A 55,612-nucleotide genomic window follows, 5' to 3' on the forward strand; every position below is an offset into this window, starting at 1 on the left:
TCAGGGCGTGTACTCGGTCGACACCCCCCCGCCGACGGCATCCGGAAGCCTTCACATCGGCCACGTGTTCTCGTTCACGCACACCGACGTGAAGGTGCGCTTCGAGCGCATGCGCGGCAAGACGGTGTTCTACCCGATGGGCTGGGACGACAACGGCCTGCCGACCGAGCGCCGCGTGCAGAACTACTACGGCGTGCGCTGCGACCCCTCGCTCCCCTACGACGCCGACTTCACCCCGCCGTTCGCGGGCGGCGACAACAAGAGCAGCAAGGCCGCCGACCAGGTGCCCATCAGCCGCCGCAACTTCATCGAGCTGTGCGAGCAGCTCACCATCGAAGACGAGAAGCAGTTCGAGGAGCTGTTCCGCGAGCTGGGCCTCAGCGTCGACTGGACCCAGACCTACCGCACGATCTCGGACGACTCGATCCGCACGAGTCAGCTGGCGTTCCTGCGCAACATCGAGCGCGGCGAGGCCTACCAGGCGCTCGCCCCCACGCTGTGGGACGTGGACTTCCGCTCCGCGATCGCCCAGGCCGAGCTCGAGGACCGCGACCAGCCCGCCGCCTACCACCGCGTCGGCTTCGCCAAGTCCGACGGCTCGGGCGACGTGTTCATCGAGACCACCCGTCCCGAGCTGCTGCCGGCGTGCGTGGCGCTCGTGGCGAACCCGGATGACGAGCGCTACCAGCCGCTGTTCGGCACCACGGTGCGCACCCCGCTGTTCGACGTCGAGGTGCCCGTGCTCGCGCACCCCCTCGCGCAGAAGGACAAGGGATCGGGCATCGCCATGATCTGCACCTTCGGCGACGTGACCGACATCATCTGGTGGCGCGAGCTCGACCTGCCGAACCGCACGATCATCGGCAAGGACGGTCGCATCGTCGCCGAGGCCCCCGATGTGATCGTGACGGATGCCGCGAAGACGGCGTACGCGGAACTCGCGGGCAAGACGGTGTTCAGCGCCAAGAAGCGCATCGTCGAGCTCCTGCAGGAGTCCGGCGCCATGGAGGGCGCCCCCAAGCCCTTCACCCACCCCGTGAAGTTCTTCGAGAAGGGCGACCGCCCGCTGGAGATCGTGTCGACGCGCCAGTGGTACATCCGCAACGGCGCTCGGGATGCCGAGCTGCGCGAGCGTCTGGTGGCCCTCGGCCGCGAGATGTCGTGGCATCCGGACTTCATGCGCGTGCGCTTCGAGAACTGGACCAACGGCCTCACCGGCGACTGGCTCGTGTCGCGCCAGCGGTTCTTCGGCGTGCCGATCCCCGTCTGGTACGGCCTCGACGAGAACGGCGAGCGGGACTACTCGCGCGTGCTCACGCCCGACCTCGCCTCGCTCCCCGTCGACCCGACGACCGACGTGCCCCCGGGCTACACGGTGGATCAGCGGGGCGTCGCCGGCGGCTTCGACGCCGAGCGCGACATCCTCGACACGTGGGCGACGTCCTCGCTCACCCCGCAGCTCGCCGGTGGCTGGCAGCGCGACGAGGAGCTGTGGAACCTCGTCTCGCCGTTCGACCTGCGCCCGCAGGGTCAGGACATCATCCGCACCTGGCTCTTCTCCACGATGCTGCGCAGCGCGCTCGAGGACGACCGGAGCCCCTGGTCGGATGCCGCGATCTCGGGCTTCATCGTCGACCCCGACCGCAAGAAGATGTCGAAGTCGAAGGGCAATGTCGTGACGCCCGCCGACATCCTCAAGCAGCACGGCTCCGACGCCGTGCGCTACTGGTCGGCGTCGAGCCGCCTCGGCACCGACGCGGCGTTCGACCCGCAGAACCCCACGCAGGTGAAGATCGGTCGGCGCCTCGCGATCAAGCTGTTGAACGCGGCCAAGTTCGTGCTGTCGTTCCCCGTCCCCGAGGGGGCCCAGGTCACGCACGCGCTCGACGCGTCGATGCTGGCGACCCTGGACACCGTCGTGCGCGACGCCACCGCCGCGTTCGAGGCGTACGACCACGCACGCGCGCTGGAGATCACGGAGTCGTTCTTCTGGACGTTCTGCGACGACTACCTCGAGCTCGTCAAGGAGCGCGCCTACGACCAGACCGACGTGGGTCAGGCCTCGGCGGCCCTCGCGCTGCGAACGGCCCTGTCGACGCTCGTGCGCCTGTTCGCCCCCGTGCTCTCGTTCGCGTCCGAAGAGGTGTGGTCGTGGTTCGAAGAGGGATCGGTGCACATCGCCTCCTGGCCCGAGCCGCTCGGCATCGAGGGTGACCCCGCGGTGCTGACCGCGGTGAGCGCCGCGCTCATCGGCATCCGTCGCGCCAAGACCGAGGCCAAGGCCTCGCAGAAGACGCCGGTCACCTCGCTGATCGTGTCGGGTCCGAACGTCGCGGCCCTGCGTCTCGCCGAGGGCGACCTGCGCGCGGTCGGGCGCATCGAGACGATCTCGTTCGCCGAGGCCGACACCACCACCGTCACCGACATCGTGTTCGCACCCCAGGAGGCCTGATGCAGCTCGGAACCCGCTGGACCGCCCGTGAGCAGCCGCCGAAGGCCGTTCCCGAGGCGTTGCACGCCCAGATCGCCGCGGTCGAGGCCGCGCTCAACCCCGATGGTCTGAGCGCCCCCGCGCCGCGGTGGACGCTGACCTTCCTCGAAGGACGCCCCGTGGCCGAGCTCGACACGGGGGTCATCGTCTCGCAGGAGGCCTCGGGCGAGGTCGTCGTGCGGTACGGCGACGACGCCGAGTTCGCCTGAGCCGTCGTCGCCGGCGAGAGCCCGCCGCCGCCTCCGGGCGGACGGCGGGCTCTCTCGTTCGACGTCGAGAGGTCCCGGTCCCTTCGGCAGGCTCAGGAGCCTCCGCCCCGGCTGGCTGAGCGCGTCGATACCGTCGCCGCGGAGGAGCCGCGGCCGTGACCGCGGACGGCACGCCGCCTAGGCTGGACCGATGACGGATGCCCCCAATCCCCTCCTCGCGCCGCCCTCGCTCCCCTACGATCTGCCGCCGTACGGCAGCATCCGCGTCGAGCACTACCTGCCCGCGTTCCAGGCCGGCTTCGCCGCACAGCGCGACGAGATCGACACGATCACCGCGCAGTCCGATGCGCCGACCTTCGAGAACACGCTCGTCGCACTCGAGCGCAGCGGCGAACTGCTCGGTCGTGTGAGCCGCACGTTCTACACCGTCACCGGTGCTGACGGCACCGCGGAGATCCAGGCCGTCGAAGAGGAGCTCGCTCCGCTCATGTCGGCACACCGCGACGCCATCCAGCTCGACTCCGCGCTGTTCGCCCGCATCGCCGCCGTGCACGCGCAGCTCGACGACCTCGATCTCGACGCCGAGAGCCGCTACCTCGTCGAGCGCTACCACCGCGAGATGTCGCTCGCGGGCGCCGGCCTCGACGACGCCGAGAAGCAGCGCTTGACCGAGCTCAATCAGAGACTGTCGGTGCTCACGAACACCTTCGAGAAGAACCTCCTCGCCGACACGAACGACCTCGCCGTGGTGTTCGACACCGCCGCCGAACTCGACGGACTCAGCGACGGCGAGCTGTCCGCCGCCGCTCAGGCAGCGACCAGCCGCGGACTCGACGGCCGCTACGTCGTCACCCTCACCCTGTACACGGGGCACCCGCTTCTCGCCTCTCTGACGGATCGTGAGAGCCGCCGCCGCCTGCTCGAGGCGTCGCGCTCCCGCGCCGCGCGCGGCAATGACAACGACAACCGCGGGGTCCTTCGCGAGATCGTGCGCCTGCGCGCCGAGCGCGCCGCCGTTCTCGGCTACCCCTCGCACGCGGCGGCCGTCCTCGCGGATCAGACGGCGGGATCTCCGGATGCCGCGCGCGACCTGCTGCGACGGCTCGCCGCCCCCGCAGCGGCCAACGCCCGCTCCGAGCAGGACGCCCTGCAGGAGATCGCGGATGCCGACGGCATCCGGATCGAAGCCCACGACTGGGCGTTCTACACCGAGAAGGTGCGCGCCGAACGGTACGACCTCGATCGCGCGACCCTCCGGCCGTGGTTCGAGGCCGAGCGCGTGCTGCGCGACGGCGTGTTCTTCGCCGCCGAGCAGCTCTACGGCATCCGCATGACCGAACGCCACGACCTGCAGGGGTACCACCCCGACGTGCGCGTGTTCGAGGCGCACAACGCCGACGGCGGCGAGCTCGGGCTGTTCCTGCTCGACCTGTACACGCGCGACACCAAGCGCGGGGGCGCGTGGATGAACTCGATCGTGACGCAGTCCCGGCTCCGCGGCACGGCCCCGGTGGTGGTCAACAACCTCAACGTCAACAAGCCCGCTCCCGGAACCCCGACGCTGCTGACGCTCGACGAGGTCACCACCCTCTTCCACGAGTTCGGCCACGCCCTGCACGGGCTCTTCGCGACGGTGACCTATCCGCACTTCGGCGGCACGGCCGTCTACCGCGACTTCGTCGAGTTCCCCAGCCAGGTGAACGAGATGTGGATCCTCTGGCCCGAGATCCTCACGAATTACGCCCGCCACATCGACACCGACGAGCCGCTCCCCGCCGATGTCGTCGAACGACTGCACGCCTCCGAGGCGTTCAACCAGGGCTTCGCGACCAGCGAGTACCTCGCAGCGTCCTGGATCGACCAGGCGTGGCACGGCCTCTCGGTCGACCAGGCCTCGGCGGGTATCGACGTGGCGGAGTTCGAGGCGCGAGCCCTCGCCGACATCGGCCTCGACAACCCCGCCGTTCCCACCCGCTACGCCTCGACGTACTTCGCGCACGTGTTCTCGGGCGGGTACAGCGCCGGGTACTACTCCTACATCTGGAGCGAGGTGCTCGACGCCGACACCGTGGAGTGGTTCCGCGAGAACGGCGGACTCACGCGCGCGAACGGCGACCGCTTCCGCCGGAGGCTGCTGGGGGTCGGCGGGTCCGGCGATCCCCTCGCCGCCTACCGCGATTTCCGGGGTCGGGATGCCGAGATCCAGCCGCTCCTCGAGCGGCGCGGTCTCGCCGGCTGAGGTCGGTGCGCGCGGCCGCTCCCGGCGTCCGGGGACGCCGGGTCAGAGCGCGTACTTGAACCCGATGTGCGAGTCGACGAAGCCGAGACGCGTGTAGAACCGGTGGGCATCCACGCGCGCCGCGTCGGAGGTCAGTTGCACGAGGCTCGCGCCGGTCGCCGGTGCGGCCCCGTGCATCACCCACTGCATCACGGCCGTGCCGATGCCCGCCGAGCGTTCCGTCGAGGCCACGCGCACGGCTTCCACCAGCAGGCGGGTGGCGCCGCGTCGGGCCATGCCGGGGATGACGGTGAGCTGCAGGGTGCCGACGAGACGGCCCTCCGCATCGTCGACGACGAGGAGGTCGTTCAACGGAGCCTCGAGCACGCTTCGCAGCGCCGCCGCATAGGCCGTGCCGTCGGAATCGTCACCGCGATCGCCGCGCGCCGCACTGATCGGATCATCCGCGAGAAGGACCATCAGCCCGGACAGGTCGGCCGGAACGGCCCGACGCAGCTGCACCTCCCCGGCTCGACTCGACAGGGCGACGGGGACAGCAAGAGCGGACAGCATCCCTCCATCCTGCCCGCCTCGGAACCTCTTCGGCCTCGGGGTGCAGGACGGTGCTCGGCGTTCGTCGGGTGGCGCGCCGACTGCGCGCTCCTCGGCCCGGGCGCCGGAGGGCATCCGCGCACCGGTGCGCCGCGGACGCGCGAGCGGAGGATCTCAGCGCCAGCCGAGCACGTCGCGGACGATCTGCTGCGAGGCGGGCGCTCCGTCGTTCGCGATGCCGCGCAGGGCCTCTCGCGCCACCAGGAGCCCCGCGGCATACCGCGCCTCGACGCGGTCGAGGGCAGCGGTGAGGAGGTGCGCCGCGTCGTTCGTCGTGGTCCAGCCGACCAGGGTCGGGTGCGAGAACGCCACGAGCTCCGCCCCTTCGTCGTGAGCGCGGGCGCTCGCGACGACGACCGTCGGGGTGGCGCGTCGGCGGAGCCCGGGTAGGAAGGCGAGCGGGGTGTGCTGCAGCGCGGCATCCATGATCCCCGACGACCATGTCGGGGAGGGATCCCCGATGCGCACGTCCTGCGCGATCCACTCCGACCCCCGCGCCGACAGGGCCCGCGACATGCGGTCGTCGCCGACGTCGAACCGCTCGGCACGCAGGGCGTCGACGAGAGTCGACAGCGCAGCCCCCGGATCGTCACGCACGACCAGCCGCGCTCCGCGCGTCACTCCCCCGACGGCGAGAGGGCTCACCCGCAGCCGCTCACCGCGCCCGTGGAACACGAGCGGAGTGGTCAGGCGCTGCGGCGCTTCTGCGCCAGCACGATCGTCGGCTGGGCTCCGTCTTCGACGGCCGCGCGGGTGATGACGACCTTCGCGATGTCGTCGGCCGAGGGCACGTCGAACATGATGGGGCCGAGCACGTCCTCGAGGATCGCGCGCAGACCGCGCGCACCCGTCTTGCGGGCCACCGCGAGGTCGGCGATCGCGCGCAGCGCGTCGTCGTCGAACTCGAGCTGCACGCCGTCGAGCTCGAACATGCGCTGGTACTGCTTGACGAGGGCGTTGCGGGGCGCGGTGAGGATCTCCATCAGCGCGTCCTGATCCAGCGGCGAGACGGATGCCACGACGGGCAGACGACCGATGAACTCGGGGATTAGACCGAACTTGTGCAGGTCTTCGGGCAGCGCCTCGCTGAAGAGATCGGGCGCGTCCTCCTTACGCTGCAGCGGAGCGCCGAAGCCGACGCCGTGCTTGCCGACGCGAGCGGAGATGATCTCCTCGAGCCCCGCGAAGGCACCGGCCACGATGAACAGCACGTTCGTCGTGTCGATCTGGATGAACTCCTGATGCGGGTGCTTACGGCCCCCCTGCGGCGGAACCGAGGCGACGGTTCCCTCGAGGATCTTCAGGAGCGCCTGCTGCACGCCCTCACCCGACACGTCGCGCGTGATCGAGGGGTTCTCGGCCTTGCGGGCGATCTTGTCGACCTCGTCGATGTAGATGATGCCCTGCTCGGCGCGCTTGACGTCGAAGTCGGCGGCCTGGAGGAGCTTGAGGAGGATGTTCTCGACGTCTTCACCGACGTAGCCGGCCTCGGTGAGGGCCGTGGCATCCGCCACCGCGAACGGCACGTTGAGGCGCTTCGCGAGCGTCTGGGCGAGGTAGGTCTTGCCGCAGCCCGTGGGGCCCAGCAGCAGGATGTTGCTCTTGGCGATGTCGATCTCTTCGGCGCGCGCCTCGGCGGGCTGCAGCGTGCCGTGCGCGCGGACGCGCTTGTAGTGGTTGTAGACGGCGACGGCCAGGGCGCGCTTGGCGGGCTCCTGACCGACGACGTACTCCTCGAGGAAGGAGAAGATCTCGCGCGGCTTGGGCAGGTCGAATTCGGCGACCTCGCCGGCCGAGGACTCGGCCATGCGCTCTTCGATGATCTCGTTGCAGAGCTCCACGCACTCGTCGCAGATGTACACGCCGGGACCGGCGATCAGCTGCTGCACCTGCTTCTGGCTCTTGCCGCAGAAGGAGCACTTGAACAGGTCGGCGCTCTCACCGATGCGTGCCATGCCGGTTCCTCCCGTCACCCGGCCCCCGCCGGTGTGTACCCGAGCCTAACCCGAGCCCGCGACATCCGAGGGCATTTGCGCGCCCGGCGGTGTCGTGATCGCCGACGGCGGACCCTCCGTCCCCCGCGTGAGTCGCCAGGATCTGTCGCTCCCGCATCGCCGGGGACGGCGAATTCCGGCGACTCACACGGAGCGCCCCGCGCACGACGAAGCCCCGCAGACCGAAACGGGTCTGCGGGGCTTCGTCGTGTCGCGAGCGTGTCAGGCGGTGAGGGCCGCGGGCTGACGCTTGCGGGTCGTGAGCACCTGGTCGACGATGCCGTACTCCATCGCCTCGGCGGCGGAGAGGATCTTGTCGCGGTCGATGTCCTTGTTGACCTTCGAGACGTCCTGACCGGTGTGGCGGGCCATCGTCTCTTCGAGCCAGGTGCGCATACGGAGGATCTCCTGCGCCTGGATCTCGATGTCGGACGCCTGCCCGTGACCGGCCTCGCCCATGGCGGGCTGGTGGATCAGGATGCGGGCGTTCGGCAGGGCCAGACGCTTGCCGGGCGCGCCGGCGGCCAGGAGCACGGATGCCGCGGACGCGGCCTGACCGAGAACCACGGTCTGGATCTGCGGCGAGACGTACTGCATCGTGTCGTAGATCGCCGTCATGGCCGTGAACGAGCCGCCGGGCGAGTTGATGTACATGATGATGTCGCGGTCGGGGTCCTGCGACTCGAGCACGAGCAGCTGGGCCATGACGTCGTCGGCCGAGGCGTCGTCGACCTGGACGCCCAGGAAGATGACGCGGTCCTCGAACAGCTTGTTGTAGGGGTCCTGGCGCTTGTAGCCGTAGGCCGTGCGCTCCTCGAACTGAGGAAGGACGTAGCGGCTCGAGGGCATGTGGGCCGCTGCGCCGCCGAAGGTGGGGATGTTCATGTCGGTGTCCTTTTCCTCTCGACTCAGGCCGCGGTTCCGCCGCCGCCGGTGACGTCGGTGGCGTGCTCGCGCATGTGGTCGACGAAGCCGTACTCGAGGGCCTCCTGAGCGGTGAACCAGCGGTCGCGGTCACCGTCGGCGTTGATCTGCTCGACGCTCTTGCCGGTCTGGTTCGCGGTGATCTCGGCGAGGCGGCGCTTCATGTCGAGGATGAGCTGCGCCTGCGTCTGGATGTCGCTCGACGTGCCGCCGAAGCCGCCGTGGGGCTGGTGCAGCAGCACGCGCGCGTTGGGCGTGATGTAGCGCTTGCCCTTGGTGCCGCTGGTCAGCAGCAGCTGGCCCATCGACGCCGCCATGCCGATGCCGACGGTGACGATGTCGTTCGGCACGAACTGCATCGTGTCGTAGATCGCCATGCCGGCCGTGATCGAGCCGCCGGGCGAGTTGATGTAGAGGTAGATGTCCTTCTGCGGGTCCTCTGCCGCGAGCAGCAGGATCTTGGCGCAGATCTCGTTCGCGTTCTCGTCGCGCACCTCCGAACCGAGCCAGATGATGCGGTCCTTCAGCAGCCTGTCGAAGACGCTCGTTGCCATAAGGGGTTCGGGCATGTGTGCTCCTCTTCCGGTGATCTGCAACGAATCTACCGGCGGGTCCGTGGGCGGGATGCCGTGTTCGCCGCGGGCGGATCAGCGCGGATCGTCGGCGATTTCTCGCGCGTATCCGGTCACGGAACGGGTATAGCGCGGCAGGTGCGGCGCGAGGGCCTGGAGAGCGACGGATGCCGCCCGCTCCGGCTCCCCGCTCGACACCAGCGCGAGGGCGTAGAAGGCGGCAGCCGCGTCGTGCAGCTCCCCGCGCGGCTCGCGCTCGTACTCCGCCCGGAGCATCCCGAGCGCCTCCTCCGTCTTGCCGAGGTTGCGGATGGTGCTGGCGAGCTGAATCGTCGCGCGGGTGCGGCGCTCGTCGTCGAGGCCGATCTCGAGCGCGCGACGGTACAACACCTCGGCCTCGTCCTCGACGCCCGCCGAGTCGCGTGCTCCCGCCCGTTCGAAGAGCGCCACGGCATCGTCGTCGGGTCGCTCGGCGGCGAGCTCGTCGATCCGCGAGATCACCTCGGTGGGGCTGAGCGCATCATTTGCCCAGACGGCATCCACTCTGCTCTGCCAGTCGTCCATGTGTCGCATCCATCTCTCGTCAGGCATGTCGAGTGTCCAGGACACGCCGCTGACCGTCGGGACGCGCGGCGTGTTCGGGACACTCAACAGGGGTCGGTGACCCGGATGTCGAGCGTCTGGACACGACGCGCGAGCGGTGCGCTGGAGGGCGTGTCGGGGACGCTCACCGGAATCCGGGAACGAAGAAGGGGGCGGATGCCGTGACATCCACCCCCTCCGTCATGACTTACTCGCCGTCGGCGGCGTCGGCCTTCTTCTTGGCCGGGGCGCGCTTCTTGGCGGGAGCCTTCGCGGGGGCCTCCTCAGCGGCGGCCTCCTCGGCGGGAGCCGCGTCAGCGTCGGCCTTCTTCTTCGCGGGGGCACGCTTCTTGGCCGGAGCCTTCGCGGGGGCCTCCTCAGCGGCGGCCTCCTCGGCCGGCCCCTCGTCCGCGACGTCGTCACCCTCGACGGGCTCTTCGCCCTCGACGGCGACGAAACCGGTCAGGTCGACGGGCTTGCCGTCGGTGTCGACGACGGTGACCTTGCCGAGCGCGATCGCGAGGGCCTTGTTGCGGGCCACCTCGCCGACGAGCGCGGGGAGCTGGTTGCCCTGCTGCAGCGCGTTGACGAAGTCCTGCGGCGCCATGTTGTACTGCGCAGCCGACTGGATGAGGTACTGCGTCAGCTCGTCCTGCGACACCTGGACGTTGGCGTCCTCGGCGATCTTGTCGAGCACCATCTGCGTGCGGAACTGCTTCTCGCTCGCCTCGGTGACCTCGGCGCGGTGCTCGTCGTCTTCGAGGCGGTTCTCGCCCTCGAGGTGGTTGTGCACCTCGTCCTCGATGAGCTGCGGGGGCACGGGGATCTCGACGGCCTCGAGGAGGGCGTCGATGAACTTGTCGCGCGCGGCCGAACCCTGCGTGAACACGGCCTGCTGCGACACGCGCTCGCTGAGCGACTCGCGGAGCTCGGCGATGGTGTCGAACTCGGACGCCATCTGGGCGAAGTCGTCGTCGGCGTCGGGGAGCTCGCGCTCCTTGACGGCCTTGATGGTGACGGCGACCTCTGCCTCTTCGCCGGCGTGCTCGCCACCGACGAGCTTCGAGCGGAAGGTGGTCTGCTCGTCGGCGGTGAGCGACTCGATCGCCTCGTCGATGCCCTCGAGCAGCTCGCCGGAGCCGATCTCGTACGACACGCCCTCGGCGCGGTCGATCTCGTTGCCGTCGATCGTGGCGACGAGGTCGAGCTCGACGAAGTCGCCGCTGGTGGCCGGACGGTCGACGGTGACGAGCGTGCCGAAGCGGGCGCGCAGGCGGTCGAGCTCGGCGTCGATGCCGGCCTCGTCGGCGGATGCCGCGTCGACGGTCACCGTGATGGTGTCGTACGCGGGCAGCTCGAACTCGGGGCGCACGTCGACCTCGACATCGACGACGAGGTCGCCGGAGAAGTCCTTCAGCTCGGGGAGCTCGACGATCTCGGCGCTCGGGCGGCCGATGACGCGGAGGTCCTGCGCCTCGACGGCCTGACGGTAGAACCCGTCGAGACCCTCGTTGACGGCGTGCTCGATGACGGCGCCGCGGCCCATGCGCTGGTCGATGATCGGCGCGGGGACCTTGCCCTTGCGGAAGCCGGGGATCTGCACGTCGCGGGCGATGTGCTCGTAGGCGTGGGCGATGCTCGGCTTGAGCTCGTCGGGCGAGACCGTGATGTGGAGCTTGACCCGGGTGGGGCTGAGCTGCTCGACGGTGCTGTTGACCATGCGGTGTGTTCTCCTCGTGTGGCCCGCGCGCACGCGGGGGCCGTGTGGGCCTGTGGTCTGTGGGGCCGTTGCGTCGGGGCGACAGGATTTGAACCTGCGGCCTCCCGCTCCCAAAGCGGGCGCTCTACCAAGCTGAGCTACGCCCCGGGGCGACGCGCGCGAACGCGTTCGACGAAACGACCTCGGAAAGTCTAGTCGATCGACCTGGGACCGCCGGTTTTCTCGCGGTGCGGGGCGAAATCGGCATCCGAGTCGACCGGGTGCGTTCGCGACCGCCTGCGCCGTGTCGTACAGTAGACGAGTCCGACTCCGCGGCTCGTCATGAGCGGCGGAATTCGGGGCTGTAGCTTAGTGGTAAAGCCTCTGTCTTCCAAACAGATGATGCGAGTTCGATTCTCGTCAGCCCCTCCACTCCCCCGTCGTTGCGACGATCACGGCTCCTTCCGATCAGCGCCCGGTATCGGCATCCATCCGTTCCACCGCGCGCCCGGCCACGACCGCGGCGACGAGAAGCCACACGACTGCCCACGCGCAGCCGGCCATCGCGGTCCACACAGCCGCGTCCTCGCCCGCGACGACCGCCGCGGCTCCCGCCGCGATGAGACCGGCCCCGGACACGGCCATCGGCACGACGGCCGCGGTGTGTCCGACCCGCCACGCCTCGTCGCTGCGCATCGTGGAGGTCGTGCGGATGCCCATCCAGAGGTTGCGGGTCAGCGTGCCGCGGGAGGACCGGTAGGCCAACCATGCGATGAGCGCCCCGGCGATCAGCAGAGGGACGGCGGTACTGAGGGCGATGATCACGGGACTTCTCCCTCGGCATCGGGGGCACGGCGGGCCAGGACGCGGCGGAACGACGCGGGCAGTTCGACGTTGCGACCGGCCCCCGTGAAGAACGGCGCCACCTGCTCGGGGCGGTATCCGGCGATCCCGCAGCCCACCTCGGTGAGGAGGAAGCGCAGTTCCGGGTGGTCGGCAGCGAACGCGACGAATCGGCGCGCCTGCTCCTCGAAGACGGTCGGCCCCGACATCGTGTCGATCGCGTAGGACCGACCCTGCAGCCCCTCGCCCTGTCCCCACACGGCCCCGAAACGATCGAGGGCGAACCGGGCCGCTCCCCCGCCGTGCGCGCCGGCCGCGTTCGACCCGAAGACGAAGACCTCACCGGGCTCGAGAGTGGTGATGGTCATCGCCCCACCCTATGCACGCCTCGCTCGCGACGCCCACCCATCGCGAGTGGCGGACGGCGAGCGAAACAGCGGGCCGCGCTCACTGCGCACCGCGTCCCGAGCACCGACGGTCCCGCGTGATGGATCAGACGTGTTGCGCGTGGGCGTGGCGCGCCGTGTGCCTGAGGTAGGTCTCCGCATTGCGGACGATCCCCTCGCGCTCCGCCGCCGTGAGCTCGCGGCGCACCTTCGCCGGAACACCCGCCACCAGCGACCCCGGCGGCACGATCGTCCCCTCGAGCACCACCGCGCCCCCGGCCACGAGCGATCCCGCGCCGATGTGCGCACCCGAGAGCACCACGCTACCCATGCCGATGAGCGATCCGTCGTCGATCCTGCATCCGTGCACGACCGCGTTGTGGCCGACCGATACGTCGGCGCCGATGACGACCCCGTGGCCGGAATCGACGTGCACGGAGACGTTGTCCTGCAGGTTGCTGCGGGGCCCGACCACGATCGGGGCGCTGTCGGCGCGAAGGACGGCGTTGTACCAGACGCTCGCCCCCTCGGAGAGGGTCACCGCACCCACGACACGGGCCCCGGATGCCACGAACGCACTGCCGTGCAGGGAGGGCGTCGCGCCGTCGAGGGTCAGGACGGAGGCATCGGGGGCGATCGTCATGGGCCGAGGCTAGCCGTCGCGGGGCACTACTGACGACTACCGAGGGACGAGCGGAACGGTACCCGGCGACCCAGAACCGGTAGTGGCAGCCGGCCGGAGCCCTCGTAGGTTCGGAGCCACCTCAGTCGCAGCCGCTCTTGGAGTCGTCATGTCATCGTCGACAGCACCCGCCCCCGCCCCCACCCCCACCGCCCGACCCGTCCGACGGCACCGGCGCACCACCGCCATCCTCGCAATCGCCGTCGGTGCCGCCCTGCTGTCGGCAGGCGGTGGGACGTATGCCTACTGGTCGACCCAGACCGCGCTCACCGCTGGCCCCGTCAGCGCGGGTGATCTCAACCTCTCGCTCGGCACGGGCACGTGGAGCCTGAAGGGCGTGCTGGGCTCGGCGCAATCGGTGAGCAACCTGACCACCGTCAAGATCGTCCCCGGAGACGTCCTCACCCTGACCCAGCCCTTGGACGTGACGCTGGTGGGCACCACCATCGCCGCGGACCTCAAGGCCGAGGTGGGGTCGACGTTCACGTCGGGAGCCCTGGGCAGCAACCTCGACGTGGTCCTCACGGTGAGCAGCTACGGCACGGCGACCGGCACGAACACCTACCGCCTCACCTCGGCCAACAGCGGCGCCGCCACGGCGACCCTCACCATCACCTTCAAGCCCGGGACGACGGGCCGTGCCGGAGCCACCCAGAGCGTCAACCTCAACGACATCGCCTTCACGCTCACGCAGGCGTCCAGCTGACCCGGTGCCTCGATGTCGACGCGTGATGCGTCCCCCCGCGGACGACTGCGCGCAGCGGCGGTGCTCGCGGCGGCCCTGGTGCTCGGTACCGGCACCGCTGCCGCCCAGGCTTCCTGGCGCGCTCAGGCATCGCTGACGGCGGGACCCGTGGCATCCGGGTCGTTCGACCTCGCCACCCAGTGGATCGGGGACTGGTCGACGTGGACGCCGCTGTACCCCGACCGCTCCAGCGACACCCCCCTGCTGCGAGTCACCGAGACCGGCGCCGGCGGAACGACGCTGCGCTGGCGTCTGACGCCCACCGTCACCGCCCCGGCGTACGTCACGACGCGGGTCTACCTCGGCTCGTGCGGAAGCGCGACGGTCATCGCCTCGGGTACGTCCTACGCACCGGCCGGCGGCTTCAGCCCGGGACAGTCGGTCGACCTGTGCGTGCGCGCCACCCTCGCGGCGGATGCCCCCGCCTCCCTCCAGGGCACGGCGCTCACGCCGACCGTCGTCGTCACCGCCGACCAGGTCGTGCAGTGACGACGCGGCGTCGACACGCGCGGGCCACGGTCGCGGTGACCGCGCTGATCCTGGCCCTGGCGGGCGCCAGCCCGGCATCCGCCGCGTGGCAGGTGAGCGCGCCCGTCCCGCTGCCCGCCCTGAATGCGGGCGCACTCGGTGCGCCGACGCTGCTGTCGTGCGCACCGACGACCGTCAACGGGCTCGCCGCCGCGCGCCTCACCTGGGCGCGGGTGACGGGGGCGAAGGAGTACTCCGTGATCGCCACCAACGTGCGGACGGGTCAGCCCCCCGAGCTCGCGCGCGTGCAGGATGCCACCGTGACCGGAGAGACGTTCTCTGTCACCGTGCAGGGCGGACTGCTCGGCGGCGTGGTGACCCTGCTGACCGGCAATCCCACCGTCGCCGCCGTGTCGATCAACGGCCTCTGGCGGTCGTCGCCCAGCGCTGCGCAGACCGTCGTCCCCGGGAACGGCCTCGGTTTCGTCCTCGGGGGTGCGACGTGTCCGTGAACGTCGGCCTCCGGCGCGATCGCCGTTCCGCCCCGCCCTCCCCCGGACGCATGGCGCGGGCGCGCGGCATCCTGTCGACGATCCTCCTGATCGCCGTCTCGGCGTTCGCCCTCCTGACCGTCGTCGTGCCCACCGTCCTCGGCGCGCAGACCTACACGGTGCTCACCGGCAGCATGAATCCCGGGATGCCGCCGGGGAGCCTCATCGCGGTGCGCCCGACGCCGTTCGACGCCGTACGCGTGGGCGATGTCGTGACCTACCAGATCCGGTCGGGCGAGCCGGCCGTGGTGACGCATCGCGTCGTGGGGACGACCTCGAGCACGAGCGGGGACCGACTTCTCATCACCCGTGGTGACGCGAACGACCTCGACGACCCTCCCGTGCAACGCGAACAGCTCCGCGGCACGGTCGTGCTCGCGCTCCCGCTGCTCGGCTACCCTTCGGCCGTCTTCGGCGGCCAGGAGCGCGGGGCGGCGATCGCCGTCGTCGGCGTCGCGGTGATCGCGTGGAACGCGGTGATGTTCGCTCTCGACCTGCGTCGTCCTCGACGCCGCTCGCGCACCCCGATGGCGGTCGTCGCGGCGATCCTGGCCGCGTCGTGCTCGGTGGCGGTCCCGGCGCCCGCGAGGGCGGACACCGTCGGCTCCTCTCCAGCGCGGCTCCTCGTGAGCGACGACGGCGAGCACTTCGTCGCCGACGGCTCCATCCGCCTCTTCGCACCGGATGGACCGCTCGTCCCCGGGACGAGCAGCGTCGCCACTCTCTGGATCCGCAACGGCAGTGCCGACCCCGCTCGCGCGGGACTGCGGCTCGAGACCACCGACGACGGCGACCCTGCCAGCCGAGCGCTGGCGGACGCCCTGCGGTTGGTCGTGGCGTCGGTCCCGGTGCCGCCCGGCGGCGCGTGGGTGAGCGAGATCATTCCGGCGGGGCGCACGGTGCGCCTCGACATGGCACTGCGTCTCGACGCGGAGGCGCAGAACGACTCCCGCCGGGGACGGGCCACGGTGACCCCGGTGGTGCAGCTGACCCAGGCGACCGCGGGTGCGGTGCTCCCCGGGCGGCCGACCTCCGCAGAGCTCCCCCGGACGGGTGCGCCCGCGGCTCCGGTCGGGCTCGTCATCGTGGCTACCGCCGCCCTGATAGCCGGCGCCGCGGCAGGACGTCGGAGAGGAGCGGAGGGAAGGTAAGGATTGCCTCCTCACCGGGGATTTAGCCGAGCCTCATCTTGCTTGCGGAATGCTCGGGCGTGAGTAGCGTTGCACCCATCAGACTTCGTTCACTGCGACAAGGAGCAGACATGAGCACCGTTCAGACCCCCGCCGCCACCACCGTCGACCCCACGATGGCCGCCGGCACGGCCCAGTTCCTCTCCCCCGTCGTGATCGGCCTCGAGGCCCTCGTCGTCAACGGCAAGCAGGCGCACTGGCACGTGCGCGGCTCGAACTTCATCGGCGTGCACGAGCTGCTCGACACCGTGGTCGCCCACGCGCAGGACTGGGCCGACCTCGCGGCCGAGCGCATCGTGGCCCTGGGCCTGCCGATCGACTCGCGCCTGTCCACCGTCGCCGCCAAGGCGAAGGCGACCGAAGTGCCTGCCGGCTTCGCGCAGTCCGACGTCGTGATCCGTGCGGTGATCGCCGACATCGACGCAGTTCTCGTCGACATCGAGGCCGCCATCGAGGGCCTCGACGAGATCGACATGTCGAGCCAGGACGTCGCGATCGAGATCAAGCGCGGCCTCGACAAGGACCGCTGGTTCCTCTTCGCGCACCTCGCCGCGTAAGACGTCGACGAAGGGGGCGGTGCGTGAGCACCGCCCCCTTCGTCATGCCCGGGCGCCCTCGGTCATCCGGGCGGTCCCGGAGATGCCGGACCGTCGCGACGCGGGAGAAGCCGTCAGACGCCGTGGGTCACCCGGCCGGCCACCAGTGTCGTGCGCACGGGCATCGACCGCAGCGCGCGCTCATCGGCGGTCAGCGGATCGACGCCGACGATCACGAGGTCGGCGACCGCCCCCGGCGCGATCTCGGCCGGTGTCGTGGATCCCCCGGCGGTGGATGCCGCGATCGCGGTGCCGATCTCCACCCTCTGATGCGCCTGCCAGGGCTCGCGCCCATCGCGGGTGCGGAACACCGCGGAGGCCATCGCCGCCCACGGATCCAGCGGCGCCACCGGAGCATCGGATCCGAAGCGGAGGTTGGCGCCGCTGTCAGCAAGGGCCCGCAGGGGGTAGGGCTGCGCCGACTGCCCGGCCCAGATGGCATCCGTCATGTCGCGGTCGTCGAGCGCGTGCTCGGGCTGCACGCTGGCCGCCACGCCGAGGCGGGCGAAACGCGGGATGTCGGCGTGGGCCACGAGCTGCGCGTGCTCGATCGTCCCGACCGCACCCGTCACCGCGTAGGCGTCGAGCGCGTGACTGTTGGCGACGTCGCCGATCGCGTGGATCGCGCACGCGAGACCGGCGGCGGTCGCTCGCGTCATCATCTCGACGAGGTCGTCGGGGGCGACGGTGAGCAGACCGCGGTTGGCGGGATCGCCGGGATAGGGGTGAGCGCACGCGGCGGTTCGCGTGCCGAGCGAGCCGTCGGTGATGGCCTTCAGCGGTCCGACGCGGACGAGGTCGTTCCGCCCGCCGCGCACGCGGTCACCCGTCCGCAGGCCCTCGGCGATCGCCCGGTCGAGGTGCTGAGGGTAGGTGCCGTACGACACCCGCAGGGCGTCGAAGCCCCGCGCCGCGCGACGCTGCCACGGTTCGTCGTTCCACGTCATGTCGAGGTCGACGAGCCCGACGAGGCCCCGGGCCGCCGCGGCTCGCGCCATGCGCTCGACGGCGCCGTCGGCGACGTCGGCCTCCACGGCGTTCAGGCGACGGGAGATCTCGAACGCGTCCTCCTCGACCAGCATCCCGGATGCCACGGGAGCGAACCGCTCGCGACGGAAGGCCGCGGAGTTCATCCAGACGCTGTGCACGTCGGCATTGATGAGATAGGTCGGGACGTCGCCGGTCGCGGCATCCAGCAGGTCGAGGCGCGGCGCGTCGGCCCACAACCCGTCGCGGAAGCCGGAACCGATCCGTCGCCCGTCACTGAGGGGCGCGAGCGCCATGACGGCCGCGGCCTCATGCGCGGAGGAGATCCCGCCCAACGGGACGCGATTCGCCGCGAGGGCCCACTGGAGCACGTGCACGTGGTGGTCCCACAGGCCCGGGAGGAGCCACCCGCCCTCGCCCTCGACGACGACACCGGCGGGGCGCAGGTTGCCGGTCGGCGCGATGTCGGCGATGACCCCGTCGGCGAGGACGAGGTCGACCGGTTCGTCGGTGGGCAGCAGCTCGCGCCCGGGGCCGGCCACGCGCACGCCGCGGACGAAGCCGACGCTCTCCCCGATCACGGGCGCACCCGTGCGTCGGCGGCGCGCTGCATCTCCGCCGCGAGCCCCGGGTTGTCAGACCCGAGTCCCGCGATGATCGTGTCGATCACCTCGGGGCTGCGATTCTGGCTGAGCTTGCGCTTCGCCGTCACGCGCGTCGGCGTCAGGCGGAAGCCGACCGTGCCGCGCTCGAGGCGCTCGACGAAGGCGGCGTCGTTCGGGAGCGTGTACAGCCCGCGCGCATCGGCGCCGTCACCCTCGAAGCGGTCGACGAGCCGGTCGAGCACGCGGATGTTCTCCTCCGCCGACAGCAGTTCCGGGATGCCCGACAGGTGCGCCGAGACGAAGTTCCAGGTCGGCACGGCGGGGACGTCGCCGTACCAGCGCGGGGTGATGTAGCCGTGCGGGCCCTGGACGACCACGAGCAGCTCGCGATCACCGAGACCGAGGATGACATCGTCGGGTTTGCCCACGTGCCCCACGATCGTGAGGTCGTCGCGGGTGTCGTCGAGCATGACGGCGTAGTGCGAGGCGACGAGGCTGTCATCGGTCTGGCTCACGAGGGTCACCCACGGATGGAGGTCGATGAGACGGCGGATCTCACCGACGTCGGTCATCGCGAAGCTCGGATTCTGGCGCACCGGATCAGCCTAGAACGGAGCCGGGCTCCGACGCGCTCGACCTCCTCCGCGACTCAGGTCCCTGAGCCCGTCGCAGGGACCGGAACCCCCGAAACGCCTGGAGGCTCGACCGGGCTCGACCTCCTCGGGACGCCGTCACGCCTGGCAGTTGGGGCACCAGTAGAGCTTCCGCCCCGCGGCCTCCTCCATCAGCACCGTCGTGCCGCAGATCCGGCACGGGAGCCCCGCGCGGTGGTACACCCAGTGCCGGTCGTCGCGGTGCGCCATCGCGCGGCGGTACGCCTCGGGATCGAGATCGTCCATCGTCATCATCTGGCCGGTCTCGACGCCGATGGGCAGGAGCCGCGCCCAGTCGCGCCACAGATCGCGCACCACCTCCTCGGGCACCTCGCGACCGGGGGTGTGCGGGTTCTGCCGGGCGCGGAACAGCAGCTCGGCGCGGTAGACGTTGCCGATGCCGCTGACGACGGACTGGTCCATGAGCAGCAGCCCGATGGGGGTGGGCTTCTTCCTCACCGTCGCGGTGAAGCGCTCCTCGCCCTCGGCGAGGTCGTCGACCAGCGGGTCGGGCCCGAGCTTGTCGATCGTCGCCTGCACCTCGTCGGGCGTCTGCAGGGCGCACGCGGTCGGGCCGCGCAGGTCGGCGCACGTGGTCTCGGTGAGAAGACGCAGACGCACCGCTCCCACGGGCGGCGGCGGCCACTCCGTCTCCTCGTCGAGGCCGGTGGTCTGCTCCGACATCCGCACGCGGGAACGTCGCGGGGCGCCGATCGAGCTCAGGGAGTTCTCGCCCGCGGCATCCATGATCGCTTCGTCGACGACGGTCCCCCGCTGGTTCGTCTGGCCCATGCGCCCGTTGGACGACGCGATGGTGGCGTCGACCGAGACCTCGCCCGAGAAGTCCCACGCGCCGTACATGCCTAGGTGCACCCGCAGCCAGACGTCGCCGTCGAAGCGGAGGAACATCTGCTTCGCGACCGCCCGCGCCTCGAGCGCCTCGCGTCCGTCGAGCACAGCGGCACCCTCGGCGAATCGGCCCTGCGGGCTGGATGCCGAGACCGTGCGTCCGACGATGTTGCGCTCGAACTGCCGAGCGATCCGATGGACGGAATGCCCTTCGGGCATCAGCCTGCCTCGGGGTCGAACGAATCGCTCGCGTCGGTCATGGTGTTCTCCGATCGGCCGGCGCGCGGGTCGGGAAGAAGCACCCCGTCCTGCTCGAACGCGGCGAGCTGGCCGATGCGGCGCGCGTGGCGCTCCTCTCCCGAGAACGGCGTCGCGATGAAGCGGTCGATGAACGACGCGGCCTCGTCGAAGGTGTGCTGGCGCGCGCCGATGGAGATGACGTTGGCGTCGTTGTGCTCGCGGGCGAGCTCGGCGGTGGAGATGTTCCACACGAGCGCGGCGCGCACGCCCAGCACCTTGTTCGCCGCGATCTGCTCACCGTTGCCCGAGCCGCCGAAGACCACACCGAGGGCCTCGACGCCCGCCGCCTGGTCGCGCACGACGGCTTGCGCGGCGCGGATGCAGAACGCCGGGTAGTCGTCGAGCGGGTCGTACTCGACCGGCCCGTGGTCGATGACCTCGTGTCCCTGGGCGGCGAGGTGGTGCTGGATCTGGGTGGAGAACTCGAGACCGGCGTGATCGGTGCCGATGTGGATGCGCATGGGGCCAATCCTATTGAGGGCCGCGGGCGACGCGGGTGGGGATGACGATGCCGCCCGCCCCCTCGCGAGGGACGGGCGGCATTGGGGGCGTCAGGGGCGCAGACCCGCCGCGACGGGCTTGAAGCCGGCGCGGATGTTCTCGCAGCATCCGGGGCGGCAGACGTCGTACCAGGGCCCGAGGTCGGTCAGGTGCGGGCGGTCGGCCTTCGGTGTGCCCTTGAGTCGCTCCTCGACCAGATCGACCAGGCCGGACACGTAGGCGGGGTCGATGCCGGGGGTCGGCGTGCGCACGGCGCGGATGCCGGCCTCTTCGGCGGCCTCCATCGCCTCGGTGTCGAGGTCCCACAGCACTTCCATGTGGTCGCTGACGAAGCCGAGCGGCACGATCACCACGGCCTCCGCCCCGCGCGAGGGGAGCTCGGCGATGACGTCGTTGACGTCGGGCTCGAGCCAGGGCTGCGTGGGCGGGCCCGAGCGGGACTGGTAGACGAGCTCCCACTCGACGTCGGCGACGGCGGCGGCGACCTCGGCCATGACGAAGGCGGCGACGGCCTTGTGCTGGGCCTCGTAGGCCCCGCCCTCGCCGAAGTCCACGTCGCGCGGGCCGGAGCGCTGGGCGTCGGCGGTGGGGATGGAGTGGGTGGAGAAGAGCACGCGGATCTTCTCCGGGGCGATGCCCTCGGCCACGAATGCCGACACGGCTTCGGAGACGCCCGTCACGAAGGTCGAGACGAAGCCGGGGTGGTCGAAGAACTGGCGCACCTTGTCGATGGTCACGGTCTCGCCGAGGCCGGTGGCCTCGAGGACCCGCGCGTAGTCCTCGCGGTACTGGCGGCAGCTCGAGAACGAGCTGTACGCGCTGGTCGCGATGGCCAGGAGGGTGGTGTCGCCGGCCTCGGCCGCCTCGGTCACGGCCTCTTCGAGGTACGGCGACCAGTTGCGGTTGCCCCAGTACACCGGAAGCCCCAGCCCGCGCTTGGCGATCTCCGCCTCGAGGGCGGCCTTGAGCTCGCGGTTGTGCTGGTTGATCGGGCTCACTCCGCCGAAGTGGCGGTAGTGATGGGCGACCTCTTCGAGGCGCTCGTCGGGGATGCCGCGCCCGCGCGTGACGTTGCGCAGGAACGGGATGACGTCGTCCTGGCCCTCCGGTCCGCCGAAGCCGGCGAGGAGGATGCCGTCGTACGCCACGGGCGTCTCGACCCACTTGGGTCCGGATGACGCGGCGGGCGACGCGTAGAGGACGGTCTCAGGGCTGGTGTCCGTGTCGGTCGTGCTCACGCAGTCATCTTCCCATCCACCCGATGGGCCTGGACGCGAGTTATCTCGCGACTAGGCTATTACGGTTGTCGTCGTCGCCGACGGCGTCCGTCGTCACCCACGCCGGCGCGTCATCCGCGACGATCCCACCCTCATCCCCGGGAGAACGCCAGTGCCAGGAGAGAACCTGACCCGCATCGAAGCGCAGGAGCGCCGCGCGATCGTCGACACGCACGAGTACCACGTGCAGCTCGACCTGACCCGCGGAGACGAGGTGTTCTCCTCCCGCACCGCGGTGACCTTCGCCGCGACCGAGGGAGCGTCGACCTTCATCGACCTCATCGCCCGCACCGTGCATTCGGTGACGCTCAACGGTCGCTCGCTCGACCCGGCGACCGTCTTCGCCGACTCGCGCATCGCGCTCGACGGTCTCGAAGCCTCGAACGAGCTCGTCGTCGAGGCCGACTGCGAATACACGAACACGGGCGAGGGCCTGCACCGCTTCGTCGACCCCGTCGACGGCGAGGTCTACCTCTACTCGCAGTTCGAGGTGCCCGACTCGCGTCGCATGTACACGGTGTTCGAGCAGCCCGACCTGAAGGCGGAGTTCACCTTCTCGGTCACGGCGCCCGCACGCTGGAAGGTCGTCTCCAACTCCCCCACGCCCGAGCCGGTCGCCGTCTCCGACGACGCCGCCCGCTGGGACTTCCCCGCGACCCCGCGCATCTCCTCGTACATCACCGCGCTCGTCGCCGGCCCCTACGAGGCCACCTACAGCGAGCTGACGAGCGCCGACGGCCGTGTCATCCCGCTCGGGGTCTTCGCCCGCAAGAGCCTGTGGCAGTACCTGGATGCCGACTACGTCTTCGACAAGACCCGCCAGGGCTTCGCGTACTTCGAGGAGAAGTTCGGCTTCCCCTACCCCTTCGCCAAGTACGACCAGCTCTTCGTGCCCGAGTTCAACGCGGGCGCGATGGAGAACGCCGGCGCGGTCACCTTCACCGAGACCTACGTCTTCCGCTCCAAGGTGACGGATGCCGTGAAGGAGCGCCGCGTCGTCACGATCCTGCACGAGCTCGCGCACATGTGGTTCGGCGACCTCGTCACCATGAAGTGGTGGAACGACCTGTGGCTGAACGAGTCGTTCGCCGAGTGGGCGTCGACGATCGCCACCGCCGAGGCCACCGAGTGGGAGGCCGCCTGGACGACCTTCAACGCGATGGAGAAGACCTGGGCGTACCGCCAGGACCAGCTGCCCTCCACGCACCCCGTCGTCGCCGAGATCAACGATCTCGAAGACGTGCAGGTCAACTTCGACGGCATCACCTACGCCAAGGGCGGGTCGGTGCTCAAGCAGCTGGCCGCCTGGGTCGGTATCGAGCAGTTCTTCGCCGGGGTCGCCGCCTACTTCCAGAAGCACCAGTGGTCCAACACCGAGGTCGGCGACCTGCTCACCGAGCTCGAGACCACGAGCGGCCGCGACCTGGGCGACTGGGCCAAGAAGTGGCTCGAGACGGCCGGCGTCAACACGCTGACCCCGCTCATCGAGGAGGGCGCCGACGGCACCATCTCGCGCTTCGCGATCGTGCAGACCGCGCCGAGCGACTATCCCACCATCCGCCCGCACCGCCTCGGCATCGGCTTCTACTCGCTGAACGACGCGGGAGCGCTCGAGCGCGTGCACCAGATCGAGCTTGACGTCGACGGCGACCGCACGGAGGTGGCCGAGCTGCGCGGCATCCGTCGTCCCGACCTCGTGCTGCTCAACGACGACGACCTCGCGTACGCGAAGATCCGTCTCGACGAGCGCTCGCTGGCCACCGCGATCGCCCACCTCAAGGACATCTCCGACCCGCTCGCCCGCTCGCTCGTCTGGGGTGCGGCCTGGGATCAGACCCGGGATGCCGAGGCCTCGGCGACCGATTACCTCGATCTGGTGCTGCAGAACATCGGCTCCGAGACCGAGTCCACCACGGTGCGCACGACCCTCGCCCAGCTGCAGCTCGCCGCGAACTCCTACGTCGCTCCGGCGACCCGCGACGCCGCGCGCGAGCGCGTGGCCGACGGGCTGTGGACGCTCGCGCAGCAGGCGGAGGCCGGGAGCGACAGCCAGCTGCAGTTCGTCACGGCGTTCGCGTCGGCGGCATCCACCCCGGCCCACGCCGAGACGGTCAAGGCCCTGCGTGACGGCGCGACGACCCTCGAGGGTCTCGATATCGACACCGACCTGTCGTGGCAGCTGCTCGTCTCGCTCGCCGCGGCCGGCGCCGTCACCGCCGCCGACATCGACGAGGCCCGCGCCGCCGACAACACCGCCAAGGGCGGCGAGTTCGCCGCGATGGCGAAGGCGTCGCTGCCCTCGCACGAGGCGAAGCAGGAGGCCTGGGACTCGCTCATCGCGCGCTCCGACGCCCCCAACACGATCGTGCGGTCCACCGCGGCCGGGTTCACGAACCCGACCACGGTCGACGTGCTCGCCGACTTCGTCGAGCCCTACTTCGCGATGCTGCTGCCGATCTGGGAATCGCGCAGCTACCAGATCGCGCAGTACCTCATCGTGGGTCTGTACCCCGCGGCCCTCGCGAACACGGCGCTGCGCGACGCGACGCGGAAGTGGCTCTCGCAGCACGCCGACGCCGCTCCCGCGCTGCGTCGCCTGGTCGGCGAGAACCTCGCCGGTGTCGAGCGCGCGCTGGCCGTGCAGGAGCGCGACGCGCAGTAAGTCGTGCCCCCCGATGGATGCCCTCTCCCACCCCGGGAGGGGGCATCCGTCGTCTCCGGTCATCCTCGCGGCGACGCGGGATCATCCCCGCGGACGATGACCGGTCCGGGGGCCGATCCGTAGCGTCGAACGCATGATCGTTGCAGACAACCTCACCAAGCGCTACGGCGCGAAGACCGCCGTCGACGGCGTCTCGTTCACCGTCGCCCCGGGCCGGGTGACCGGCTTCCTCGGCCCCAACGGCGCGGGCAAGTCCACGACCATGCGCATGATCGTGGGACTGGACCGTCCCACGGCCGGACGGGTCACGGTCGCGGGCCAGGAGTACCGCCACCTGCGCTCGCCGCTCACCGAGGTCGGGGTGCTGCTCGACGCGAAGGCCGTGCACACCGGCCGCTCGGCCAGGAACCATCTCCGCGCTCTGGCCGCGACGCACGGCATCGGTCGCGATCGCGTCGACGAGGTCATCGAGCTCACGGGCATCGGGGCGGTCGCCGGCAAGCGCGCGGGCGGGTTCTCGCTCGGGATGGGACAGCGCCTCGGCATCGCGGCGGCCCTCCTCGGCGACCCGCACACGCTGATCCTCGACGAGCCCGTGAACGGCCTCGACCCCGAGGGCGTGCGCTGGGTGCGCCAGTTCGTGCGGCACCTGGCCGCGGAGGGTCGCACGGTGCTGCTGTCGAGCCACCTGATGAGCGAGATGGCCCAGACCGCCGACCACGTCATCGTCCTCGGGCGCGGCCGCGTCCTCGCCGACGCCCCTCTCGCCGACCTCGTGGGGGCGTGGACCACCACCACCCTCGTCGTGCGCTCGCCCCGGCTCGACGACCTCGTCACCGCGCTGCAGACCCCGGATGCCACGGTCACGGCCATCGAGCCGGGCGCGGCCCAGATCACCGGGGTCACGGCCCGGACGGTCGGCGACATCGCCGCCGCCCGCGGCATCCCCCTGTACGAACTCAGTCCGCGCGTCGGGTCCCTCGAGGACGCCTACCTCGCCCTGACCGATGACTCGGTCGAGTACAAGACCAAGGAGATCGCATGACCACGCTCGCCGCCGGACCCCGCAGGTCCACGCACACTCCGGCTCACCGTCTGACCTTCGCCCACCTGCTGCGCAGCGAGGCCGTCAAGGTCCTCAGCCTCCGATCGACGTGGTGGTCGCTCGGAGTGACCGCGGCGATGTCCGTCGGCATGTCGCTCCTCATCGCCCTGGCCACGAGCGACACCGGCGGGGCGATGGCGCCGACCAACGTCATCCTGGCTCCCACCCAGTTCACCATGCTCGTGGCGGGGATCCTCGGCGCGATCGTCGTCACCGGCGAATACTCCACCGGCATGATCCGCTCGACCCTGACCGCCGAACCGCGTCGCGGCGCCGTGCTGCTGGCCAAGGCGATGGTCGTGGCCGCGACCATGATGGTCACCACGGTCGTGATCTACGCCGTCGCGATGGCCGTCACCGCACCGATGATGCAGGCCCCTGTCGATTGGGCGACCCCGGCGGACTCGGTCGTCCCGCTCGGCTTCGGCGTGCTGTCGATGGCGTGCTTCACCCTGATGGGCGTCGGCTTCGGCTTCCTCCTGCGCAGCGGCGCGGGGGCCATCGCGGTCACGGTGGGCGTGCTGTTCGTGCTGCCCATCGTCCTGAGCCTCTTCTCAATCGCGGGGCCGGAGTGGATGTGGATCGTCGAGTCGGCGAAGTACCTTCCCGTCAACGCGGCGGGTGCGCTGACGCAACCCGGAGCGCAGGACCTGATCGAGCCCGCGCTCACGCTGGCGGGGTGGGTCGTCGGTCCGCTCGCGCTCGGATGGATCGCGCTGCGCACACGCGACGCCTGATCGTTCCTCCCCATCCTTCGCACCCTCCACGGATGCCTCGACGCTCAGCCGGCGCCGAGGCATCCGTCGTTAGTCTGAATCCCGATGTTCGTTCTCGCCGAAAATCCCTCCCCCAGTCCGTCTCCCACGATCACCTCGCCCTCGGACCTCGCCAACCTCGACACCTGGACGTGGATCGGCGGCCGCCTGCTCGACTTCGGCGGCGTGCTCCTGCAGATCCTGGGGATTGTCGTCGGTATCGCCATCGCCGCATGGATCCTGCGCGTGGTCATCCGCCGCGTGGTCGACCGCATCGTCAACGGCGCCAAGGTCAAGGCGCGGGTCGACGACACGCAGGCCCTCGACCGATCTCCCCTGAGCGCCGTCCGCCTCGTGCAGCGAACGCGCACCCTGGGGACGATCCTGCAGAACATCGTCAACGTCGTGCTCGTGATCGTCGCCCTCGTGTGGATCGCCGGCATCGTCGCGCCCGACGCCCTCGCATCCCTCACCCTGCTCACCGCCGCGATCGGCGCCGGCCTCGGCTTCGGCGCGCAGAACATCGTCAAAGACGTCCTCAACGGCATCTTCATCGTGGCCGAAGACCAGATCGGCATCGGCGACGTCGTCGACCTGGGCCTGGCGACGGGCATCGTGGAGTTCGTGAGCGTCCGCATCACGCACGTGCGCGACGTCAACGGCACGCTCTGGTACGTGCGCAACGGGGAGATCACGCGCATCGGCAACATGTCGCAGGGCTGGTCGCGCGTCATCATCGATCTCGCCGTGCCGGTGGATGCCGACATCGACGACGTCGAGCAGGCCATGCTCACCGCGGCGAAGACGATGTCGAAGGAGCAGAAGTGGCGCTCGCGCATCATCGAGCAGCCCGAGATCTGGGGCCTGGAGTCCATCAGCGGTGACGCCCTCTTCATCCGCCTGGTGATGAAGACGCGCTCGAGCGCGAAGGACGACGTGGCCCGCGAGCTGCGCGCGCGCCTCAAGCGCGCCATCGATGCGATGGGGATCGCGCTGCCACAGCTGAACTCCATCGTGCTCACCGGAGCAGAGGGCGCGCAGAGCGTGCGCGGCGCCCACCCGCCGAAGACGAAGGAGACGCCCGTCGCCGTTGTGAACGACCGTCCCCGGTGGAAGCCGCGCGGGCGTCGCATCGACGTCTCCGAGACGGTGGAGGACCACACCGAGCACGACGGCGCGCCGGCGCCGAAGACGAAGAAGACCAAGACGCTGCGCGACGACACCCCCACCTCGGTCGTGGATCTGCCCGCCGCGCCGGGCGCCGACACGCCGAAGCCGACTCCCCCGGCCGTGCGCGCCGACGAAGAGAGCACGTCATGACCGAACCCGTCAGCTTCTACGATCAGGTCGGCGGTATGGACACCTTCCGCCGACTCGTCGACGCCTTCTATCGCGGCGTCGCCTCCGACGAGGTTCTCAAGCCCATGTACCCCGAAGAGGACCTCGGCCCGGCCGCCGACCGGCTGACGCTCTTCCTCGCGCAGTACTGGGGTGGACCGACGACCTACGGCGAGACGCGCGGGCACCCGCGCCTGCGCATGCGGCACATGCCGTTCCACGTCGATCCCGACGCGCGCGACCGCTGGCTGCGACACATGCGCGCCGCCGTCGATGAGATCGCCCTGCCGCCGGCCTTCGAGGCCCCCCTGTGGGACTACCTCGAACGCGCCGCCTACGCCATGGTCAACACGTTCGAGGCGCGCGGGATCGGCCCGCAGCAGAACGGACGCCCCGATACGGGGCTGCCGGTCCGCTCAGCGGACTGACGGCCGTCCGCCCCGCCGGCCCGCGCCGCTCAGCGAGCGCGGGTGGCCTCGCCGAGCAACCGCGGGGTCGGTGCACCCCGCCCGCGGGTGCCGCTCCGCCCGTCGCCCGGGCTCAGCGGCCGAGGAAGTCGCCGAAGCCCGGGAGGTCGAGGTTCGACAGGCCCTCGCCGAACCCGCTGATCTGCTCGCCCGCTCCCGATACGGCATCCTGCGCCCCTCCGGCCCATTCGCCGATGCCCGATCCTTCCGCGAGCGAGGTGAGATCGACTCCGGATGCCAGGGCCTCCAGGTCCACTCCCTCGGCGAGTCCCGCGAAGTCGACCCCGGACTGCATCGCCTGCGCGAGCAGGGGTGCGGCGACCGCGCTGACGATCGCGCCTCCGGCGACCGCGGCGAGCAGGCCGCCGGCGCCGACGATACCGGCGCCGACGAGTCCGCCCTTCCCGGCCCTCGCGAGCAGCGACGACATGCGACCCGGTCTCGCCGCCTCCGCCCGCGCCGCGGTGCGGGCGAGGTCGTCAGGAGCGTCGGACCGGGGCTGCTCGTGCGGCGCCAGCTCGGCATCCATCCGCTCGCGCACGTGCGCGCGTTGCGCCGGGGTGAGCCGAGCGAAGGCCTCGCGGTGCATCTGCTCGACGCGGTCGGGGTCGGCCGTGCGCAGCAGGTAGTCGTAGCGCGCGATGGCGGCGCGATCGTCGGCCGAGACGGCGCCTCCGGATGCCGGGCGTCGGCCCGCCGCGGGCGGGGCGTACCGATCGGCGGGGGTGGCGGGCGGCGCCCCCGGGTTGCGCGGCCGCGAGTCGCCGGTCACGGCGTCGGCGGCCGAGCGCACCATGTCGCGCCAGTCGCGATTCCCGGAAGACGGGGACCCGCTCTTGGCGGCCGAGGCTTTGCCGGCGGCCTTCGAGGCGAGGTCGAACAGACGGGAGAATGAAACCACGGGGATACCTCTCGACGGGCGGCATGCTGCCGCGACGTCAAGGTCTCCTCCGCCCCTCGGGGCCGACGTACCCGGAATCCAACCGTGGACTCGTGATGACGGATACGCCGCGTCGGGAGTACTCCCCTTGCTGCTTCCACGGTAGGGCGGGCACCTTTGTGCTTCCTGGATGACGCTCGGCCGCCGTGCGGTCAGCTTCCGGTGGCGCGCACCGCCGTCAGCCCCGAGCGCACCGGCCCGCGCACGAGCACGTGCCCGCGGGTGAGGCTCAGCCGCGTCCACGCTCCGCTGCGGCGCACGGGCGCCTCTTCGCCGCCGGCGATGAACCCGAGCGCGAACGCCGCGAAGGCCACCCCGAGCGGCAGTCCGCCCAAAGCCTCGTCGGCCTGTCCCCACACCTGGGCCCGGATCACCCGCACCACGTCCTCGCCCGCGTCGGCCGGGAGCGCGTCGGCGACGGCGGCGACACCGTACTGGGCACGCGCGGCGAGGACGGCCGAGTCGACGGCATCCGTCTGCTCCCAGCCGCCCTGCGGCGGCGAGATGCCCGCCCATGCCGGAGAGGTCGCCGTCTCGGGCAGGACGACCGCGTTCGCGTCGTCGGGGGCCGGCAGAAGCGCGGACGCCTCGACGACGAGGTCGCATTCCAGCTCGGGGTCGATCGCCGATGCGCGCAGCCCGAGCACGGTGGGCGTCGCGTCCATCAGGCCGCGCGGCGCGAGGGGCGCGGCCGTCGTGACGAGCACTCCCCCGCGGGCGCGCAGGCGCACGGTTCCGTCGCCGAGACGGATCGTTCGACTGGAGAAGGTCAGCAGGTCGGCTGCCGCCTGCGGGTCGGGGAACAACAGGCGCGCGGACACCCGCTCTAAACTAGCAAGCGGTGCGCACCTCGCCGCACCGGAACGGGAGTCAGCGTGACCGACGCCATCGATCCCGTGGCGTCGTTGCTCGCGGTCCTCGACCTCCGCGATGCCGGCGCCCGGACGACCGAAGACATCTTCACGGGTGTGTCGCAGGCGATGCCGACCGGCCGTGTCTACGGCGGCCAGGTGCTCGCGCAGACGATCGTCGCCGCCTCGCGTACCCTCCCGGCCGCACGCACCGTGCACTCGATGCACGGGTACTTCCTGCGTCCCGGCGATCCGGCCGACGGCATCACGTTCTCGGTCGACCGGATCCACGACGGCCGGTCGTTCTCGACCCGGCGCACGCAGGCGTTCCAGTCGGGCGTTCCGATCTTCTCGATGATCGCGTCATTCCAGGACGACGACCCCGGACTCGAGCATTTCGAGCCCATGCCCGACGGAATCGCCCCGCCCGAGGACACGGCGCCCGTCGACGTCGAGACGCTGCACCCCATCAGCCGGCGGATGCTGTCGGCGAGCCCTGTCGACGTGCGTCACGTGTCGTCACCGGTGTACGCCTCGGTCGAGGGGCCGCGAGTGCCGCGGCAGGCCGTGTGGATGAAGCTGCGCCGTCCCATCACCGATGACCCGGCCGTGCACCGGGCCTCCCTCGCGTACCTCAGCGATCTGACGATCCAGGAGACGATCCTGCGCGCCCACGGCGTGCCCTGGAACGCACCGGGCTTGCGCGTGGCGAGCCTCGACCACGCGATGTGGTGGCACCGTCCCGGACGCGTGGACGAGTGGCTGCTCTACGTGCAGGAGTCGCCGAACGCCCGCGGCGGTCGCGGGCTGTCGACGGGCCGCGTCTATACGCGTGACGGTGCGCTGCTGGCGAGCGTCGCGCAGGAGGTCATGGTGCGGGTCCCGCGCGAGTGACCGCGATCACGGATGCCGCCGCCCGGCGGCATCCGTCCCGCGCCATGTCGACGCACGGCGGCGTCGAGGCGCAGACCTCGTGCGTCGACCGGAGTCAGCCCTTCGCGGCTCGGCGACGGTACTCGATCGGGTCACCGACGTAGGGCCCCCACGCAGCCCGCTCGGCCGCACTCCAGCGGATGGGACGGCCGCTCGCGGTGTCGACGAGGACCACGACGGCCGTGGCGCGCGCGTAGAGCACCTGCTCGGCGTCGCCGATCGGGCTGAACACCTCGAAGCAGATGTCGGCGCTCGAGCCCCCCATCGCACCGATCCACATGCGCACGTCCAGCGGACGCTGGCTGTAGGGCACGGGACGGAGGTACTCGATCTCCTGACGAGCGATCAGCGTCGCGCGTTCTCCGCCGCTCTCGAGCACGCTCATGTCGAAGACGGCCGTCGGCAGGGCCTCGCCCTCGCCGTCCCCGCGCCAGAAAGCGCGCAGACGCGCCTCTTCGAGCAGCTTGAGCATCGAGGTGTTGTTGACGTGTCCGAGCGCGTCGAGGTCGCCCCAGCGCAGGGGGATCGGCACGTGAAGCCGCTCGGGCCCCGCGGTGGCGGGGCCCGAGTCGGGGAATGCTTCTGCGTCAGTCACGCGTGAGCTTGCGGTAGGTCGACCGCGACGGGTTGGCGGCATCCGCTCCGAGGCGCTCGATCTTGTTCGCCTCGTAGGCTTCGAAGTTGCCCTCGAACCAGTGCCACTGGTCGGGGTTCTCCTCGGTGCCCTCGTAGGCGAGGATGTGCGTCGCGATGCGGTCGAGGAACCACCGGTCGTGGGTGATGACGACGGCACAGCCGGGGAACTCGAGCAGGGCGTTCTCGAGCGAGCTCAGCGTCTCGACGTCGAGGTCGTTGGTCGGCTCGTCGAGGAGCAGCAGGTTCCCGCCCTCCTTCAGCGTGAGGGCGAGGTTGAGGCGGTTGCGCTCACCACCGGAGAGCACCCCGGCCTTCTTCTGCTGGTCGGGGCCCTTGAAACCGAACTTCGACACGTAGGCGCGCGAGGGGATCTCGGTCTTGCCCACGGTGATGATGTCGAGACCGTCGGAGACGACCTCCCACAGCGTCTTCTCGGGGTCGATGTTCGCGCGCGACTGGTCGACGTAGCTGATCTTGACGGTCTCGCCGATCTTCAGCGTTCCGCCGTCGAGGGGCTCGAGGCCGACGATCGTCTTGAACAACGTCGTCTTTCCCACACCGTTCGGACCGATCACGCCGACGATGCCGTTCGGCGGGAGGTTGAAGCTCAGGTTGCTGATGAGCGAGCGGTCTCCGAAGCTCTTCTCGAGCTTCTTCGCGTCGATGACGATGCTGCCCAGGCGCGGACCCGCGGGGATCTGGATCTCGTCGAAGTCCAACTTGCGCGTGCGCTCGGCCTCGGCGGCCATCTCCTCGTAGCGCGCCAGGCGGGCCTTCGACTTGACCTGACGACCCTTGGCGTTGGAGCGGACCCACTCGAGCTCGTCCTTCAGGCGCTTGGCCAGCTTCGCGTCCTTCTTGCCCTGGACGTCGAGGCGCTGCGCCTTCTTGTCGAGGTAGGTCGAGTAGTTGCCCTCGTAGGGGTACAGGTGACCGCGGTCGACCTCGGCGATCCACTCCGCGACGTTGTCGAGGAAGTACCGGTCGTGGGTGATGGCGATGACCGCACCCTTGTAGGCCTTGAGGTGCTGCTCGAGCCACAGCACGCTCTCGGCGTCGAGGTGGTTGGTGGGCTCGTCGAGGAGCAGCAGGTCGGGCTTCTGCAGCAGCAGTTTCGCCAGCGCGACGCGGCGACGCTCTCCACCGGAGAGCGGGACGACGCTCGCATCGGCGGGCGGGGTGCGCAGGGCGTCCATCGCCTGCTCGAGCTGCGAGTCGAGGTCCCAGCCGTCGGCGGCGTCGATCTCTTCCTGCAGCGTGCCCATCTCGGCCAGCAGCGCGTCGAAGTCGGCGTCGGGGTCGGCCATGAGGGCGGAGATCTCGTTGAAGCGGTCGAGCTTGGGCTTGATCGCCACGCCGTCCTGGATGTTCTCCAGCACGGTCTTGCTGTCGTCGAGCTCGGGCTCCTGCATCAGGATGCCGACGGTGAAGCCGGGGCTGAGGCGCGCCTCACCGTTGGAGGGCGTGTCGAGGCCGGCCATGATCTTGAGGATCGTGGACTTTCCCGCACCGTTCGGACCGACCATGCCGATCTTGGCGCCGGGGAGGAACGACATCGTGACGTCGTCGAGGATGAGTTTGTCGCCGACCGCCTTGCGGGCACGGACCATGGAGTAGATGTATTCGGCCATAACCGTTCCAGTCTAGGGGCGGCTCCCCTGCGCACCGACGTGACGAGCGCACAGCGGCCGCCGCGGGTCCGTCACCAATCGATCGCGCGCGTCTGCCCGATCAGGCATCCACCGGAGCCAAGTCCCGGGAGCACCGTCGTCACAGGGTCGCCGATCGACGGGCCCACCTGTCCGACGAGGCACTCGTCGCCCAGGCGCACCGCGAATTCGATGCTCTCCGCCGCATTGCCGATGGTGGACTCATCGGCGGTGACCTGCATCGCCGCTTTGTCGAAGCCCGCCGCCGTCAGGGCGTCGATGTACGCGCGCCCCGACGCCGGATTCGGCCCGGCCCATACCGAGGCCACGGTCTGCGAGAACAGCGGAAGGCGCTGCGCGCCCTCGCTCGCGGACGAGGCCGCCGGGGTCGACGACGCATCGCCCGCGGACGACGGAGTCGTCGCCTCCGCGCCGGGCGTCTCCCCTGCCGTCGACGTCGCCGCGTCGCCGGCATCCGGCCCCGGTGCGGCCGAATTCCCCGTGCAGCCCGCGAGCCCGAACACGGCCACGAGGGTCAGAGCGGCGAAGAGTCGTCCGGGGAAGCGAGGCACGATCACGAGTCTACGGACCCGTCCACGCACCACCGGAGGGTGACCCGCCCCGGATCAGAACGGGGTGGCGTCGGCGGGCGTCTCGACACGACCGGTTTCCCCCGCCGCCACGCCGACCTCAGCCCGAGCCCGTTCGGCCCCTTCACCCGAACCCCCGGCGTCCGTCTTGAGCGAGGCGCCCGGCAGGCTCCATCCGTCGCCGTCCGTTTCGGCGCGCGGTGCGGGTTCAGCGGGAGACGGGCTGGTGGCAGTCTGCGGCTTCGCGGCGCGGTGGAACACCGACACCCCCCAGCGCAGGTCGTGGCCGATCGCGTCTGCGACGACGTCGGCGCTGACCCCGCGCTTGCTCTCGGTCCCCCACTCGCGCAGACGCAGGCGGCCGCTCAGGATCACGCGCTCGCCTTTCCGGAAGGAGCGGAGGACGTTGGCGCCGAGGTCGCCGAAGACCGAGATGGCGTAGAAGTTCGTGTGTCCGTCCACCCACTCGCCCTTCTCCCGGTCGAACTTCCTCTCGCCCACGGCGAGTCGGAACGCCGCGACCGGCCCGCCCCCGCGGGTGGTGCGTTGCTCGAGGTCGCCGACGATGTTGCCGACCAGGGTGATGTGATCGCTCATGATGTGTCCTCTCGATGTGTTGTGACGCTCCGGCATCCGCGTGCCCGACGGATGCCGGAGCCATGTCAGCGTCGCGCGACTCGCCCGGGCGGCGGAGGCGATTCCGCCGGTTCCGTGGACGGATGGGGCAGCCGAGGCGGTGGGGAGGAGGAGTGGGATGGGCACGGCGACGGTGATGTCGGAGGTCGGTCGTACGGTGTCCGCATGAGCACCGCACTGTGGAACGACCTCGCTCCGGCACCGCGCCCGGCCGGGTGGGGTGCGGCGACGCATGTCGCCGCCGGTCTGTGGCGCATCGCCGACCCGCGCGGCGTCATGGTCGGCCACATCCGTGCCATCGCGTCCGATGGAGGATGGCGGTACGCGGCCGAACGCTTCCACGCCGCCTCGGGCAGCTTCCGACGCCTCGGCGAGTTCTGGTCGTCGAGCGATGCCGTCGAGTGTCTGCGCTACGCCCGATGAACGGCGCCTCGACGCGAGGCAGCAACACAGGCAGCATCGACACGGGGCGCGCCTCGACGCCGGGGTCTATGGACGCCGGAGGCATCGACGCGGGTGTGCACTGACCACGGGGTACATCGACGCCAGGGCGCATCGGCACGGCGACGCACCGACACAGCGACGCACCGGCACGGCGACGCCTCGACACGGCGACGCCTCGACATCCGGGTGCACCGACGCGGCGACATCCGACACGCGGGCGCATCGACGTGCGCAGACGCATCCGCACCCGGGTGAGCCCCGACCGAGCGCGACGGCGACCGGCTCAGACGACCGTGGCGAAGTCCTCCCGCGCGGGCACCGTTCGTCCACCGCGCACGTCGTCCCACGCCGCACGGAGTATCCCCACCGCGCGCTCGAGCGTGGCAGGCGGAGCGGTGAAGGGCACGCGCAGGCGCCGGTCGTGGCCGCCTTCCACGGCGAACCGCGAGCCGGCGGAGAGAGCGAGACCGCGTGAGCGCGCGTTCATGACGAGCGGAGTGCTGAGCGGCTCTCCGATGCCGACCCACATCGACACGCCGCCACTCACCCGCGGGACGTCCCACTCCGGGAACGCGTCGATCAACGCGCTGCGCAGGGCGTCGCGTCCCGCCCGCAGCAGCTCTCCCCGCTGCCGCGCGATCTCGTCGAGCCGCGGCACCAGTCGCGTCGCGATGGCCTGCTCGAGTTCCGGCGTTCCCAGGTCGTGCACGGGGCGCCCGCTGGCGAGGCGGCGGATGATGTCGGGAGCGGCGCGCACCCATCCCACCCGCAGGCCGCCCCAGACGGTCTTGCCCAACGAAGCGACGCGGATGATGCGATCGTCGTCCGGGAAGGGCGCGGCATCCCCCCGGCGGTCGATGTCGAGTTGCCCTGTCGTCTCGTCCAGTACGAGGAGCGTTCCGGCGCCGCGGGCCCCCGACAAGAACGCGTCGACCTCGCGGGGGTCCATCGTGCGGCCGGTCGGGTTGTGGAAGTCGGGCATGAGGTAAGCCAGTGACGGAAGGGCGCGCGCGAAACTCTGCTCGGCGCGTTCGATGTCCCACCCGGTCTCCGCGTCGACGGGCACGCCGATCAGCCGCGCACCCACCCGGCGGAAGGCGTCGGCCGCGTGCGGATAGGTCGGCGTCTCGAGCATGACCCGGTCGGCGCGGCCGATGAGTACGGACGCGATCAGATGGATCGCGCTCTGCGCCCCCGTCGTGACGAGGATCTGATCGGGGGCGGTCGACAGCCCGCGCGCCGTGTAGTGATCCGCGATGGCCGCCCGCAGCGACGGGTCGCCGACGACGTCGTATCCGATCCGGGCGACGAGCGCCGGCGCCTGGGCCGCCGCCTCGGCGATGACGGCGGGGAGCCCCGGCCACGCCGCCGGGCTGGCCTGCTGCAGGTCGATGCTGTCGGCGTCGGCCTCCAGGCGGCCGGGGTCGCTCCGCCGCAGCGGGAGCGTCACGCTGCCGCTGCCTCTCAGGCTCTCGATGTGCCCCGTCTCCCGCAGGCTGCGATAGGCCGCTGCGACGGTCGTCCGACTGAGCGACAGCGCGGCGGCGAGCTCGCGCTCGGCGGGGAGAGCGGTCGACGGCGCGAGGCGGTTGTCGAGGCACAGCAGACGCACCCCGTCGGCGAGCGCCTCGTACGCCGGGCCGCTCCCCCGCCAGCCGCCGAGGGCTGCGGCGAGGGCGCGCGCGGAGATCCGTGAGTCCATGCGGCCACACTATCCCGATTGGCCTCTAAGCAACGGTCCAATCCGATGATTGGATTGCCTCATGTTCTCCCGCGTCACCCGCCTCCTCGTCGGCCTCGTCCTCTACGGCGCCGGCTGCGCCCTCACCGTCGCCGCCGGGCTCGGCGTGGACCCGTGGACCGTCTTCGCGCAGGGCATCGCCCGCGTGACGGGCGTCGGCATCGGGTGGGTCACCAACATCATCGGCCTCGGCGTCCTGCTCCTGTGGATCCCCCTGCGTCAGAAGCCGGGCGTCGGCACGATCGCGAACATCCTCCTGGTCGGCACCAGCCTGCAACTCGCCCTCGGCATCCTGCCGCACCCCGACGTCTTCTGGCTCCAGGCTCTCATGCTCGTCGCCGGCGTGGTGCTCGTGGCGGTCGCATCCGGGCTCTACATCGGAGCGAACTTCGGTCCCGGCCCCCGCGACGGGCTCATGACCGGCCTGCACGGACGCTTCGGCTGGCCCATCTGGGCGTGCCGGCTCACCGTCGAAGGGTCGGTGCTCGTGCTCGGGTGGCTCCTGGGCGGCACCGTGGGAATCGGCACCGTCGTCTTCGCCCTGGGCATCGGACCCCTCGTGCACATCGCGATGCCGCTTCTCGCGACTCCCCGGTCGGCGCCGCGCCCGCGGTCGGCGGCACGGGTCTAACACGAGCGCCCCGCCCGCGACGGATACCGCGCGGGCGGGGCGCTTCGCGCTCAGTGCTCGCGGAACTCCGGGCGGTCGCTGCCGGGCTTGAGGTGCGCGTGCAACGCGCTCTTGGCGATGTCCATCGACGGGTAGACGCCCAGCCGCTCGTCCTTACCCGTCATGTGGACGCTGTAGCCCTCGGCATCCTTCTGGATGGTGCCGACGACCCCCACCGGGCCGTAGGCCACCCAGAGTCGTCGTGTCGCGGTGTCTGACATGAGTGCTCCTTTGCTCTCCTTCGCCCGGAGGTTACGCCCGCGCGGGGGCCGGCGCCAGGGGCTGGTGCCGCGCCGAGAGTGCGACCGATATCCTGGACCGACGACCCCCAGTAGCTCAGTGGATAGAGCAGCGGCCTTCTAATCCGCCGGTCACACGTTCGAATCGTGTCTGGGGGACCAGAACCGGTGTCGCACCCCCTCAGTAGGATGTGGGGATGGTAAACGCCTCCGAGAACGACCGGCTCGTCTGGATCGACTGCGAGATGACCGGCCTCGACCTCGGCGTCGACGAGCTCGTCGAGATCGCCGTCGTCGTCACCGATTTCGAGCTGAACGTGCTCGATCCGGGCTTCCAGATCGTCATCAAGCCCGACGACTCCGCCCTGGCCAACATGGGCGAGTTCGTCACCGAGATGCACCGGTCGTCGGGACTGCTCGACGAGATCCCGAACGGCGTCAGCCTCGCGGATGCCGAGTTCCAGACGCTCGAGTACATCCAGCGCTTCGCGCCGGTCGAAGGCAAGGCGCCGCTCGCGGGCAACACCATCGGCACCGACCGCATGTTCCTCGCGAAGTACATGCCGCGTGTCGACCGCTGGCTGCACTACCGCAACGTGGATGTGTCGAGCATCAAGGAGCTCTCGCGCCGGTGGTACCCGCGCGCCTACTTCCAGGCCCCCGCGAAGAACGGCGGCCACCGCGCCCTCGCCGACATCCGCGAGTCCGTCCGCGAGCTCGCCTACTACCGCGCCGCCGTGTTCGTGCCGCAGCCCGGCCCCACGAGCGACGAGGCGAAGGCCGTGTCAGCGTCGGCCGTGTCGTCGTTCGCCCTCGACGTGTGACATAATCTTTCAGTTGTCTTCTTCCGAGGACACATGGTGGCTATAGCTCAGTTGGTAGAGCACCGCGTTGTGGTCGCGGGGGCCGCGGGTTCAAGTCCCGTTAGCCACCCCACTCACAGAAGCCCGGCCGAGATCGCGCCGGGCTTCTGCATTTCCGGATGCCGCCTCCCCCACGCCCGTAGAATCGTTCGGTGGACGCCGCCCGCACGGATGCGGCATCCGCCCCTCGCTTCGACACCCGGGAGGCCACGTGAACGACGACGTCGACGCGCGCCCCGCGATGGTCATGTCGCCGGAGGCGTTCGAGCAGCTCGTCGTCGACGAACTCGACCGCCTCCCCGACGACATGGTCGAGGGTCTCGACAACGTCGTGTTCGTCGTCGAGGACCGTCCCGAGGACGGCTCGCTCGATCTCCTCGGGCTCTACGACGGATGGGCGCTCACCGAGCGCGACCGTTACGGCGTCGGCGAGCTGCCCGACCGCATCATCGTCTACCGCGAACCGCACCTCGCCGCCTGTACCGACGAGGACGACCTGCGCGACGAGATCCACACCACTCTCGTGCACGAGATCGCGCACTTCTACGGCATCGACGACGACCGCCTGCACGAACTCGGGTGGGCGTGATGGCCGGCCTCGCCTCGCCCGACCTGGATTCCGACGTCGAACGCGACCTCGACGCCCAGCCGCCGTCGTCGTGGCAGACGGTCGTCTGGAACGACCCCGTGAACCTCATGAGCTACGTGAGCCACGTCTTCCGCACCTACTTCGGCTTCGACGCCGCGACGGCCCACCGCCTCATGTTGGCTGTGCACCACGACGGTCACGCCGTCGTCGCACGCGGTCCGCGCGAGGTCATGGAAGCCCATACCCAGGCCATGCACGACTTCGGTCTCTGGGCCACCGTCAGGAAGGACCCCTCGTGAGCGAGCGGATCGTCGTCCTCGAGATCAGCGGTCTCGAAGCCCTCCACCTCGCCGGCATCGTCGGGCAGTTCCGCGATCTCCTCGCCGACTCCCGCACCGACGACGACCCGGCCGTGGCGCGACTGATGCCCGACGCCTACCCCGACGACGAAGCCGCCAGTCGCGAGTTCCGTCGGCTCACCGGAGGCGACCTGATCGAGCGGCGCTCCCAGGATGCCGCAACCGTCCTTCAGACGCTGGGCGCCGACGGCGGTGAGCCCACCCCCGCGGGCGACCCGGATGCGACGATCGCCGTCGCCCTGGGCGAAGGGGAAGCCCTCGCGTGGATGCGCACGCTGTCGGCGGTGCGCCTCGTGCTCGCCACGAGACTCGGCATCCAGGACGAAGACGATCACCAGCCCGACGATCCGAGGTTCGGGGTCTATGACTGGATCGGCTATCGCCTCGACGGCCTCATGGCCGCTCTCGAACGCCCCTGAGCCCGGGTCGGGTCGGCCTCGGCGGAGGTGTCAGGGGATGCGAACGCGCACGTCGGCACGCTCAGCCGGGCTGTGGGCGTCGAGGTGGGCGTCCTCTTGGAGCGCCCAGCGCCGCCAGTGCGGGCGATAGGTGTCGCCGTCGCGCTCGAGCGCGCGGTGCCGGCGCGAGTCGGTCGGCGCCTCCACCCAGACCGAGACGTCGGCCAGCCGCGCGACCTCGGGGGTGAGGATGCCCGCCCCCTCGACGACCAGCGGAAGCGAGGGGTCCACCGCGTACGCCTCGGCGCGCGTCCCGGCCTCCCAATCCCACCGTTCCCAGACGCCGAGCAGTCCACGGGCATGGGGCAGCAGGATCACCTCCCGGGCGTAGGCCACGCCCTCGGCGAGCCCGTCCCACCCCGGATAGACGTCGTCGAGCGCGACGAGCTGCACGCGCCCGCGACCGGGCCACGCCGACACCAGCCGCCGTGCGAGCGAGCTCTTGCCGGCGCCGCTGCGTCCGTCGATGACGACGGCCGGGTTCGGTGCGCCGACCGCCGTGATACGCGCCGAGACCGCGGCCACCGCCGCGGTGAGGGCCTCGTCGACCGGGTCCGTGTTACTTCTTGAGGGCGCGGATGACACGGCTGAGCGCGCGACCGGCGACCCACACGAACGGGATGCCGACGGCGAGCAGCGACACGAGGTTCGGGTCGAACCGCAGGTCGTCGCCGCGGCGGATGTAGGCGCCGAGCGGGAGGGTGTATCCGCCTCCCCCGCCTCCACCGTTGCCCTGCTCGTCCGAGCCGCCGCCGTACCCGGCCCAGGTGAGCGCGACGGGGACGATGCGCACGCCGTCCACGTCCTGCTGCTCCCCGTACGCGGAGGTGACGCCGAAGCTGGTGGCCTGCTTGCCGAGTTCCAATGCGATGTTGGGCATGCCCCCACCGTAGCGGCCCGCCTCGCCGGGCCGCAGGGCGTTGCGCGCCGTCACGGCTCGTGCGAGGGTCTCGCTCGTCGTCAGTGGTCGTACGACGGCCGCGGGTTCGTCGGCAGGGCGCCGCCCCCTCGCGACGGTCCCAGCAACGACCCGCGGGTCACGGCTCCACGGCCGAACCGCGCAGCCGCGCCGTCGAGGGCGCCCTCGACCCGTCGCCATTCGGCGTCGTCGTCCCAGAGCGTCGCGGCCATGGCCGCCGGCTTGAGCTTCTCGCCACGCACCCCCACCAGCCGGACGGCCTGGAGGCGGTCGATCGAGTCGAACAGGTCGATCGCCGCGTCGCCGATGCGTTGTCCGACCGAGGTGGGCTCGGGCAGCGTGCGCGAGCGGCTCAACGTGGTGAAGTCGGAGAAGCGGACTTTGATCGAGATCGTCGCGGCCTCGTACTGCTGCGTCCGCAGGCGCGCTCCGACCCGGTCGGCGAGGCGGCGCAGCTCCACGTGAAGCGTGCGCGTGTCGGAGATGTCGGTGTGGAACGTCTCCTCGTGGCCGACGCTCTTCTCGGACCGACCCGTGTGCACTTCGCGTGCGTCGATCCCGCGCGACAGGTGCCAGATGCGCTCCCCCATCGCCGCCCCCAGAACCTGATCGAGCGCGTGCCGCGGTGTGTCGAGGATGTCGGAGATGAGACGGATGCCGCGGGCCTCCAGAGCCTCGGCGGCCTTGGGCCCCACTCCCCACAGGGCGCGGACGGACCGCGGCCGCAGGAACGCCTCCGTGTCGGCGGCCGCCACGACGAGCAGGCCGTCGGGCTTGGAGATGGTGGAGGCCATCTTGGCAACGTGTTTGGTGGCCGCGACGCCGATGCTGCACGTGAGACCGGTCTCCGCGAGCACGCGGGCTCGCAGGTCGCGCGCGATCGTGCCCGGACTCCCCCACAGCCGACGCGCCCCGCGCACGTCGAGGAACGCCTCGTCGATCGAGAGCGGTTCGACCAGCGGAGTGACGTCGTGGAAGATCGCCATCACCTGCCGCGACATCTCTGTGTAGCGGTGGTACGGCGGGTTGACCACGATCGCGGTGGGGCACAGGCGCAGTGCGATCGCCACGGGCATGGCGGACTTCACGCCGTAGCGGCGTGCCTCGTACGAGGCGCTCGAGACGACGCCGCGCCCCTCGGAACCGCCGATGATGAGCGGCTTGCCCGCGAGCGACGGATCGTCGAGCACGGCCACCGACGCGAAGAAGGCATCCATGTCGACGTGCAGGATGCCGGTGCCCGTGTCGTCGGCGTCGGGTCGCGAGACGATGCGCCCCGTGCCGTCTCCGCGTCCCATGGCATCCATTGTCCCCCGGACCTCCGACATCGAGGTCGGCGCGGGCGACGACCCCTCGAGTCAGCGATCCGCCTACGGCGATCTGCCCCGCTCCGTAGCGATTCCGCGGCTCAGCTGACCGAGGGCGGGTCGACGATCCCCGTCGGCACCCCGCGGAACGCCCCGCGAACGACGGATGCCACGGCCCCGCGCGCGTGGAGCGCCGGGGCCGTGGCATCCGGTGTCTTACTGCGCGGCGCGCTCCAGCACGAGCTCGCGCACGCGCGCGGCGTCGGCCTGGCCCTTCATGGCCTTCATGACCGCCCCGATGACGGCGCCGGCGGCCTGCACCTTGCCGTCGCGGATCTTCGCGAGCACGTCCGGCTGGGCGGCGAGGGCGTCGTCGATCGCGGCGATGAGCGCCCCGTCGTCGGAGACCACGGCGAGGCCTCGGGCGTCGACGACCTCCTGCGGGGTGCCCTCTCCGGCGATGACGCCCTCGAGCACCTGGCGCGCGAGCTTGTCGGTGAGCGTTCCCTCATCGACGAGCTTCTGCAGCGCGGCGACGTTCGCGGGCGACACGAGGTCGGCGGCGTCGCGCTCCTGTGCATTGGCGACGCGCGTGATCTCGCCCGTCCACCATTTGCGCGCCGAGGCGGGGGCGGCGCCCGCGGCGATCGTGTCGGCGACCGCGTCGAGCAGCCCGCCGTTCGCGACGTCCTGGAACTCGAGGTCGGTGAAGCCCCACTCGGCCTTGAGGCGACGACGGCGAGCGGCCGGGGGCTCCGGCAGCGCGGCGCGCAGTTCCTCGATCAGCGCGGGCGCGGGCACGACCGGCAGCAGGTCGGGCTCGGGGAAGTAGCGGTAGTCGTCGGCATCCGACTTGGGGCGACCGGGAGAGGTGCGACCGGTGTCCTCGTGCCAGTGGCGCGTCTCCTGCGTGATCGTCCCGCCCTTGGCGAGGATCGCGGCCTGACGCTGGATCTCGTACCGCACCGCGCGCTCGACCGAGCGCATGGAGTTGACGTTCTTCGTCTCGGTGCGTGTGCCCAGCTTCTCTTGCCCGCGGGGGCGCAGCGAGACGTTCGCGTCGCAGCGGAGGTTTCCGCGCTCCAGCCGCGCCTCCGAGATGCCGAGACCGCGCACGATGTCGCGGATCGTCGCGACGTAGGCCTTCGCAAGCGCCGGAGCGGAGTGCTCCGCGCCGAAGATCGGCTTCGTGACGATCTCGACGAGCGGCACACCCGCGCGGTTGTAGTCGACGAGCGAGTACTCGGCGCCCTGGATGCGACCGGTCGCGCCACCCATGTGGGTGAGCTTGCCGGCATCCTCTTCCATGTGGGCTCGCTCGATCGGCACGGTGACGATGGTGCCGTCCTCGAGCTCGACCTCGACCGAGCCCTCGAAGGCGATCGGCTCGTCGTACTGCGAGATCTGGTAGTTCTTGCCGAGGTCGGGGTAGAAGTAGTTCTTCCGCGCAAAACGGCTCGAGGGCGCGATCGAGCAGCCGAGGGCGAGGCCCAGGCTGATCGAGGAGCGGATCGCCTCGGCGTTGACCACGGGCAGCGCACCCGGCAGGCCCATGTCGACCGGGGCGACGAGCGTGTTGGGCTCGGCGCCGTGGTGGGCCTCGTTGGCGGGGTTGGGAGCGGCCGAGAACATCTTGGTCGCGGTGTTCAGCTCGACGTGCACCTCGAAACCGAGGACGGGCTCGAACAGCTCGAGCGCCTCGTCGAAGTCCATGAGTGCGTCTTTGGCCATCAGAGGGACGCTCCGTTCGTGAGAGAAGGGGCTTTGTCGAGCAGCGGTCCGCCCCACTGGTCGACCAGCAGCGCCTCGAGCGCGGCACCGACGCGGTACAGACGCGCGTCCTCGCGGGCGGGGGCGAGGAACTGGATGCCGACGGGCAGCCCGTCGTCGTCCGCCAGGCCGCTCGGGATCGAGATGCCCGGGACGCCGGCGAGATTCGCCGGGATCGTGGTCACGTCGTTGAGGTACATCTGCAGCGGGTCGTCGAGCTTCTCCCCCAGGCGGAACGCCGTGGTGGGCGCCGACGGAGTCGCGATGACGTCGACGTGCGCGAACGCCGCGTCGAAGTCCTGCTGGATGAGCGTGCGCACCTTCTGGGCGCTGCCGTAGTACGCGTCGTAGTAACCCGCCGACAGCGCGTACGTGCCGAGGATGATGCGGCGCTTGACCTCGGGACCGAACCCGGCATCGCGCGTCGCGGCCATGACGTTCTCGACCGTGGGGGTGCCCTGCGGCGTGACTCGCAGACCGAAGCGCACCGAGTCGAACTTGGCGAGGTTGCTCGACGCCTCCGCGGGGAGGATCAGGTAGTACGCCGCGACGCCGTATTCGAAGTGCGGGGCGCTAATCTCGACGATCTCGGCCCCCTGGGCCTGCATGGCCGCCAGCGACGCGCGGAACGAGTCCGACACGCCCTTCTGGAAGCCACGGTCGTCGAGCTCGCGGATGACGCCGACCTTGAGGCCCTTGAGGACCTCTCCGGTCGCGCCCTCGCGGGCGGCTGCGGCGAACGACGGCCACGCGTCGGAGAGCGAGGTCGAGTCGTTTACGTCGTGCCCGCCGATGACGTCGTGCAGCAGGCCCGCATCGAGGACGGTGCGCGTGACCGGACCGACCTGGTCGAGGCTGGATGCCAGGGCGATCGCGCCGTAGCGGCTGACCCCGCCGTACGTGGGCTTGACGCCCACCGTGCCGGTGACGTGCGCGGGCTGACGGATCGAGCCGCCGGTGTCGGAGCCGAGGGCGAGGGGCGCCTCGAACGCGGCGACGGCCGCCGCCGACCCGCCGCCGGAGCCTCCGGGGATGCGATCGAGGTCCCAGGGGTTGCGGGTGGGACCGTAGGCCGAGAACTCCGTCGAGGAGCCCATCGCGAATTCGTCCATGTTCGTCTTGCCGAGGGGCACGAGGCCGGCCGCACGGGAGCGCGCGACGACCGTGGCGTCGTAGGGCGACATGTAGCCCTCGAGGATCTTCGATCCGCTCGTGGAGGGCATGTCGGTGGTGACGAGCACGTCCTTGACGGCGAGCGGGACACCCGCGAGCTCGTGGAGCTGCTCGCCCGCGGCGCGACGGCGATCGATGTCGGCCGCGACCTCGAGCGCGTGATCGCTCACGTGCAGGAAGGCGTGGACGTCGCCGTCGACGGCGGCGATGCGGTCGAGGTGCGCCTGCGTGGCTTCGACGCTCGACACCTCGGACGAGGCGAGTTTGGCGGCCAGGTCGGCCGCGGTCAGGCGAGTGAGGTCGGTCACTGCTCTTCTCCCAGGATCGCGGTCACACGGAAACGGCCGTCGGCCTGGTCGGGGGCGTTCTGCAGCACCTGCGCGCGCGTCAGCTGCTGCTGGACGACGTCGGGGCGGAAGACGTTCTCGAGCGGGATCGGGTGGCTCGTGGCCGCGACGTCGGGCGTCGCCACCTCGGACACCTTCGCGATGTTGTCGACGATGGCATCCAGCTGGCCGGTGAGGCTCTGGACCTCCTCGTCGTTCAACTGGATCCGGGCGAGCACACCGAGATGGCGCACGAGATCAGGAGTGATTTCAGACACCCTCCGAGTCTAGTTCGCAGACGGTCTCCTCCCCGTCGCGCGCCGCCTGGCTCCCACCGGAACGCCGCCCTAGGCTGGCCGGGTGACGAGCTTCGATCCGCCGCGACCCTGGACCTCGAGCTATGCCGCGGGGGTGCCCGAAGACCTGGAAGCGCAGACGGGGTCGCTCCTCGACATCGTCGACGCCTCCACGCGCGACTACCCCGACGCCCCGGCCCTGCAGTTCTTCGGACGCGAGACCACCTACGCCGAGATGTCGGAGCAGATCGCGCGCGCCGCGGCGGCCCTCGCCGCGCACGGTGTGCGTGCGGGGGACCCGGTGGCGCTCGTGCTGCCCAACTGCCCGCAGCACATCGTCGCGTTCTACGCCGTGCTGCGGCTCGGAGCGGTCGTGGTCGAGCACAATCCGCTCTACACCGCGCGGGAGCTGCGCAAGCAGTTCGAGGACCACGGGGCGAAGCACGCGATCGTGTGGAGCAAGGTCGTGGCGACCGTGCAGGAGTTCCCGGCCGATCTGCGCCTGGACACCCTCATCTCGGTGGACGTGACCCGGGCGATGCCATGGACGACGCGTCTCGCGCTGCGTCTGCCGGTCGCGAAGGCCCGCGAATCCCGCGCAGCTCTGCACGCCGCCACCAAGGGCGCAGTGGACTGGGACGACGTCGTGCGCCACGCACCTCTGCCCGCCTCGCATCCGCGCCCGGTCACGTCCGACCTCGCCATCATCCAGTACACGAGCGGCACCACGGGCACGCCCAAGGGCGCCATGCTCACCCACGCCAACCTGCTGGCCAATGCCGCGCAGGCGCGGGCCTGGGTCCCGCAGATCGTGCGGGGAGAGGGATGCGTCGTCTACGCGGTGCTGCCGATGTTCCACGCCTACGGCCTCACTCTCTGCCTCACCTTCGCGATGTCGATGGGCGCCCGGCTCGTGCTCTTCCCGAAGTTCGACGCCGACCTCGTGCTCGCCGTGACGAAGAAGCATCCGGCGACCTTTCTGCCGCTCGTTCCCCCCATCGCCGAGCGGTTGTTGGCCGCCGCCCGGGAGCGGGGCGTGTCGCTCGCCGGCACCGACGTGGCCATCTCCGGCGCCATGGCGCTGCCGCACGAGCTGGTCGTCCCCTTCGAGGAGGCCACGGGCGGATACCTGGTCGAGGGGTACGGGCTGAGCGAGTGCTCCCCCGTGCTCATGGCCAACCCCGTCGCCGACAACCGTGTCGCGGGGACGGTCGGACTCCCGCTGCCGGGAACCGAGTGCCGGGTCGTCGACCCCGACGACCCGCGGACCGACGTCGAGCGCGGCGAGCTCCTCGTGCGCGGACCGCAGGTGTTCTCGGGCTACTACGGCAAGCCGGAGGAGACCGACGCGGTGTTCGTCGACGGCTGGTTCCGCACCGGCGACATCGTCACGATCGACGAGGGCGGCTTCGTCCGCATCGTCGACCGCATCAAGGAGCTCATCATCACCGGCGGGTTCAACGTCGCTCCCACCGAGGTCGAGAACGTGCTGCGTCAGCACCCCGGCGTCGCCGACGTCGCCGTCGTGGGCCTGCCGAGCGAGCACTCGGGCGAGGAGGTCGTCGCGGCCGTCGTGCCGACCGTCGCCGGCGAACTCGACGTCGAAGCGGTCCGGGCGTTCGCGCGCGGCATCCTGACGCCGTACAAGGTGCCCCGTCGCATCGTGATCGTCGACGACCTCCCGCGCTCGCTCATCGGCAAAGTCCTGCGCCGTCAGGTGCGGGAGACGCTGCTGGCGGACTGAGGGGGCGCCGAGGGGCTACCGGGCGACCGGCTTCGGCGCGCCACCGTCCGAGCGGGATGCGACGCGCTCCGCGCAAGGGGGTAACCGAATCCTTGCCGATGAGCGCGGCTTCGCTACCGTGGGGCGACGGGCCGATCCCTGGCCCGGCCGTGACCTTTGGGGGGACTCACATGATCGTCAAACGCGCCTCGTTCGCCGCCATCGCCGCGACCGCTCTGCTCCTGGCGGGGTGTTCCGGGGGCGGATCCTCGGATGCGGACTCCGCCGCGCAGGAGAGCTCGGCGCCGAGCAGCGTCGCATCGGGCTCCGCCCCGACGCCGTCGCAGGCATCGGTCGTGCCGGCCGGAGACCAGTCGAAGCAGGACGCCTGCCAGATCATCATCACGTCGTTCAACGACGTCACCTCCGCCAGTGGCGACATCGACACGTCGGATCCCCAGGCTGCGGTCACCCGCTTCAAGGAGCTCGCGAGCAAGGTGAAGGGCGACTTCTCGCAGATCACGAACGCGGAGATCGCCCCCGCGGCGCAGAACGCCACTCAGACCCTCGACCAGTACGTCACGTTCCTCGAGGGGGTCATGGCCGACCCGAGCAAAGCGAGTGGGCTGGGTGAGCAGATCACCGCACTGCAGGAGAGCTTCACACAGGCCGGCACGGCCTGCGCCGGCTGACGGGCAGCAGCCGGAAGGGCGGGGCTGCGGTCCCGCGAACCGGAAGGGCGGGGCTGCGGTCCCGCGAGCCGGAAGGGCGGGGCTTCGGCCCCACCCTTCCCCGTCATTCGGTCGGCGCCTCCGCGTCACCCTCCGACCTCGCGCCGTCGAGCGCGGCGGGCCCCTGCTCGACCAGGATCTTGAACTGCGCCGCGTCGAGGATGCGCAGCCCCAGTTCCTCGGCCTTGGCGAGCTTGGATCCGGCACCCGGGCCGGCGGCGACGAAGTCCGTCTTCTTCGACACGCTCGACGCGGCCTTGCCACCCGCCGAGATGATCGCTTCTTGAGCTCCTTCGCGCGTGTACCCGTCGAGAGAACCGGTCGCGACCACGGTGACGCCCGCGAGCACGCCCCCCGCCGCGGCGGCGGCGCCCGGGCCCGGGTGGCCGGGGATCGAGAAGCGCACGCCGGCCGCCTGCCAGCGCTCGACGATCTCGCGATGCCAGTCGACCTCGAACCAATCGATCACCGCGTCGGCGATGATGCCGCCGACCCCCTCGACGGCGGCGAGCTCTTCCCGCGTGGCCGCCCGGATGGCATCCAGCGATCCGAACCACTGCGCGAGAGCGCGCGCGGCGACCGGACCCACGTGACGGATGTTCAGGGAGACGAGCAGGCGCCACAGGTCTTTGGTCTTGGCCTTCTCCAGCTCGGCGACCAGCTTGGTCGCCTGCTCCGAGGGGCGCACCTCGCGGTAGTCCTTCCGGATGCCACGACGGCGGCGCTCCGCGGGGTCGAGGTTCTCGGATCCGGGCGGGTAGGTCGCGGGGCCGAGCTTCTGGAACGGTGCGCGTCGCACCAGCTCGCCCGTGTCGGCGTCGACTTTGCGCTCCCCCGTCTCGGAGTCGCGGACGACGACCTCGATGGGGACCAGCTCGTCGACGGTGAGATCGAACAGCCCGGCCTCGGTGTCGAGCGGCGGGCGCTCGGGAACCTCGGGTTGCGTGAGGGCGGCGGCCGTCACCTCGCCGAGCGCCTCGATGTCGAGGGCACCACGCGAGCCGATGTGCTCGACGCGACCGCGGACCTGCGCGGGGCACGAACGCGCGTTCGGGCACCGCAGGTCGATGTCGCCCTCTTTCGCCGGGCGCAGCGGCGTGCCGCACTCCGGGCAGTCGGCGGGCATGACGAAGGCCCGCTCGGTGCCGTCGCGCAGCTCGACGACGGGACCGAGCACCTCGGGGATGACGTCGCCCGCCTTGCGCAGCACGACGGTGTCGCCGATGAGTACGCCCTTGACCTTCACGACGTCCTGGTTGTGAAGCGTCGCTTGGCGCACGACGCTGCCGGCCACCTTGGCGGGCTCCATCACGGCGAACGGCGTGGCGCGCCCGGTGCGGCCGACCGACACGACGATGTCGAGCAGCTTCGTGTTGACCTGCTCGGGCGGGTACTTGTACGCGATCGCCCAGCGGGGCGCACGGCTCGTGGCGCCGAGCTCGTCGTGGAGGGCAAGTTCATCGACCTTGAGGACGACACCGTCGATCTCGTGCTCGACGTCATGCCGATGCTCACCGTGATGGGCGACGAAGTCGAGGACGCCGTCGATCGAGGCCTCGACCTTGCTGTACGGCGAGGTCGGCAGGCCCCATCCCTTCAGCAGATCGTAGATCTCGCTCTGCGCCGCCACCGGCGGATCGGGCCAGGCGCCGATTCCGTGCACGTACAGGGCCAGCGAGGCGATACGGGCGAGCCCGGCCTCGAGCTCGAGACCGCTCTTCTTCTCGATCTGCTGCCGCAGCCCGCCGCTCGCCGCGTTGCGCGGATTCGCGAAGGCCGGGAAGCGGCGCGCCGCGGCGAGCTCCGCCTTCTCTTCGTCGAACGCCCGCCCTCCGCGTCGTCCCGCGGAGCGCTCGCGCGCCTCGGCGATCGCGCGCTCGCGGTACTCGCCCTGCAGACGGTTGAGGTTCTCGAACGCGGCGACGGGGATGAACACCTCGCCGCGCACCTCGACGAGGGCCGGATGCCCCTCGCCCGACAGCTCGCGAGGGATGCCGGTCACGCGCAGGGCGTTCTCGGTCACGATCTCGCCGACGCGGCCGTCTCCGCGCGTCGCCGCCGACGTCAGGACGCCGTTCTCGTAGCGGAGGTTGATCGCGAGCCCGTCGATCTTCAACTCGCTGAGCCACTGCACGGGCCGGCCCGCCGACGCCTGCGTCTTGACCGCCCAATCGCGCAGCTCGTCGGGTGAGAACACGTTGTCGAGACTCAGCATGCGCTCGGCGTGCTCGATCGTCACGAGGTCGGTCGCCTCGGCGGCTCCGACGGACTGCGTCGGACTGTCCTGCCCCTGCAGCTCGGGATAGCGGCGCTCCAGGGCCTCGAGCCGATGCATCCATCCGTCGTACGTCGCATCGTCGACGAGTTCGGCGTCGCGCCCGTAGTACGCGTCGCGCGCGTCGAGCACGCGCTGGGCCAGGTCGGTCCATTCGGCGCGCGCCGCGTCGAGGGGGATGTCGGGGAGCTCAGTCACGGCATCCAGCTTAGGGAGGGCCTCCGACATCGCCGCGGCCCTTGCCGCGCGCCGTTCTGCCCTGGGCGCGCACCACCGCGCGACGTCGAACGCGTCAGACCTCGACCGGAACCGCCGACACCGTCCGGTCGATGGTGAACTGACCGATCACGCGCGTCCCGTCGTACAGCACGGCGGTCTGCCCGGGTGCGACACCGTCGAACGGCGTCTCGGGTCGCACGGTCACGACCCCGTCCTCGAGCACGGCGGCGGCCGGCACCGGATCGGCGTGAGCCCGGATCTGCACGTGACAGGCGAAGGTCGACGCCGACGGCGCGCGGCCCGCCCAGGTGAAGCGCTCCCCGGCGATCTCGCTGCAGGCCAGGGCTTCCTTCGGTCCCACCACGACGGTGTTGTTCACCGGGCGCACCTCGAGCACGAACCGGGGCTTCCCATCGGATGCCGGAACCCCCAGCTGCAGTCCGCGTCGCTGCCCCACGGTGAAGGCGTGCGCCCCCTCGTGGGTGCCCACGACGGCGCCCGTGCGGTCGAGGATGTCACCGCGCTCGGCGCCCACCTTGTCGGCGAGCCAGCCGCGCGTGTCGCCGTCGGGGATGAAGCAGATGTCGTGGCTGTCGGGCTTGTGCGCCACGGTGAGTCCCCGCGCCTGGGCCTCCGCACGCACGACCGCCTTCGAGGGGGTCGACCCGAGCGGGAAGTACGTGTGCGCGAGCTGCTCGGCCGTCAGCACGCCGAGCACGTAGGACTGGTCCTTCGCGGCATCCGAGGCCCGGTGCAGTTCGCGACCCTCCGGAGTGTCGACGAGGGTGGCGTAGTGGCCGGTGCAGACGGCGTCGAAGCCGAGCTCGATCGCGCGCTCGAGGAGGGCGGCGAACTTGATCTTCTCGTTGCACCGCATGCAGGGGTTGGGGGTGCGGCCCGCGCGGTACTCCGACACGAAGTCCTCGATGACGTCGTCACGGAAGCGCTCCGAGAAGTCCCACACGTAGAAGGGCATCCCGAGCTTGTCGGCCGCGCGGCGCGCGTCCATGGCGTCCTCGATCGTGCAGCAGCCGCGGCTCCCGGCGCGAAGAGTCCCGCCGGCCCGCGAGAGCGCCAGGTGCACACCGACCACGTCATGACCGGCCTCCACGGCGCGGGCCGCCGCCACCGCGGAGTCCACGCCTCCGCTCATCGCCGCCAGAACTCGCATCGTCCCAGTCTACGAACGGCCCGCTGAACGGGCGCCGGATGCGCCGGATGCCACGGCCCGCGCGTACGCGTCGGGGAGCCGGGCGAGAACGGACTCGACGTCATCGGCCGTGGAGGTGTGCCCGAGGGTGAAGCGCAGCACCGATCGCGCCGCACGGTCGTCGTGGCCCAGGGCGAGCACCACGTGCGAGGGCTCGGCCACCCCGGCCTGGCAGGCGGACCCGGTCGAGACCGCGACCCCCGCCATGTCGAGCAGGAACAGCAGCGTCTCGCCGGCGGCATCCGGGAACAGCACGTGCGCGTTGCCGGGAAGGCGGTCGTGGGGGTCGCCCAGCAGCCGCGCGGCGGGGATGGACTGCAGGATGCCGCTCACCAGACGGTCGCGCAGGGCCGCCAGACGCGCGCTCTCCCGCTCGCGCTCCGCCTCGGCCGCGCGTGCGGCGGCGGCGAAGGCGGCCGCACCCGCGACGTCCTGCGTCCCGGCGCGGAGCCCGCGCTGCTGACCGCCGCCGTGCAGGAGCGGTGTCATCGTGGCGTGCCGCGACACGACGGCGGCGCCCACGCCGACGGGTCCGCCGACCTTGTGCGCCGACACCGACATCGCGACCAGTCCCCCGCGCGCCGAGCCGGCCCCGCGCCACGCGGAGAAGTCGACCGGGATCTGCCCGAGCGCCGACACCGCGTCGAGGTGCAGGGGAATTCCGGCACCGGATGCCGCTGCCGCCAGGCCCGCGGCATCCTGGATCGTCCCGACCTCGTTGTTGGCCACGAGCGCCGTCGCGACAGCGGCCCCGGGCAGGGCGGCCGCGAAGGAGTCGCCGTCGATGCGCCCGACCGGATCGAGGGGCACGGAGCGGACCTCGGCCTCCTGCGACGCCGCGAGCCAGCCGACGACGTCGAGGGTCGCGTGGTGCTCGCCGTCGGGCAGCACCAGGGCACGCGCACCGGGCTCGCGCGCCCACCAGAGCCCCTTCAGGGCGAGATTCGCCGCTTCCGTGCCGCCCGAGGTCAGCACGACCTCGATGCTCTGGCATCCCAGGACCTCGGCGAGACCGTCACGGGCGTCTTCGAGCAGGCGCCGCGCATCCTGACCCGCCCCATGGATCGACGAGGGGTTGCCGAGCACCTCGTGCGCGGCGAGCCAGGCCTCCCGCGCCTCTGCGCGAAGAGGCGTCGTCGCTGCGTGATCGAGGTAGACCCGCATCCGCCACCCTCCCGGCTCCGCCGTCCGTCTTCACTACCCTAAGACGCATGGTCCGACCCGAGACTGTCCTCCCCGCCCGCTCCTCCACCCGACCGAGCCTGCTGACTCCCGCGCTCGACGACCTCGGGGTGCGTCTCGGTCCCGACGGCGGGACGCTGCGCGTGTGGTCGGGCGCCGCCGACGCGATGCAGTTGCTCGTCTTCGACGACGTCGACCTCGACTGGGCCACCGAGACGATCACGATGACTCCCGTGGGCGGGGGCGTGTTCGAGGCGTCGACACCGCTCCTGCGGCCCGGGGCACGGTACGCGATCCGCGTGGGCGGACCGCACGGACCGGGACACACCTTCAACCCGCAGTCGCTGCTGATCGAGCCGTACTCGCGCGGACTCGTGTCGGGCAGCTTCGGCGATTGGCGCTCGGTCGTGGTCGACGGCTCGTTCGACTGGGGCTCGTCGGCGAAGCCCCGTGTGCCCCTGGACCGCACGGTGATCTACGAGGGGCACGTGAAGGGCCTGACCAAGCGGCATCCCTTCATCCCCCCGGCACTGCACGGCACGTACGCGGGCCTCGCGCACCCCGCGATGATCGACCATCTGCTCTCGCTCGGGGTCACCAGCGTCGAACTGCTGCCCGTGCACGCCTTCGCCACCGAACCGCGCCTGCTGCAGCTCGGACTGTCGAACTACTGGGGCTACAACTCCCTCAACTTCTTCACCCCGCACGCGCCCTACGCCACGGCCGCCAGCCGCGCCGAGGGCCCCGACGCAGTGCTGCGCGAGTTCAAGGGGATGGTCAAGCTCCTGCACGAGGCGGGGCTCGAGGTGCTGCTCGACGTGGTCTACAACCACACCGCCGAAGAGGGCATCGGCGGTCCCCGCACGAGCCTGCGCGGGATTGACAACCGCGCCTACTACCGGCAGACGGCCGAGGGCGTCTACATCGACGAGACCGGATGCGGCAACGCGGTGAACACCTCGACGGATGCCGCTGCCCGGCTCGTCCTCGACTCGCTCCGCTACTGGTCGGAAGACGTGCAGATCGACGGCTTCCGCTTCGACCTGGCGGTGACGCTCGGGCGGGACGCGCATCACTCCTTCGCCCCCGATCACCCGCTGCTCACGGCCATCCGCGACGACGAGCGGCTCGCGGACGCGAAACTCATCGCGGAGCCCTGGGACGTCGGCATGGGCGGATGGCAGACCGGCAACTTCGGCCCCGGGTGGCTGGAGTGGAACGACCGGTATCGCGACCGCGTGCGCAACTTCTGGTTGAGCGACATCGACTACGCGCGCCGCGCCGACACCGCCCCGGTCGGCGTGGGCGGGTTCGCCACCCGGCTCGCGGGTTCGTCGAACACGTTCAGCGAGGAGCGCGGCCCGCTCGCGAGCGTCAACTTCGTCACGGCCCACGACGGCTTCACGCTGCGCGATCTCGTGTCGTACGACGTCAAGCACAACCTGGGCAACGGCGAGCAGAACCGCGACGGTGCCGACACCAACCGCTCGTTCAACCACGGCGCCGAGGGCCGCACCGACGACGAGCGCGTCCTCGCCACGCGACGCAAGGCCATGCGCAACCTGATGGGCACCCTGCTGCTGTCCGCCGGGGTCCCCATGATCACGGCCGGAGACGAGATGGGGCGCACGCAGCGCGGCAACAACAACGCCTACTGCCACGACTCCGCCCTGACGTGGTTGTCGTGGGACCTCGCGCCCTGGCAGCGCGACCTGTTCGCCCACACCCAGCGCCTGCTGCAGGTGCGGCGGGAGAACCCCGCCCTGCGCCCCCGCCGCTTCGCCCGGCTCGGGGAGCGGATCCCCTCGGCATCCGTCATGGAGTGGTTCGACGAGCGCGGCGACACGATGTCGAGCGACCGGTGGAACGACCCCGCCCACCGCACGCTGCAGTACCTCGCGACGTCGACGCCCGAGGACGAGGACCCGAACCGCGTGCTTCTCGTGGTGCACGGCACCGAGGCGGACACCGAGATCGTGCTGCCGCGCATCGACGGAGAGCCCGACCTCGCCTACCTCGCCCTGTGGTCCAGTGCCGACGAGACGCCCACGTCCGCCCCAGCCCGGTTCGCCGCGGGAGACGTCGTGCCGGTGACGGGCGCGTCGATGATGCTGTTCCGCGTCGAGTAACCGCAGCGCCCTGTCAAGGCCGCGCGAAACGATGCGGCAACGTCGGTGGCCCGCGGTAGGTTCGGATCGTGGCCACCACGACGACTCCTTCGCCCGAGCTGCCCTGGCGCAGCGCCGCCTCGATTCCCGTGCGTCCGGTCAAGCCGACGCCGGCCTCGCGCAGCGTGGTCACGCCGCGCATCCCGATGGCCCTGCCGCATCCGAGCGTCCCGGGTGGGCGATTCCGCCCGTCCGCGTACCTGGGCGAAGCCGTTCCCTTCACGGTCACCGCATTCCGCGAGGGGCACGACCGCATCGGCGTCCAGGTGCGACTGTTCTCGCCCTCGGGTGACGAGTCGTTGCATCGACTCAGCCCCCTCAACGACGGCTTCGACCGCTGGTCGACCCTCGTGGCCCCGCTCGAGCAGGGCGTGTGGCGCTTCCGGTTCGAGTCGTTCGCCGACGACTTCGCGACATGGGAGCACGCGGCCGACCTGAAGATCGCCGCAGGTGT

The 55,612-nt window shown here is 70.9% G+C and carries 56 protein-coding genes and 4 tRNA genes (2 of these 60 running past the window's edge); 27 read left to right on the plus strand and 33 right to left on the minus strand.

Translation table 11 applies throughout. From position 1 onward, the window contains the following. The 3 genes from valS to AB0N80_RS15015 all read left to right on the plus strand — a co-directional run. Positions 1–2,452, plus strand: the 3' portion of a protein-coding gene (gene valS, locus AB0N80_RS15005) for a valine--tRNA ligase (protein WP_363579184.1). 119 nt of this gene lie to the left of the window's left edge; 2,452 of the gene's 2,571 nt are visible here — the last part of the coding sequence; its start codon lies beyond the left edge, outside the window; its stop codon occupies positions 2,450–2,452. Further along, positions 2,452–2,700, plus strand: a complete 249-nt coding sequence (locus tag AB0N80_RS15010; RefSeq protein WP_363579186.1) for a hypothetical protein — start codon at positions 2,452–2,454, stop codon at positions 2,698–2,700. The genes valS and AB0N80_RS15010 overlap by 1 nt, the downstream gene beginning before the upstream one ends. 190 nt (positions 2,701–2,890) lie before the next feature. After that, the gene (locus tag AB0N80_RS15015) at positions 2,891–4,939 is read left to right on the plus strand and encodes a M3 family metallopeptidase (protein WP_363579188.1); all 2,049 of its coding nucleotides are present in this window, start codon (positions 2,891–2,893) and stop codon (positions 4,937–4,939) included. 42 nt (positions 4,940–4,981) lie between these two features. Here the strand turns inward: AB0N80_RS15015 and AB0N80_RS15020 are convergent, their stop codons facing one another. The 8 genes from AB0N80_RS15020 to AB0N80_RS15055 all read right to left on the minus strand — a co-directional run bounded on the left by AB0N80_RS15020 (position 4,982) and on the right by AB0N80_RS15055 (position 11,469). Then, positions 4,982–5,491: a GNAT family N-acetyltransferase gene (locus tag AB0N80_RS15020; RefSeq protein WP_363579190.1), complete on the minus strand. Its 510-nt coding sequence runs from the start codon at positions 5,489–5,491 to the stop codon at positions 4,982–4,984. A gap of 153 nt (positions 5,492–5,644) precedes the next feature. Then, a complete protein-coding gene (locus AB0N80_RS15025; RefSeq protein WP_363579192.1) occupies positions 5,645–6,175 on the minus strand; it encodes a hypothetical protein in 531 nt (176 codons plus the stop codon). Between the two features lie 41 nt (positions 6,176–6,216). Beyond that, entirely contained in the window at positions 6,217–7,485 is a 1,269-nt protein-coding gene (clpX, locus tag AB0N80_RS15030; protein WP_315995589.1) for an ATP-dependent Clp protease ATP-binding subunit ClpX, read from the minus strand. A gap of 261 nt (positions 7,486–7,746) precedes the next feature. Next, positions 7,747–8,409, minus strand: coding sequence for an ATP-dependent Clp protease proteolytic subunit (locus tag AB0N80_RS15035; protein ID WP_315995588.1), 663 nt, complete (start codon positions 8,407–8,409; stop codon positions 7,747–7,749). A gap of 23 nt (positions 8,410–8,432) precedes the next feature. After that, positions 8,433–9,017, minus strand: coding sequence for an ATP-dependent Clp protease proteolytic subunit (locus AB0N80_RS15040; RefSeq protein WP_058231493.1), 585 nt, complete (start codon positions 9,015–9,017; stop codon positions 8,433–8,435). A gap of 78 nt (positions 9,018–9,095) precedes the next feature. Next, positions 9,096–9,611, minus strand: coding sequence for a tetratricopeptide repeat protein (locus AB0N80_RS15045; RefSeq protein WP_363579194.1), 516 nt, complete (start codon positions 9,609–9,611; stop codon positions 9,096–9,098). A 199-nt stretch (positions 9,612–9,810) separates the two neighbouring features. After that, on the minus strand, positions 9,811–11,322 hold the full coding sequence (tig, locus tag AB0N80_RS15050) for a trigger factor (RefSeq protein ID WP_363579196.1): 1,512 nt from the start codon (positions 11,320–11,322) through the stop codon (positions 9,811–9,813). A gap of 73 nt (positions 11,323–11,395) precedes the next feature. Beyond that, positions 11,396–11,469 (minus strand) — tRNA-Pro (locus AB0N80_RS15055). A 190-nt stretch (positions 11,470–11,659) separates the two neighbouring features. On the opposite strand from AB0N80_RS15055, the gene AB0N80_RS15060 reads away from it, so the two are divergent. Continuing rightward, positions 11,660–11,733: transfer RNA gene (locus AB0N80_RS15060), tRNA-Gly, on the plus strand. 36 nt (positions 11,734–11,769) lie between these two features. Here the strand turns inward: AB0N80_RS15060 and AB0N80_RS15065 are convergent. The 3 genes from AB0N80_RS15065 to AB0N80_RS15075 form a co-directional block, all read right to left on the minus strand. Then, a complete protein-coding gene (locus AB0N80_RS15065; RefSeq protein ID WP_363391852.1) occupies positions 11,770–12,126 on the minus strand; it encodes an SdpI family protein in 357 nt (118 codons plus the stop codon). Beyond that, complete coding sequence (locus AB0N80_RS15070; RefSeq protein ID WP_363579199.1) at positions 12,123–12,512, minus strand: hypothetical protein; 390 nt, start codon at positions 12,510–12,512, stop codon at positions 12,123–12,125. The genes AB0N80_RS15065 and AB0N80_RS15070 overlap by 4 nt, the downstream gene beginning before the upstream one ends. Before the next feature lie 124 nt (positions 12,513–12,636). Beyond that, positions 12,637–13,173 (minus strand): gamma carbonic anhydrase family protein, encoded by a 537-nt coding sequence (locus AB0N80_RS15075; RefSeq protein ID WP_315995583.1) that lies wholly within the window; start codon positions 13,171–13,173, stop codon positions 12,637–12,639. A gap of 148 nt (positions 13,174–13,321) precedes the next feature. Between AB0N80_RS15075 and AB0N80_RS15080 the strand changes: the two genes are divergently transcribed. The 5 genes from AB0N80_RS15080 (at position 13,322) to AB0N80_RS15100 (ending at position 16,723) form a co-directional block, all read left to right on the plus strand. Then, complete coding sequence (locus AB0N80_RS15080) at positions 13,322–13,918, plus strand: alternate-type signal peptide domain-containing protein (protein WP_315995582.1); 597 nt, start codon at positions 13,322–13,324, stop codon at positions 13,916–13,918. Between the two features lie 12 nt (positions 13,919–13,930). Then, positions 13,931–14,446 carry a hypothetical protein gene (locus AB0N80_RS15085; protein ID WP_363391860.1) on the plus strand — a complete coding sequence of 172 codons (516 nt, stop codon included), beginning with the start codon at positions 13,931–13,933 and terminating at the stop codon, positions 14,444–14,446. Further along, on the plus strand, positions 14,443–14,937 hold the full coding sequence (locus AB0N80_RS15090) for a hypothetical protein (protein ID WP_363579202.1): 495 nt from the start codon (positions 14,443–14,445) through the stop codon (positions 14,935–14,937). The genes AB0N80_RS15085 and AB0N80_RS15090 overlap by 4 nt, the downstream gene beginning before the upstream one ends. Next, positions 14,928–16,127, plus strand: coding sequence for a signal peptidase I (locus AB0N80_RS15095; protein WP_363579203.1), 1,200 nt, complete (start codon positions 14,928–14,930; stop codon positions 16,125–16,127). Before AB0N80_RS15090 ends, AB0N80_RS15095 begins: the two co-directional genes overlap by 10 nt. A 110-nt stretch (positions 16,128–16,237) precedes the next feature. Next, positions 16,238–16,723 (plus strand): DNA starvation/stationary phase protection protein, encoded by a 486-nt coding sequence (locus AB0N80_RS15100; protein ID WP_076675873.1) that lies wholly within the window; start codon positions 16,238–16,240, stop codon positions 16,721–16,723. A 113-nt stretch (positions 16,724–16,836) separates the two neighbouring features. Here the strand turns inward: AB0N80_RS15100 and AB0N80_RS15105 are convergent, their stop codons facing one another. The 5 genes from AB0N80_RS15105 to AB0N80_RS15125 all read right to left on the minus strand — a co-directional run bounded on the left by AB0N80_RS15105 (position 16,837) and on the right by AB0N80_RS15125 (position 21,895). Then, a complete protein-coding gene (locus tag AB0N80_RS15105; RefSeq protein WP_363579205.1) occupies positions 16,837–18,330 on the minus strand; it encodes an amidohydrolase family protein in 1,494 nt (497 codons plus the stop codon). Further along, positions 18,327–18,950 (minus strand): FMN-binding negative transcriptional regulator, encoded by a 624-nt coding sequence (locus tag AB0N80_RS15110; RefSeq protein WP_363579207.1) that lies wholly within the window; start codon positions 18,948–18,950, stop codon positions 18,327–18,329. The genes AB0N80_RS15105 and AB0N80_RS15110 overlap by 4 nt, the downstream gene beginning before the upstream one ends. Positions 18,951–19,085: 135 nt before the next feature. After that, complete coding sequence (locus AB0N80_RS15115) at positions 19,086–20,075, minus strand: DNA-formamidopyrimidine glycosylase family protein (RefSeq protein WP_315995576.1); 990 nt, start codon at positions 20,073–20,075, stop codon at positions 19,086–19,088. Then, entirely contained in the window at positions 20,075–20,617 is a 543-nt protein-coding gene (locus AB0N80_RS15120; RefSeq protein ID WP_315995575.1) for a ribose-5-phosphate isomerase, read from the minus strand. Before AB0N80_RS15120 ends, AB0N80_RS15115 begins: the two co-directional genes overlap by 1 nt. A 90-nt stretch (positions 20,618–20,707) precedes the next feature. Then, positions 20,708–21,895 carry a ferrochelatase gene (locus tag AB0N80_RS15125; RefSeq protein ID WP_363391873.1) on the minus strand — a complete coding sequence of 396 codons (1,188 nt, stop codon included), beginning with the start codon at positions 21,893–21,895 and terminating at the stop codon, positions 20,708–20,710. Between the two features lie 151 nt (positions 21,896–22,046). Here AB0N80_RS15125 and pepN point away from each other — a divergent pair, with 151 nt between their 5' ends. The 5 genes from pepN (at position 22,047) to AB0N80_RS15150 (ending at position 28,222) form a co-directional block, all read left to right on the plus strand. Beyond that, entirely contained in the window at positions 22,047–24,596 is a 2,550-nt protein-coding gene (gene pepN, locus AB0N80_RS15130; protein WP_363579209.1) for an aminopeptidase N, read from the plus strand. Positions 24,597–24,729: 133 nt separating this feature from the next. Next, positions 24,730–25,641, plus strand: coding sequence for an ATP-binding cassette domain-containing protein (locus AB0N80_RS15135; protein ID WP_315995572.1), 912 nt, complete (start codon positions 24,730–24,732; stop codon positions 25,639–25,641). Beyond that, a complete protein-coding gene (locus tag AB0N80_RS15140) occupies positions 25,638–26,438 on the plus strand; it encodes an ABC transporter permease subunit (RefSeq protein WP_363579212.1) in 801 nt (266 codons plus the stop codon). Before AB0N80_RS15135 ends, AB0N80_RS15140 begins: the two co-directional genes overlap by 4 nt. 84 nt (positions 26,439–26,522) lie before the next feature. Beyond that, positions 26,523–27,776 (plus strand): mechanosensitive ion channel domain-containing protein, encoded by a 1,254-nt coding sequence (locus AB0N80_RS15145; protein ID WP_363579214.1) that lies wholly within the window; start codon positions 26,523–26,525, stop codon positions 27,774–27,776. Then, positions 27,773–28,222: a globin gene (locus AB0N80_RS15150; protein WP_315995569.1), complete on the plus strand. Its 450-nt coding sequence runs from the start codon at positions 27,773–27,775 to the stop codon at positions 28,220–28,222. Before AB0N80_RS15145 ends, AB0N80_RS15150 begins: the two co-directional genes overlap by 4 nt. A 112-nt stretch (positions 28,223–28,334) precedes the next feature. Here AB0N80_RS15150 and AB0N80_RS15155 read toward each other — a convergent pair whose 3' ends face one another. Both AB0N80_RS15155 and AB0N80_RS15160 read right to left on the minus strand, forming a co-directional pair. Continuing rightward, on the minus strand, positions 28,335–29,162 hold the full coding sequence (locus tag AB0N80_RS15155) for a cation-transporting ATPase (protein ID WP_363579216.1): 828 nt from the start codon (positions 29,160–29,162) through the stop codon (positions 28,335–28,337). A gap of 191 nt (positions 29,163–29,353) precedes the next feature. After that, the gene (locus AB0N80_RS15160; protein ID WP_363391884.1) at positions 29,354–30,022 is read right to left on the minus strand and encodes a hypothetical protein; all 669 of its coding nucleotides are present in this window, start codon (positions 30,020–30,022) and stop codon (positions 29,354–29,356) included. A gap of 54 nt (positions 30,023–30,076) precedes the next feature. On the opposite strand from AB0N80_RS15160, the gene AB0N80_RS15165 reads away from it, so the two are divergent. Then, positions 30,077–30,946 (plus strand): acyl-CoA thioesterase II, encoded by an 870-nt coding sequence (locus AB0N80_RS15165; RefSeq protein ID WP_363391886.1) that lies wholly within the window; start codon positions 30,077–30,079, stop codon positions 30,944–30,946. Positions 30,947–31,040: 94 nt separating this feature from the next. Here the strand turns inward: AB0N80_RS15165 and AB0N80_RS15170 are convergent, their stop codons facing one another. The 4 genes from AB0N80_RS15170 to AB0N80_RS15185 all read right to left on the minus strand — a co-directional run bounded on the left by AB0N80_RS15170 (position 31,041) and on the right by AB0N80_RS15185 (position 34,457). Continuing rightward, the gene (locus AB0N80_RS15170) at positions 31,041–31,580 is read right to left on the minus strand and encodes a thioesterase family protein (protein ID WP_315995565.1); all 540 of its coding nucleotides are present in this window, start codon (positions 31,578–31,580) and stop codon (positions 31,041–31,043) included. After that, complete coding sequence (gene ettA / locus AB0N80_RS15175; protein WP_315995564.1) at positions 31,573–33,252, minus strand: energy-dependent translational throttle protein EttA; 1,680 nt, start codon at positions 33,250–33,252, stop codon at positions 31,573–31,575. Before ettA ends, AB0N80_RS15170 begins: the two co-directional genes overlap by 8 nt. A 71-nt stretch (positions 33,253–33,323) precedes the next feature. Further along, positions 33,324–33,842, minus strand: a complete 519-nt coding sequence (locus AB0N80_RS15180) for a hypothetical protein (RefSeq protein WP_363391889.1) — start codon at positions 33,840–33,842, stop codon at positions 33,324–33,326. A 54-nt stretch (positions 33,843–33,896) separates the two neighbouring features. Further along, positions 33,897–34,457, minus strand: coding sequence for a single-stranded DNA-binding protein (locus tag AB0N80_RS15185; protein ID WP_363579218.1), 561 nt, complete (start codon positions 34,455–34,457; stop codon positions 33,897–33,899). 204 nt (positions 34,458–34,661) lie between these two features. On the opposite strand from AB0N80_RS15185, the gene AB0N80_RS15190 reads away from it, so the two are divergent. Continuing rightward, the gene (locus AB0N80_RS15190; protein WP_363391893.1) at positions 34,662–34,919 is read left to right on the plus strand and encodes a hypothetical protein; all 258 of its coding nucleotides are present in this window, start codon (positions 34,662–34,664) and stop codon (positions 34,917–34,919) included. Between the two features lie 304 nt (positions 34,920–35,223). Here the strand turns inward: AB0N80_RS15190 and AB0N80_RS15195 are convergent, their stop codons facing one another. After that, complete coding sequence (locus AB0N80_RS15195) at positions 35,224–36,642, minus strand: PLP-dependent aminotransferase family protein (protein WP_315995560.1); 1,419 nt, start codon at positions 36,640–36,642, stop codon at positions 35,224–35,226. A gap of 61 nt (positions 36,643–36,703) precedes the next feature. Between AB0N80_RS15195 and AB0N80_RS15200 the strand changes: the two genes are divergently transcribed. Next, positions 36,704–37,312, plus strand: coding sequence for a hypothetical protein (locus AB0N80_RS15200; protein WP_315995559.1), 609 nt, complete (start codon positions 36,704–36,706; stop codon positions 37,310–37,312). A gap of 50 nt (positions 37,313–37,362) precedes the next feature. Here the strand turns inward: AB0N80_RS15200 and AB0N80_RS15205 are convergent, their stop codons facing one another. Then, positions 37,363–37,572, minus strand: a complete 210-nt coding sequence (locus AB0N80_RS15205; protein ID WP_315995558.1) for a methyltransferase — start codon at positions 37,570–37,572, stop codon at positions 37,363–37,365. A gap of 104 nt (positions 37,573–37,676) precedes the next feature. On the opposite strand from AB0N80_RS15205, the gene AB0N80_RS15210 reads away from it, so the two are divergent. From AB0N80_RS15210 to AB0N80_RS15235, 6 genes are all read left to right on the plus strand, one after another. Then, positions 37,677–37,752 (plus strand) — tRNA-Arg (locus tag AB0N80_RS15210). Between the two features lie 35 nt (positions 37,753–37,787). Beyond that, positions 37,788–38,414, plus strand: a complete 627-nt coding sequence (gene orn, locus AB0N80_RS15215; protein WP_315995557.1) for an oligoribonuclease — start codon at positions 37,788–37,790, stop codon at positions 38,412–38,414. 36 nt (positions 38,415–38,450) lie between these two features. Next, positions 38,451–38,526 (plus strand) — tRNA-His (locus tag AB0N80_RS15220). Between the two features lie 168 nt (positions 38,527–38,694). Beyond that, on the plus strand, positions 38,695–39,042 hold the full coding sequence (locus AB0N80_RS15225) for a metallopeptidase family protein (protein WP_363392282.1): 348 nt from the start codon (positions 38,695–38,697) through the stop codon (positions 39,040–39,042). Continuing rightward, positions 39,033–39,341 carry an ATP-dependent Clp protease adapter ClpS gene (clpS, locus tag AB0N80_RS15230; RefSeq protein WP_315995556.1) on the plus strand — a complete coding sequence of 103 codons (309 nt, stop codon included), beginning with the start codon at positions 39,033–39,035 and terminating at the stop codon, positions 39,339–39,341. The genes AB0N80_RS15225 and clpS overlap by 10 nt, the downstream gene beginning before the upstream one ends. Next, the gene (locus tag AB0N80_RS15235) at positions 39,338–39,820 is read left to right on the plus strand and encodes a DUF2017 family protein (RefSeq protein ID WP_315995555.1); all 483 of its coding nucleotides are present in this window, start codon (positions 39,338–39,340) and stop codon (positions 39,818–39,820) included. Before clpS ends, AB0N80_RS15235 begins: the two co-directional genes overlap by 4 nt. 30 nt (positions 39,821–39,850) lie before the next feature. Here the strand turns inward: AB0N80_RS15235 and AB0N80_RS15240 are convergent, their stop codons facing one another. From AB0N80_RS15240 to gatC, 6 genes are all read right to left on the minus strand, one after another. Beyond that, positions 39,851–40,444, minus strand: coding sequence for a hypothetical protein (locus AB0N80_RS15240; protein WP_315995554.1), 594 nt, complete (start codon positions 40,442–40,444; stop codon positions 39,851–39,853). Next, on the minus strand, positions 40,419–40,739 hold the full coding sequence (locus AB0N80_RS15245; protein ID WP_076675934.1) for a hypothetical protein: 321 nt from the start codon (positions 40,737–40,739) through the stop codon (positions 40,419–40,421). The genes AB0N80_RS15240 and AB0N80_RS15245 overlap by 26 nt, the downstream gene beginning before the upstream one ends. Positions 40,740–40,819: 80 nt before the next feature. Next, the gene (locus AB0N80_RS15250; protein ID WP_363391898.1) at positions 40,820–42,076 is read right to left on the minus strand and encodes a DNA polymerase IV; all 1,257 of its coding nucleotides are present in this window, start codon (positions 42,074–42,076) and stop codon (positions 40,820–40,822) included. Between the two features lie 225 nt (positions 42,077–42,301). After that, positions 42,302–43,816 carry an Asp-tRNA(Asn)/Glu-tRNA(Gln) amidotransferase subunit GatB gene (gatB, locus tag AB0N80_RS15255; RefSeq protein ID WP_363391900.1) on the minus strand — a complete coding sequence of 505 codons (1,515 nt, stop codon included), beginning with the start codon at positions 43,814–43,816 and terminating at the stop codon, positions 42,302–42,304. After that, positions 43,816–45,336 carry an Asp-tRNA(Asn)/Glu-tRNA(Gln) amidotransferase subunit GatA gene (gene gatA, locus AB0N80_RS15260; RefSeq protein WP_363579220.1) on the minus strand — a complete coding sequence of 507 codons (1,521 nt, stop codon included), beginning with the start codon at positions 45,334–45,336 and terminating at the stop codon, positions 43,816–43,818. Before gatA ends, gatB begins: the two co-directional genes overlap by 1 nt. After that, positions 45,333–45,632, minus strand: a complete 300-nt coding sequence (gene gatC, locus AB0N80_RS15265; protein ID WP_363579222.1) for an Asp-tRNA(Asn)/Glu-tRNA(Gln) amidotransferase subunit GatC — start codon at positions 45,630–45,632, stop codon at positions 45,333–45,335. The genes gatA and gatC overlap by 4 nt, the downstream gene beginning before the upstream one ends. A gap of 82 nt (positions 45,633–45,714) precedes the next feature. Here gatC and AB0N80_RS15270 point away from each other — a divergent pair, with 82 nt between their 5' ends. Then, positions 45,715–47,394, plus strand: coding sequence for a long-chain-fatty-acid--CoA ligase (locus tag AB0N80_RS15270; protein ID WP_315995548.1), 1,680 nt, complete (start codon positions 45,715–45,717; stop codon positions 47,392–47,394). A gap of 170 nt (positions 47,395–47,564) precedes the next feature. Then, positions 47,565–48,065, plus strand: coding sequence for a hypothetical protein (locus AB0N80_RS15275; protein ID WP_363579224.1), 501 nt, complete (start codon positions 47,565–47,567; stop codon positions 48,063–48,065). A 103-nt stretch (positions 48,066–48,168) separates the two neighbouring features. On the opposite strand, the gene ligA is transcribed toward AB0N80_RS15275, so the two are convergent. The 3 genes from ligA to AB0N80_RS15290 form a co-directional block, all read right to left on the minus strand. Next, positions 48,169–50,607, minus strand: coding sequence for an NAD-dependent DNA ligase LigA (ligA, locus tag AB0N80_RS15280; protein ID WP_363579226.1), 2,439 nt, complete (start codon positions 50,605–50,607; stop codon positions 48,169–48,171). A 64-nt stretch (positions 50,608–50,671) separates the two neighbouring features. Further along, on the minus strand, positions 50,672–51,769 hold the full coding sequence (gene mnmA, locus AB0N80_RS15285) for a tRNA 2-thiouridine(34) synthase MnmA (protein WP_315995545.1): 1,098 nt from the start codon (positions 51,767–51,769) through the stop codon (positions 50,672–50,674). Between the two features lie 9 nt (positions 51,770–51,778). Beyond that, positions 51,779–52,972, minus strand: coding sequence for a cysteine desulfurase family protein (locus AB0N80_RS15290; RefSeq protein ID WP_363579228.1), 1,194 nt, complete (start codon positions 52,970–52,972; stop codon positions 51,779–51,781). A 47-nt stretch (positions 52,973–53,019) separates the two neighbouring features. Here AB0N80_RS15290 and glgX point away from each other — a divergent pair, with 47 nt between their 5' ends. After that, complete coding sequence (glgX, locus tag AB0N80_RS15295; protein ID WP_315995543.1) at positions 53,020–55,119, plus strand: glycogen debranching protein GlgX; 2,100 nt, start codon at positions 53,020–53,022, stop codon at positions 55,117–55,119. Positions 55,120–55,304: 185 nt separating this feature from the next. Further along, positions 55,305–55,612, plus strand: partial view of a maltotransferase domain-containing protein gene (locus AB0N80_RS15300; protein WP_363579400.1) — the beginning only. 1,660 nt of this gene lie beyond the right edge of the window; the window shows 308 of its 1,968 coding nt (coding positions 1–308); the start codon lies at positions 55,305–55,307; its stop codon lies beyond the right edge, outside the window.

This window comes from Microbacterium sp. NPDC089188, from assembly GCF_040685155.1.
GTDB lineage: Bacteria > Actinomycetota > Actinomycetes > Actinomycetales > Microbacteriaceae > Microbacterium > Microbacterium galbum.

Bases quoted from the DNA above. Each gene is read 5' to 3' on its own strand.
- AB0N80_RS15290 (WP_363579228.1), bottom strand. From the start codon at position 52,972: ATGCGGGTCTACCTCGATCACGCAGCGACGACGCCTCTTCGCGCAGAG.
- AB0N80_RS15225 (WP_363392282.1), top strand. From the start codon at position 38,695: ATGGTCATGTCGCCGGAGGCGTTCGAGCAGCTCGTCGTCGACGAACTC.
- AB0N80_RS15075 (WP_315995583.1), bottom strand. From the start codon at position 13,173: ATGACGATCGCCCCCGATGCCTCCGTCCTGACCCTCGACGGCGCGACG.
- AB0N80_RS15120 (WP_315995575.1), bottom strand. From the start codon at position 20,617: ATGCGCATCCACATCGGCACCGATCACGCCGGTCTCGAGTTCTCCACC.
- AB0N80_RS15150 (WP_315995569.1), top strand. From the start codon at position 27,773: ATGACCGAACCCGTCAGCTTCTACGATCAGGTCGGCGGTATGGACACC.
- AB0N80_RS15020 (WP_363579190.1), bottom strand. From the start codon at position 5,491: ATGCTGTCCGCTCTTGCTGTCCCCGTCGCCCTGTCGAGTCGAGCCGGG.
- AB0N80_RS15085 (WP_363391860.1), top strand. From the start codon at position 13,931: ATGTCGACGCGTGATGCGTCCCCCCGCGGACGACTGCGCGCAGCGGCG.
- glgX (WP_315995543.1), top strand. From the start codon at position 53,020: ATGGTCCGACCCGAGACTGTCCTCCCCGCCCGCTCCTCCACCCGACCG.
- gatB (WP_363391900.1), bottom strand. From the start codon at position 43,816: ATGGCCAAAGACGCACTCATGGACTTCGACGAGGCGCTCGAGCTGTTC.
- AB0N80_RS15010 (WP_363579186.1), top strand. From the start codon at position 2,452: ATGCAGCTCGGAACCCGCTGGACCGCCCGTGAGCAGCCGCCGAAGGCC.
- AB0N80_RS15040 (WP_058231493.1), bottom strand. From the start codon at position 9,017: ATGCCCGAACCCCTTATGGCAACGAGCGTCTTCGACAGGCTGCTGAAG.
- ettA (WP_315995564.1), bottom strand. From the start codon at position 33,252: ATGGCCGAATACATCTACTCCATGGTCCGTGCCCGCAAGGCGGTCGGC.
- AB0N80_RS15205 (WP_315995558.1), bottom strand. From the start codon at position 37,572: ATGTCAGACACCGCGACACGACGACTCTGGGTGGCCTACGGCCCGGTG.
- AB0N80_RS15250 (WP_363391898.1), bottom strand. From the start codon at position 42,076: ATGGGACGCGGAGACGGCACGGGGCGCATCGTCTCGCGACCCGACGCC.
- AB0N80_RS15185 (WP_363579218.1), bottom strand. From the start codon at position 34,457: ATGAGCGATCACATCACCCTGGTCGGCAACATCGTCGGCGACCTCGAG.
- AB0N80_RS15145 (WP_363579214.1), top strand. From the start codon at position 26,523: ATGTTCGTTCTCGCCGAAAATCCCTCCCCCAGTCCGTCTCCCACGATC.
- AB0N80_RS15140 (WP_363579212.1), top strand. From the start codon at position 25,638: ATGACCACGCTCGCCGCCGGACCCCGCAGGTCCACGCACACTCCGGCT.
- orn (WP_315995557.1), top strand. From the start codon at position 37,788: ATGGTAAACGCCTCCGAGAACGACCGGCTCGTCTGGATCGACTGCGAG.
- AB0N80_RS15045 (WP_363579194.1), bottom strand. From the start codon at position 9,611: ATGCCTGACGAGAGATGGATGCGACACATGGACGACTGGCAGAGCAGA.
- AB0N80_RS15015 (WP_363579188.1), top strand. From the start codon at position 2,891: ATGACGGATGCCCCCAATCCCCTCCTCGCGCCGCCCTCGCTCCCCTAC.
- AB0N80_RS15275 (WP_363579224.1), top strand. From the start codon at position 47,565: ATGATCGTCAAACGCGCCTCGTTCGCCGCCATCGCCGCGACCGCTCTG.
- AB0N80_RS15135 (WP_315995572.1), top strand. From the start codon at position 24,730: ATGATCGTTGCAGACAACCTCACCAAGCGCTACGGCGCGAAGACCGCC.
- tig (WP_363579196.1), bottom strand. From the start codon at position 11,322: ATGGTCAACAGCACCGTCGAGCAGCTCAGCCCCACCCGGGTCAAGCTC.
- ligA (WP_363579226.1), bottom strand. From the start codon at position 50,607: ATGTCGGAGGCCCTCCCTAAGCTGGATGCCGTGACTGAGCTCCCCGAC.
- AB0N80_RS15245 (WP_076675934.1), bottom strand. From the start codon at position 40,739: ATGCCCAACATCGCATTGGAACTCGGCAAGCAGGCCACCAGCTTCGGC.
- clpX (WP_315995589.1), bottom strand. From the start codon at position 7,485: ATGGCACGCATCGGTGAGAGCGCCGACCTGTTCAAGTGCTCCTTCTGC.
- AB0N80_RS15070 (WP_363579199.1), bottom strand. From the start codon at position 12,512: ATGACCATCACCACTCTCGAGCCCGGTGAGGTCTTCGTCTTCGGGTCG.
- AB0N80_RS15115 (WP_315995576.1), bottom strand. From the start codon at position 20,075: ATGCCCGAAGGGCATTCCGTCCATCGGATCGCTCGGCAGTTCGAGCGC.
- AB0N80_RS15200 (WP_315995559.1), top strand. From the start codon at position 36,704: ATGTTCTCCCGCGTCACCCGCCTCCTCGTCGGCCTCGTCCTCTACGGC.
- AB0N80_RS15190 (WP_363391893.1), top strand. From the start codon at position 34,662: ATGAGCACCGCACTGTGGAACGACCTCGCTCCGGCACCGCGCCCGGCC.
- AB0N80_RS15195 (WP_315995560.1), bottom strand. From the start codon at position 36,642: ATGGACTCACGGATCTCCGCGCGCGCCCTCGCCGCAGCCCTCGGCGGC.
- AB0N80_RS15100 (WP_076675873.1), top strand. From the start codon at position 16,238: ATGAGCACCGTTCAGACCCCCGCCGCCACCACCGTCGACCCCACGATG.
- AB0N80_RS15035 (WP_315995588.1), bottom strand. From the start codon at position 8,409: ATGAACATCCCCACCTTCGGCGGCGCAGCGGCCCACATGCCCTCGAGC.
- AB0N80_RS15080 (WP_315995582.1), top strand. From the start codon at position 13,322: ATGTCATCGTCGACAGCACCCGCCCCCGCCCCCACCCCCACCGCCCGA.
- mnmA (WP_315995545.1), bottom strand. From the start codon at position 51,769: ATGCGAGTTCTGGCGGCGATGAGCGGAGGCGTGGACTCCGCGGTGGCG.